General features: G+C 41.7%; 58 protein-coding genes, 2 tRNA genes and 2 other annotated features (2 of these 62 running past the window's edge). Of the genes, 10 read left to right on the plus strand and 50 right to left on the minus strand.

Going from position 1 to position 57,671, the window contains the following annotated elements; all coding sequences use genetic code 11:
• From recJ to BMZ22_RS03465, 4 genes are all read right to left on the minus strand, one after another.
• On the minus strand, window positions 1-909 hold the start of the coding sequence (recJ, locus tag BMZ22_RS03450) for a single-stranded-DNA-specific exonuclease RecJ (RefSeq protein ID WP_090081411.1). It extends 1,419 nt beyond the left edge of the window; 909 of the gene's 2,328 nt are visible here — the first part of the coding sequence; it begins with the start codon at window positions 907-909; its stop codon lies off the left edge, out of view.
• 56 nt (window positions 910-965) lie between these two features.
• A complete protein-coding gene (locus BMZ22_RS03455; protein WP_090081417.1) occupies window positions 966-1,298 on the minus strand; it encodes a LapA family protein in 333 nt (110 codons plus the stop codon).
• 106 nt (window positions 1,299-1,404) lie between these two features.
• Window positions 1,405-3,681, minus strand: coding sequence for a protein translocase subunit SecDF (secDF, locus tag BMZ22_RS03460; protein WP_090081421.1), 2,277 nt, complete (start codon window positions 3,679-3,681; stop codon window positions 1,405-1,407).
• A gap of 46 nt (window positions 3,682-3,727) precedes the next feature.
• A complete protein-coding gene (locus BMZ22_RS03465) occupies window positions 3,728-4,030 on the minus strand; it encodes a post-transcriptional regulator (RefSeq protein ID WP_090081425.1) in 303 nt (100 codons plus the stop codon).
• Window positions 4,031-4,059: 29 nt separating this feature from the next.
• On the opposite strand from BMZ22_RS03465, the gene BMZ22_RS17075 reads away from it, so the two are divergent.
• Window positions 4,060-4,242 (plus strand): hypothetical protein, encoded by a 183-nt coding sequence (locus tag BMZ22_RS17075; RefSeq protein ID WP_218144017.1) that lies wholly within the window; start codon window positions 4,060-4,062, stop codon window positions 4,240-4,242.
• A 252-nt stretch (window positions 4,243-4,494) separates the two neighbouring features.
• Window positions 4,495-6,006 carry a stage V sporulation protein B gene (gene spoVB, locus BMZ22_RS03470; protein WP_245745184.1) on the plus strand — a complete coding sequence of 504 codons (1,512 nt, stop codon included), beginning with the start codon at window positions 4,495-4,497 and terminating at the stop codon, window positions 6,004-6,006.
• A gap of 224 nt (window positions 6,007-6,230) precedes the next feature.
• Here spoVB and BMZ22_RS03475 read toward each other — a convergent pair whose 3' ends face one another.
• Complete coding sequence (locus tag BMZ22_RS03475) at window positions 6,231-7,526, minus strand: ArsB/NhaD family transporter (RefSeq protein ID WP_090081431.1); 1,296 nt, start codon at window positions 7,524-7,526, stop codon at window positions 6,231-6,233.
• 136 nt (window positions 7,527-7,662) lie between these two features.
• Between BMZ22_RS03475 and BMZ22_RS03480 the strand changes: the two genes are divergently transcribed.
• On the plus strand, window positions 7,663-8,043 hold the full coding sequence (locus BMZ22_RS03480) for a TIGR04086 family membrane protein (protein ID WP_090082086.1): 381 nt from the start codon (window positions 7,663-7,665) through the stop codon (window positions 8,041-8,043).
• 67 nt (window positions 8,044-8,110) lie between these two features.
• Here the strand turns inward: BMZ22_RS03480 and yajC are convergent, their stop codons facing one another.
• The 26 genes from yajC to BMZ22_RS03615 all read right to left on the minus strand — a co-directional run bounded on the left by yajC (window position 8,111) and on the right by BMZ22_RS03615 (window position 30,313).
• Window positions 8,111-8,374, minus strand: a complete 264-nt coding sequence (yajC, locus tag BMZ22_RS03485) for a preprotein translocase subunit YajC (protein WP_090081434.1) — start codon at window positions 8,372-8,374, stop codon at window positions 8,111-8,113.
• Between the two features lie 22 nt (window positions 8,375-8,396).
• Window positions 8,397-9,536, minus strand: a complete 1,140-nt coding sequence (gene tgt, locus BMZ22_RS03490) for a tRNA guanosine(34) transglycosylase Tgt (protein WP_090081440.1) — start codon at window positions 9,534-9,536, stop codon at window positions 8,397-8,399.
• A 441-nt stretch (window positions 9,537-9,977) separates the two neighbouring features.
• The gene (queA, locus tag BMZ22_RS03500) at window positions 9,978-11,003 is read right to left on the minus strand and encodes a tRNA preQ1(34) S-adenosylmethionine ribosyltransferase-isomerase QueA (RefSeq protein ID WP_090081449.1); all 1,026 of its coding nucleotides are present in this window, start codon (window positions 11,001-11,003) and stop codon (window positions 9,978-9,980) included.
• Between the two features lie 19 nt (window positions 11,004-11,022).
• A complete protein-coding gene (locus BMZ22_RS03505; protein ID WP_090081452.1) occupies window positions 11,023-11,214 on the minus strand; it encodes a DUF2905 domain-containing protein in 192 nt (63 codons plus the stop codon).
• Window positions 11,215-11,216: 2 nt separating this feature from the next.
• Window positions 11,217-12,218, minus strand: coding sequence for a Holliday junction branch migration DNA helicase RuvB (ruvB, locus tag BMZ22_RS03510; RefSeq protein WP_090081456.1), 1,002 nt, complete (start codon window positions 12,216-12,218; stop codon window positions 11,217-11,219).
• Between the two features lie 12 nt (window positions 12,219-12,230).
• Window positions 12,231-12,836 carry a Holliday junction branch migration protein RuvA gene (ruvA, locus tag BMZ22_RS03515; RefSeq protein ID WP_090081459.1) on the minus strand — a complete coding sequence of 202 codons (606 nt, stop codon included), beginning with the start codon at window positions 12,834-12,836 and terminating at the stop codon, window positions 12,231-12,233.
• 196 nt (window positions 12,837-13,032) lie between these two features.
• On the minus strand, window positions 13,033-13,764 hold the full coding sequence (locus BMZ22_RS03520; protein WP_090081462.1) for a YebC/PmpR family DNA-binding transcriptional regulator: 732 nt from the start codon (window positions 13,762-13,764) through the stop codon (window positions 13,033-13,035).
• A 121-nt stretch (window positions 13,765-13,885) separates the two neighbouring features.
• On the minus strand, window positions 13,886-14,443 hold the full coding sequence (locus tag BMZ22_RS03525; protein WP_090081467.1) for a YhcN/YlaJ family sporulation lipoprotein: 558 nt from the start codon (window positions 14,441-14,443) through the stop codon (window positions 13,886-13,888).
• A 77-nt stretch (window positions 14,444-14,520) separates the two neighbouring features.
• The gene (gene nadE, locus BMZ22_RS03530; RefSeq protein WP_090081471.1) at window positions 14,521-15,261 is read right to left on the minus strand and encodes an NAD(+) synthase; all 741 of its coding nucleotides are present in this window, start codon (window positions 15,259-15,261) and stop codon (window positions 14,521-14,523) included.
• Window positions 15,262-15,504: 243 nt separating this feature from the next.
• Window positions 15,505-16,362: a SafA/ExsA family spore coat assembly protein gene (gene safA / locus BMZ22_RS03535; protein WP_090081475.1), complete on the minus strand. Its 858-nt coding sequence runs from the start codon at window positions 16,360-16,362 to the stop codon at window positions 15,505-15,507.
• A gap of 127 nt (window positions 16,363-16,489) precedes the next feature.
• Window positions 16,490-17,341 (minus strand): prephenate dehydratase, encoded by an 852-nt coding sequence (pheA, locus tag BMZ22_RS03540; protein ID WP_090081478.1) that lies wholly within the window; start codon window positions 17,339-17,341, stop codon window positions 16,490-16,492.
• A gap of 26 nt (window positions 17,342-17,367) precedes the next feature.
• Window positions 17,368-18,648 carry a GTPase ObgE gene (obgE, locus tag BMZ22_RS03545; protein WP_090081481.1) on the minus strand — a complete coding sequence of 427 codons (1,281 nt, stop codon included), beginning with the start codon at window positions 18,646-18,648 and terminating at the stop codon, window positions 17,368-17,370.
• A gap of 12 nt (window positions 18,649-18,660) precedes the next feature.
• On the minus strand, window positions 18,661-19,173 hold the full coding sequence (locus tag BMZ22_RS03550) for a Spo0B domain-containing protein (RefSeq protein WP_090081485.1): 513 nt from the start codon (window positions 19,171-19,173) through the stop codon (window positions 18,661-18,663).
• A gap of 152 nt (window positions 19,174-19,325) precedes the next feature.
• Window positions 19,326-19,616 carry a 50S ribosomal protein L27 gene (gene rpmA, locus BMZ22_RS03555; protein WP_090081488.1) on the minus strand — a complete coding sequence of 97 codons (291 nt, stop codon included), beginning with the start codon at window positions 19,614-19,616 and terminating at the stop codon, window positions 19,326-19,328.
• A 14-nt stretch (window positions 19,617-19,630) separates the two neighbouring features.
• Window positions 19,631-19,960: a ribosomal-processing cysteine protease Prp gene (locus BMZ22_RS03560; protein WP_090081491.1), complete on the minus strand. Its 330-nt coding sequence runs from the start codon at window positions 19,958-19,960 to the stop codon at window positions 19,631-19,633.
• Between the two features lie 12 nt (window positions 19,961-19,972).
• Window positions 19,973-20,281 (minus strand): 50S ribosomal protein L21, encoded by a 309-nt coding sequence (gene rplU / locus BMZ22_RS03565; RefSeq protein WP_090081494.1) that lies wholly within the window; start codon window positions 20,279-20,281, stop codon window positions 19,973-19,975.
• A 12-nt stretch (window positions 20,282-20,293) separates the two neighbouring features.
• Window positions 20,294-20,383 (minus strand) — a sequence feature (ribosomal protein L21 leader region).
• A gap of 68 nt (window positions 20,384-20,451) precedes the next feature.
• Window positions 20,452-21,315, minus strand: a complete 864-nt coding sequence (locus BMZ22_RS03570; RefSeq protein ID WP_090081497.1) for a site-2 protease family protein — start codon at window positions 21,313-21,315, stop codon at window positions 20,452-20,454.
• Entirely contained in the window at window positions 21,302-22,063 is a 762-nt protein-coding gene (locus BMZ22_RS03575) for a M23 family metallopeptidase (protein WP_090081501.1), read from the minus strand. The genes BMZ22_RS03570 and BMZ22_RS03575 overlap by 14 nt, the downstream gene beginning before the upstream one ends.
• 129 nt (window positions 22,064-22,192) lie before the next feature.
• Complete coding sequence (gene minD, locus BMZ22_RS03580) at window positions 22,193-22,990, minus strand: septum site-determining protein MinD (RefSeq protein WP_090081505.1); 798 nt, start codon at window positions 22,988-22,990, stop codon at window positions 22,193-22,195.
• Window positions 22,983-23,669: a septum site-determining protein MinC gene (gene minC, locus BMZ22_RS03585; protein WP_090081508.1), complete on the minus strand. Its 687-nt coding sequence runs from the start codon at window positions 23,667-23,669 to the stop codon at window positions 22,983-22,985. Before minC ends, minD begins: the two co-directional genes overlap by 8 nt.
• A gap of 41 nt (window positions 23,670-23,710) precedes the next feature.
• Window positions 23,711-24,250: a rod shape-determining protein MreD gene (gene mreD / locus BMZ22_RS03590; protein ID WP_177183339.1), complete on the minus strand. Its 540-nt coding sequence runs from the start codon at window positions 24,248-24,250 to the stop codon at window positions 23,711-23,713.
• Window positions 24,250-25,131, minus strand: coding sequence for a rod shape-determining protein MreC (gene mreC, locus BMZ22_RS03595; RefSeq protein WP_090081513.1), 882 nt, complete (start codon window positions 25,129-25,131; stop codon window positions 24,250-24,252). The genes mreD and mreC overlap by 1 nt, the downstream gene beginning before the upstream one ends.
• Window positions 25,132-25,143: 12 nt before the next feature.
• Complete coding sequence (locus tag BMZ22_RS03600; protein ID WP_090081515.1) at window positions 25,144-26,184, minus strand: rod shape-determining protein; 1,041 nt, start codon at window positions 26,182-26,184, stop codon at window positions 25,144-25,146.
• 238 nt (window positions 26,185-26,422) lie between these two features.
• Window positions 26,423-27,112, minus strand: coding sequence for a RadC family protein (gene radC, locus BMZ22_RS03605; RefSeq protein ID WP_090081517.1), 690 nt, complete (start codon window positions 27,110-27,112; stop codon window positions 26,423-26,425).
• 192 nt (window positions 27,113-27,304) lie between these two features.
• Window positions 27,305-28,210 (minus strand): SPOR domain-containing protein, encoded by a 906-nt coding sequence (locus BMZ22_RS03610; RefSeq protein WP_090081520.1) that lies wholly within the window; start codon window positions 28,208-28,210, stop codon window positions 27,305-27,307.
• Between the two features lie 798 nt (window positions 28,211-29,008).
• On the minus strand, window positions 29,009-30,313 hold the full coding sequence (locus BMZ22_RS03615) for a bifunctional folylpolyglutamate synthase/dihydrofolate synthase (RefSeq protein ID WP_090081523.1): 1,305 nt from the start codon (window positions 30,311-30,313) through the stop codon (window positions 29,009-29,011).
• Window positions 30,314-30,410: 97 nt separating this feature from the next.
• Between BMZ22_RS03615 and BMZ22_RS03620 the strand changes: the two genes are divergently transcribed.
• Both BMZ22_RS03620 and BMZ22_RS03625 read left to right on the plus strand, forming a co-directional pair.
• Entirely contained in the window at window positions 30,411-31,304 is an 894-nt protein-coding gene (locus BMZ22_RS03620; RefSeq protein ID WP_090081527.1) for an ATP-grasp domain-containing protein, read from the plus strand.
• Window positions 31,305-31,314: 10 nt separating this feature from the next.
• On the plus strand, window positions 31,315-32,178 hold the full coding sequence (locus BMZ22_RS03625; RefSeq protein WP_090081531.1) for an ATP-grasp domain-containing protein: 864 nt from the start codon (window positions 31,315-31,317) through the stop codon (window positions 32,176-32,178).
• A gap of 127 nt (window positions 32,179-32,305) precedes the next feature.
• Here the strand turns inward: BMZ22_RS03625 and BMZ22_RS03630 are convergent, their stop codons facing one another.
• Window positions 32,306-34,948, minus strand: a complete 2,643-nt coding sequence (locus tag BMZ22_RS03630) for a valine--tRNA ligase (RefSeq protein WP_090081536.1) — start codon at window positions 34,946-34,948, stop codon at window positions 32,306-32,308.
• 57 nt (window positions 34,949-35,005) lie between these two features.
• Window positions 35,006-35,231 (minus strand) — a binding site (T-box leader).
• A 216-nt stretch (window positions 35,232-35,447) separates the two neighbouring features.
• Here BMZ22_RS03630 and BMZ22_RS03635 point away from each other — a divergent pair.
• Window positions 35,448-35,636 carry a hypothetical protein gene (locus tag BMZ22_RS03635; protein WP_090081541.1) on the plus strand — a complete coding sequence of 63 codons (189 nt, stop codon included), beginning with the start codon at window positions 35,448-35,450 and terminating at the stop codon, window positions 35,634-35,636.
• On the opposite strand, the gene BMZ22_RS03640 is transcribed toward BMZ22_RS03635, so the two are convergent.
• The 8 genes from BMZ22_RS03640 to hemA all read right to left on the minus strand — a co-directional run bounded on the left by BMZ22_RS03640 (window position 35,633) and on the right by hemA (window position 44,604).
• Window positions 35,633-36,643 carry a phosphotransferase gene (locus tag BMZ22_RS03640; RefSeq protein ID WP_090081544.1) on the minus strand — a complete coding sequence of 337 codons (1,011 nt, stop codon included), beginning with the start codon at window positions 36,641-36,643 and terminating at the stop codon, window positions 35,633-35,635. The genes BMZ22_RS03635 and BMZ22_RS03640 overlap by 4 nt on opposite strands.
• Before the next feature lie 438 nt (window positions 36,644-37,081).
• On the minus strand, window positions 37,082-38,131 hold the full coding sequence (gene spoVID / locus BMZ22_RS03645) for a stage VI sporulation protein D (RefSeq protein ID WP_177183340.1): 1,050 nt from the start codon (window positions 38,129-38,131) through the stop codon (window positions 37,082-37,084).
• A gap of 221 nt (window positions 38,132-38,352) precedes the next feature.
• Entirely contained in the window at window positions 38,353-39,642 is a 1,290-nt protein-coding gene (hemL, locus tag BMZ22_RS03650; protein ID WP_090081553.1) for a glutamate-1-semialdehyde 2,1-aminomutase, read from the minus strand.
• A gap of 40 nt (window positions 39,643-39,682) precedes the next feature.
• Window positions 39,683-40,663, minus strand: a complete 981-nt coding sequence (gene hemB, locus BMZ22_RS03655) for a porphobilinogen synthase (RefSeq protein WP_090081557.1) — start codon at window positions 40,661-40,663, stop codon at window positions 39,683-39,685.
• A 7-nt stretch (window positions 40,664-40,670) separates the two neighbouring features.
• Entirely contained in the window at window positions 40,671-41,441 is a 771-nt protein-coding gene (locus BMZ22_RS03660; protein WP_090081560.1) for a uroporphyrinogen-III synthase, read from the minus strand.
• On the minus strand, window positions 41,441-42,370 hold the full coding sequence (hemC, locus tag BMZ22_RS03665) for a hydroxymethylbilane synthase (protein ID WP_090081563.1): 930 nt from the start codon (window positions 42,368-42,370) through the stop codon (window positions 41,441-41,443). The genes BMZ22_RS03660 and hemC overlap by 1 nt, the downstream gene beginning before the upstream one ends.
• Window positions 42,371-42,393: 23 nt before the next feature.
• Complete coding sequence (locus tag BMZ22_RS03670; RefSeq protein WP_090081567.1) at window positions 42,394-43,215, minus strand: cytochrome C assembly family protein; 822 nt, start codon at window positions 43,213-43,215, stop codon at window positions 42,394-42,396.
• An 18-nt stretch (window positions 43,216-43,233) separates the two neighbouring features.
• The gene (hemA, locus tag BMZ22_RS03675; protein WP_090081570.1) at window positions 43,234-44,604 is read right to left on the minus strand and encodes a glutamyl-tRNA reductase; all 1,371 of its coding nucleotides are present in this window, start codon (window positions 44,602-44,604) and stop codon (window positions 43,234-43,236) included.
• Between the two features lie 212 nt (window positions 44,605-44,816).
• On the opposite strand from hemA, the gene BMZ22_RS03680 reads away from it, so the two are divergent.
• Entirely contained in the window at window positions 44,817-45,296 is a 480-nt protein-coding gene (locus tag BMZ22_RS03680; RefSeq protein ID WP_090081574.1) for a LiaI-LiaF-like domain-containing protein, read from the plus strand.
• A 71-nt stretch (window positions 45,297-45,367) separates the two neighbouring features.
• Here the strand turns inward: BMZ22_RS03680 and yihA are convergent, their stop codons facing one another.
• The 5 genes from yihA to BMZ22_RS03705 all read right to left on the minus strand — a co-directional run bounded on the left by yihA (window position 45,368) and on the right by BMZ22_RS03705 (window position 52,505).
• A complete protein-coding gene (yihA, locus tag BMZ22_RS03685) occupies window positions 45,368-45,949 on the minus strand; it encodes a ribosome biogenesis GTP-binding protein YihA/YsxC (protein ID WP_090081578.1) in 582 nt (193 codons plus the stop codon).
• Window positions 45,936-48,269, minus strand: coding sequence for an endopeptidase La (lon, locus tag BMZ22_RS03690; RefSeq protein ID WP_090081582.1), 2,334 nt, complete (start codon window positions 48,267-48,269; stop codon window positions 45,936-45,938). The genes yihA and lon overlap by 14 nt, the downstream gene beginning before the upstream one ends.
• A 257-nt stretch (window positions 48,270-48,526) precedes the next feature.
• Window positions 48,527-49,807 (minus strand): ATP-dependent protease ATP-binding subunit ClpX, encoded by a 1,281-nt coding sequence (clpX, locus tag BMZ22_RS03695; RefSeq protein WP_090081585.1) that lies wholly within the window; start codon window positions 49,805-49,807, stop codon window positions 48,527-48,529.
• Window positions 49,808-50,103: 296 nt separating this feature from the next.
• Window positions 50,104-51,390 carry a trigger factor gene (gene tig, locus BMZ22_RS03700; RefSeq protein WP_090081588.1) on the minus strand — a complete coding sequence of 429 codons (1,287 nt, stop codon included), beginning with the start codon at window positions 51,388-51,390 and terminating at the stop codon, window positions 50,104-50,106.
• Window positions 51,391-51,527: 137 nt separating this feature from the next.
• Entirely contained in the window at window positions 51,528-52,505 is a 978-nt protein-coding gene (locus tag BMZ22_RS03705) for a tetratricopeptide repeat protein (RefSeq protein WP_090081590.1), read from the minus strand.
• 420 nt (window positions 52,506-52,925) lie between these two features.
• Between BMZ22_RS03705 and BMZ22_RS03710 the strand changes: the two genes are divergently transcribed.
• Window positions 52,926-52,999, plus strand: a tRNA-Gly gene (locus BMZ22_RS03710).
• A gap of 10 nt (window positions 53,000-53,009) precedes the next feature.
• A tRNA-Arg gene (locus tag BMZ22_RS03715) sits at window positions 53,010-53,083 on the plus strand.
• A gap of 192 nt (window positions 53,084-53,275) precedes the next feature.
• Here the strand turns inward: BMZ22_RS03715 and BMZ22_RS03720 are convergent.
• Together BMZ22_RS03720 and BMZ22_RS03725 are read right to left on the minus strand one after the other, a co-directional pair.
• Window positions 53,276-53,995, minus strand: a complete 720-nt coding sequence (locus BMZ22_RS03720) for a DUF6320 domain-containing protein (RefSeq protein ID WP_090081594.1) — start codon at window positions 53,993-53,995, stop codon at window positions 53,276-53,278.
• Between the two features lie 2 nt (window positions 53,996-53,997).
• Complete coding sequence (locus BMZ22_RS03725; protein ID WP_090081598.1) at window positions 53,998-55,263, minus strand: alcohol acetyltransferase; 1,266 nt, start codon at window positions 55,261-55,263, stop codon at window positions 53,998-54,000.
• 229 nt (window positions 55,264-55,492) lie between these two features.
• Between BMZ22_RS03725 and BMZ22_RS03730 the strand changes: the two genes are divergently transcribed.
• Window positions 55,493-56,419, plus strand: a complete 927-nt coding sequence (locus BMZ22_RS03730; protein WP_177183341.1) for an alpha/beta hydrolase — start codon at window positions 55,493-55,495, stop codon at window positions 56,417-56,419.
• A gap of 80 nt (window positions 56,420-56,499) precedes the next feature.
• Here BMZ22_RS03730 and BMZ22_RS03735 read toward each other — a convergent pair whose 3' ends face one another.
• The 3 genes in view from BMZ22_RS03735 to rph are tightly spaced (at most 17 nt apart) and all read right to left on the minus strand, a layout consistent with a single transcriptional unit that may run on beyond the window.
• The gene (locus BMZ22_RS03735) at window positions 56,500-57,012 is read right to left on the minus strand and encodes a YfcE family phosphodiesterase (protein ID WP_090081605.1); all 513 of its coding nucleotides are present in this window, start codon (window positions 57,010-57,012) and stop codon (window positions 56,500-56,502) included.
• A 17-nt stretch (window positions 57,013-57,029) separates the two neighbouring features.
• On the minus strand, window positions 57,030-57,620 hold the full coding sequence (locus BMZ22_RS03740; protein ID WP_090081609.1) for an XTP/dITP diphosphatase: 591 nt from the start codon (window positions 57,618-57,620) through the stop codon (window positions 57,030-57,032).
• A protein-coding gene (gene rph, locus BMZ22_RS03745) for a ribonuclease PH (RefSeq protein WP_090081612.1) crosses the window boundary here: on the minus strand, window positions 57,617-57,671 show its final stretch. Its footprint extends 713 nt past the window's final position; 55 of the gene's 768 nt are visible here — the last part of the coding sequence; its start codon lies beyond the right edge, outside the window; its stop codon occupies window positions 57,617-57,619. Before rph ends, BMZ22_RS03740 begins: the two co-directional genes overlap by 4 nt.

Raw genomic sequence — 57,671 nt, forward strand, 5'->3', positions numbered from 1 at the left:
AGCTTCATCCTGATCATCTGTCAGCAGTAATTGGACTGCGAGATCAGCATCCTGTAATCTGCCGACCGCATTCAATCTCGGTGCCATAGAGAATCCTATATCTTCCTCGCTTACATCCTCTGTAATCCCGCATACTTTCTTTAAGGCAATTAATCCGGGTTTTTCGCTCGTTGTCAGTGCTTTTAATCCGTAATAAGCCAGAATACGATTTTCATCAATTAATGGGACAAGATCGGCTATTGTGCCAATCACCAGGTAATCAAGATATTGCTTAGGAAAATCGTTCAAAAGACTTTGTGCAAACTTAAATGCTACGCCTGCGCCCGCCAGTTCTTTAAATGTGTAATCGTGAGAACATTTTGGATGGATAATTGCGAAGGCATCCGGCAGCTCTTCCTGTGGCTCGTGGTGGTCGGTAATAATCAAATCCATACCTAACTCTTTAGCAATCGCAGCTTCATGCACTGACGCAATTCCCGTGTCGACCGTTATAATTAAACGGCACCCATGTTTATAAGCTTCTCTGAACGCTTTTTCATTTGGGCCATACCCTTCCGTAAAGCGATTGGGGATATAATAATCACAGTTTGCTCCAAGTTCCTGCAACGTTTTTATCATGATGGCGGTGGAGCTGACCCCATCAGCATCATAATCGCCATAGACCAGGATTTTTTCGTCTAGTGCGATGGCTTTATGTACACGCTCCGTTGCTGTTTCAATATCTGCTAACAGTTCGGCACTTTGCAAATTATTTAAATCAGGAGATACAAACTTTTCAGCTTCTTCATCTGATGAGACGCCCCGCTGTAACAATAATTCTTTAATCAGCGGGGAGAATTTATTGGAATTCAAATTTGTTATATCATTTATTTTTTTGGGAAACTTCCATTTCATTTTACTCTTTAACATACACTCACCCCTAACTTAACCAGTATACAAAATAAAGTCACGGGGAGCAATCACGTTTACTTATCGTTATTCCTTTTATCAGACTCACCGGCTTGATGCTTAGTACTGGCCTCGGTCAGGAGATTATGTTCTTTTAATGTTTTTTGATAATGATAATTCTCGGTACGAAGCACATTTCGTTCGCGCTGTAATTTAAGGATTTTCACAACGCCTGCAGCTGCCGTTATAATACCTCCCATTAATACAGAAAATAAAATGACAAGTATTAATGGTGCTTCGCCGCTTCCAAACAGATAATTCACTTCTACGGGGTTGACATTAGTGACCGCGAATACGGCTACAATAATTACAAAAATAATGGCTAAAATAACATACGTTTGACCTCGCACTATTGAGCCCTCCTTTTTCCATATATTAGTTAAATTACCCTTCTGCTTTCAAATCTAACCATATGTAAACCCCTGAAGCTGATCAGCATTCAGGGGTTTGTTACGATTATACTTGTGGTCCTTCTGTCCGTTTCTTTTTGGCAAAGACGACCGGCTTATCTTTAATATTTTTTCCGCGCATGACAAGCCATAGCTGTGAAGCCAGGAACAGAGATGAATACGTACCAGCCAGAAGTCCAACAGCAAGCGCGATTGCAAAACCAGTAATGGATTGTGCACCGAGGAAAAGGAACGCCAGTACAGCAATCAACGTGGTGACAGTCGTGTTTACACTGCGCGTCATGGTTTGGACAAGACTTCGGTTAACAATTTTTGCGAGTTCCTTAAACGTTGTAATGCGCTGTTTCTTCCTTAAATTCTCCCTTATTCGGTCGAACGTTACAATCGTATCGTTGATTGAATAACCAATGATCGTCAGAATTGCTGCCACGATTGTGACATCAAACTCAATCCGCGTCAGACTGAATATAGCAAGAATAAAGAACGCATCATGCACAAGGGCAATGATTGATGTTAAGGCAAAGAAAAACTCAAAACGAAGTGTCACATAAAGAACAATTCCAACTGAGGCAATCGCTACGGCATAGATTGCATTTTTGACAAGTTCTTCTCCGACAATTGGTGAAACCACACTGACACTCGTATCCGCATTAAAATTCTCTTTAAAGTAGGACTGAATATCAGCAATACGGTCTTCATTAATCACTGTGTCATAACGGAGCGTTGCGCCTTCGTTATTATCACCGGTCAGTACCACTGATTGGGCTTGCAAGCCAAGCTCTTCCAGACCATCTTCAATTTCATCCGTATTTAAACTATTTTCTGCCGCCAACTCGATCCTTGACCCGCTGGTAAAATCAATTCCCGGGTTCAACTGAAAAATGCCGATTGTGATTCCACCAACAATGACCATTATGGCAGAAGCTAAGAAAAACTTTTTCCGATGCTCAACAACTTTCAGTTTCCGGTTGAAAACCTTGGGTTCATATTCGGTAGAATCAGCAATATCTTTAATATCCTGCCGCTTTACACCGAACCATCCCGGGCGGTTTTTTAAGTACTTGCTTTTCACCCACAGACTCATCAGGAATCGCGTTCCGAAAACCGCAGTAAGGAAGCTGACCACGATACTTAAAATCAGCATTGTCGCAAACCCTTTAACTGAGCTTGTACCAAATGTAAATAGCACGGCTGCAGCGAGCAATGTTGTAATATTAGCATCGACAATCGCTCTCAGCGAGTTTCTCGATCCGGCTCTGAATGCTGCCTGAATTGATTTGCCTTCCCTTATTTCTTCCTTGATTCGTTCAAAGGTGATGACATTGGCATCAACTGCCATACCGACACCCAGAATTAATGCTGCAATTCCCTGCAGTGTCAACACACCGTTCATTAAATTAAACACTAAAAGAACCAAGAAAATATAGAAACTTAAATTAATTGCTGCAATAATCCCCGGAAAACGATAGATAGCCATAATGGCCAGAAACACAAGACTAATGCCAATTATCCCTGCAAAGACCGTTTTATTAAGTGCCTGTTCACCAAACTGTGCCCCTACCGTGTTGGAATACAGTTCGGTCATATTCACCGGAAGTGACCCGGCATTGATAATATCAGCAAGCCGCTGGGCTGAATCAACAGTAAAATTACCTGTAATCTGGACGTTTGACGTATTAAGCGTTTCTTGTACACCGGCGGCAGACACATACTTAGGATCTTGCTTTTGAACCTCTTCTTCAAATGAGTCCCCTTCCTGATAATCCATCCAAATTACTAATAAATCTTCCCGTTGTGGAAAAGGTACATTCGGATTAAATTTGGAAGATAACTCACTCGTGATATCACGGAACTTAGCTGCGTCCTTCAGCTGCAATGTAACGATTGGCTCATTTGTCTGCTGGGAAAAATCCTGACTGGCAGCCCCTTCGACCAAATCGCTCCCGTCCATTAATTTTTCATCTTCCACATTTCTAAAAGAAAGCCGTGCCGAAGTCGCCAGCAATTCGCGTGCTTCTGCCTGATTTTCAACACCTGCAAGCTGAACACGGATCCTGTTTTCACCTTCTATATCGATGTTTGCTTCACTGATTCCTAACCGGTCCACCCGGTCATTCAGAATTCGAACAGTGGACTCCAGTAGTTCTCTGTCTGTTTCTTGGTCCTCCTCTACAGGTTCAACTTCGTATAAAACTTCAAATCCGCCCTGTAAATCAAGACCTAAATTAATATCTTTCGTAATCCCTGTTACCGTTGACCCAATCGTCCCTGCCAAAACCAGCACGATTAGAAAAAAGGCAACAATCCTGCCTCTGGTTTTCATCTGTTGTCTTGCCTCCTCATTAGCTCACGGGTTCTATGTATGGCATTCATTTGTTTTTAGTTTGATTGTTTTCAGTCAGTGCCGCGATTGATGCCGCCAAGCCTTCATCCTGGTGTGCATTGATTGTTAAATAACTCATATAAATATTCGATGACAGATGGAAAACATCCTGCACAACTTCATATAAGCGTTTAGAAGGTGCACCTTTCCACACTTTTTGTTTCAAACATTTCCATACGTCTTCACGCGTTGCATTATGATACCCGATTAATCTTAATTCTGCTGCTTTACTTTCTAATGCCGGTTCAATTTCTGTTTTCCAGTCATCCACTATTTTAACCACTTCCATGGCAATTTCACCTCTTTCGGGCCAACAAGATGTTGGTCACAAAGGCGTTGCAACAGGACAAGGAAAGCTGCAACAAAGATGCATCGCACGAAGAAAAAGTGGTTTTCTTTTTCGAGGATGTTGCGTTCTTAGCCTTTGTTCCCCTTAATTCAGTGGGTAAAGTGCACCCCCTGATTGAAGTTTCACTTTATCCCGCATCTAACTGGCAGTAAGAACCCCTAAAAATGTTGGAGCATGTAGTTTAACTGGGCTTCAACTGCCAGTAAATGCCCGATTCTGTTCAACTAACAATCAGTGGGTAAAGTGCACCCCCTGATTGAAGTTTCACTTTATCCCAATATGCTTGTCATGCTTGGCCTTCTTCTTTGCATATATATTATTGTATCTGAAATTTTATTTTTTGAGAAGGTAGGTCGGCAATATTGACCAAACAAACATTTCTGCAAGGGACCTTAATCCTTATTATGGCTGGCATGATAACAAGGCTTCTCGGGTTTATTAACCGTCTGGTTGTAGCCAGAATTATGGGAGAAGAAGGCGTTGGACTATATATGATGGCAATCCCCACGTTACTTTTGGTCATTACGCTCACTCAACTTGGGCTCCCGGTTGCCATATCCAAACGCGTGTCTGAAGCGGAGGCGAAAAATGATCAAGCTAAAATCAAGCAGATACTGGTTATGTCCTTACTAATAACCGGTATTTTAAGTGTTGGTTTTACGATTGGGATGATCATGGCTGCACCGTTTATAGCAACAACTTTGCTGACTGATGAGCGTACGCTTTATCCGCTTGTTGCGATCAGTCCAATTATACCTATTATAGCAGTGTCTTCAGTTCTAAAAGGGTACTTCCAGGGAAAGCAGAATATGAAGCCGCAAAGTTTCGCCCTCGTTATTGAACAAGTTGTTAGAATTGCGTGTGTGGCCATATTTATAAAGCTACTTATTCCCTATGGGGTGGAATTCGCTGCTGCCGGAGCAATGATCAGTGTTATATTGGGAGAACTGGCATCATTAGCTTTTCTTATCTATTTGTTTAAACGAAAAAAGACCGTTAAGATCAGACACCGTTTTTTATACTACGTGAAATCCGGCAAAGATACAATTAAAGGGCTTTTTTCAATTGCATTGCCAAGTACAGGGAGCAGACTTATCGGCAACATCTCACATTTTCTCGAGCCTATTCTCGTAGCCCAGAGTTTGGCTATTGCAGGCATATCCAGTTCAATGGCAACAAAACAATACGGCGAGTTAACCGGCTATGTATTACCATTACTTTTCTTGCCTACTTTTATCACGAATTCCCTGTCGATTGCGCTTGTGCCCTCTATTTCCGAGGCAGATGCCAATCACGATAAACGGCTCATCCACCACCGAATTCATCAATCAATCAGAATATCGTTTGCCTCAGGAGCGCTTGCAACGATTGTATTGACATTATTTGCAGCACCTATATTACATTATATGTATGGAACAGACAATGCCAGTCACTTCCTGGTACTGATGGCGCCTTTCTTTATCCTGCTTTATATTCAAGCTCCATTGCAAGCTGCCCTCCAGGCACTTGATTTAGCAAGACCGGCCATGTTAAACAGTTTGATCGGTGCAGCAGTAAAACTCACCGTATTGTTTTTTCTTGCTTCTAATCCTAACTTTGGGATAAATGGTGTCGCCATCGCTATGGCAGTTGGCGTTGTACTGGTTACGCTGCTTCATCTTGCGAGCCTTCATAACAAAATTGGTTTCATGATCTCCTGGGTTGATTTATGTAAGATGGGACTGTTGCTCTTTTCCTTGTTAGTTTCCGGAAGGTTTTTAAAAACTATCTTTACCGGTTTTGAGACTAACCTATTGATTTTTATTCTAATACTTTCCGTTTTGACTGTCGTTTATATTATTCTCCTCTTTGCATTAAAATTTATTACAAAAGAAGAATTAACACAAATACCACTGCTCAAGAAGTGGTTCGCCTGAAACGTAACTGAAAAGACGAACAATAAGGTCGGTTAGCGCAGGAAATATGCGAAGACTCCTGCGGGAAAAAAGGCCTAGGCTAGACCCCGAAGTGCCTTGGCACGAGGGGGCTTGCCAGCCGCCCGCGGAAAGCGCAGCATATTTCCGGAGCGGTGTGTCCCGCTCCCTTCCTCTTATCGTTCGTCATTTATATTTTATACGAAAGTTATTTTCCGGCCTCTTTTTCACAGGTTCGTATATGGAATTAAATAACGGATATAAATGTAAACTGTCGCCACTAACAGGGATAAAATTACAAATGGAACACCATATAGCATAAAACGGATAAACGACAGTTTCTGGTTATCTCCCTCTGCCAAACCTGCTACCACCACATTGGCTGAAGCGCCGATTAATGTGGCATTCCCTCCCAGACAGGCTCCCAGCGCCAACGACCACCAAATAGGATCAAGATAAACCATACCATACCCTTCGAGCTCTTCAACAACAGGAATCATCGCCGCTACAAACGGGATATTATCAACAATCCCTGAAAACAGGCCGGAAATCCACAAAATTAATATTGCAGTAACCGCAAAATCGCCATCCGTCCATAAAATAATCGCTCTTGCCAGTTCATCAATTATCCCCGCTGATTCCAGACCGCCGACTAATGTAAAAAGACCGATAAAGAAAAACAAGGTAACCCACTCCACCCGCGAAAAAACGTTTTCCGTTGCCATTTCTTTTTCGGTAAGGAGCAGAAGCAGAATAGCACCACTTAAAGCAATAACAGTCAGTTCAATATGAAGGAAGGCATGCAGCAAAAATCCGGTTAATGTCATGGTTAATACAGCGATCGATTGATAGAGCATCGGTGTTTTAATTAAATAAGAAGATGCGTCTATCCTCATCAGTTCATCCATATTACTGTTTTGGGCACGGAGCGTCCTGCGGAATAATGGGAGCATGATCATTAACATAAGTATGAACATTATTACCGCAACCGGAGCAAGGTGATTAATAAACGATAAAAAGGTGAAATGATCCACAGCTTGTCCGATCATAATATTCGGTGGATCCCCAATAAGCGTAGCTGTCCCACCTATATTCGAACTAAAAATAATAATCAGCAAATATGGAAATGACGGTAAGCTTAGCTGTTTTGTTATTTTCAGGATAATCGGGACAAGAATCAGGACTGTCGTTACATTATCCAATAGCGCAGAACCTACAGCGGTTAGTATACTGACACCAATAAAAAGCGGAATTGGGGACCCTCGTACTTGCTGAGCAAACCTGACAGCAATAAATGAAAATAAGCCTGTTTTTTCAGTTATCGAAATAAGGACCATCATGGAAAATAAAAGTGAGATTGTCTGCCAATCAATATAATTTTTAAAGACCTCATCGACACTGTAAACACCCGTTAATAAAAGAAGAACACCCCCAGCCATTGCTATGACTGCACGATTTATTTTTTCTGTCATTATAAATATGTAGCTGATAAGAAAAATAATCCCCGCCAATATTATATCCATATATCATCCTCTTTCAATGAAATTGGTTGCTTTCTACAGATATATGCGAAGAAACACAAAATATTTTGAGTCTATTTTTAGTTTGAATGAATAGGATGATAATACATGGACAATCTTGGGAAGGGAGGCGGAGAAAATCCGCAAGCATCAGTTTATTGCCCTATTGTATGGTTGGATTATCGTTCTTGGCCTAATACTCCTGATGAGCGTTATACTCGCTTTTTTACTGCAATTCACTGAAATGAACGAAACAACACTATCTTGGCTGACACTCGCAGTCGGTTTAATCAGTCTATTTATCGGTGGTCTTATTGCAGGCATTAAAGGAAAAGAAAAAGGATGGGTGATTGGTGCCATCACCGGAGCAGGTTTTACACTGTTTACCTTTCTTGTGCAGTATCTTGGTTATCAACAAGGTTTTTCATTAGAGCAGTCCCTGCATCACACAGGATTCATAGTGGCAGCACTTCTTGGCGGAATGATTGGTGTCAACTTAATCAAATCAAGTGAGAAATAAAAAAAGGAAGCCATCTTTTGATTGGCTTCCCTTTTTCTTGCCTTTATGTATGACTCATAAAGTTTTATTATGCATTATTTTTGACTTCCCGGATCGCTGAGCGGTCGTAAGTCAGTCTAGGTCCGTCACCTGATTGAAGAACAACTGTATCTTCATCTATCGCATGGATTTCAGCATGAAACCCGCCGATTGTAACAACTTTATCGCCCTTCTGCAGATCTGCCTGCATTTGCTTGACTTGCTTCTGTCGCTTTTGCTGCGGACGGATAAGCAAAAAGTAAAAAATGACAAACATTAAAATTATTGGCATCAATGTTGCTAACATTTCCATTTATTAGTTCCCCTCCTTCATTCTAAAAATTCTTGGCATTCTCTTTATTAAAACCATATTGTTCAAAGAATGCTTCCTTAAAGTCACCAAGTCGATCATCCATTATAGCTGTTCGAACTTGCTCCATTAATTTTAACAGAAAATATAAATTATGATAAGTAGTAAGCCTAAAGCCAAATGTTTCGTTACACTTGACAAGATGTCGTATATACGCACGCGTGTAATTCCTGCAGACATGACAATCACAATTTTCATCAATCGGTCTGAAGTCGCGGCTGTACTTAGCATTCCTTACAACCAGGCGGCCATTGGACGTCATACAAGTGCCGTTTCGTGCAATGCGCGTCGGCAATACACAATCGAACATATCGATTCCGCGAATAGCGCCTTCAATCAAGGAGTCAGGTGATCCTACCCCCATCAGATACCGAGGCTTACCTGAAGGCAGCAATGGCGTGGTGTATTCCAGCATGCGGTTCATGATATCTTTAGGCTCTCCGACTGACAGACCGCCGATAGCATAGCCCGGGAAATCCATTGATACTAAATCCTCCGCACTCTGCTTTCTCAAATCTTCATGTTCACCGCCTTGAATAATACCGAACAAGCCTTGTTCAGATGGCCGGTCATGTGCTTTCAGGCAACGTTCGGCCCAGCGGGATGTCCGCTCCACAGATGCTTTCATGTAATCATGCGAAGCAGGGTATGGCGGACATTCATCAAATGCCATCATTATGTCTGATCCGAGCGAATTTTGAATATGCATGGCTTTTTCCGGTGAAAGAAAGAGTTTCTCTCCGCTCAGATGATTCCGGAAATGAACGCCTTCTTCCTTAATGTCACGCATATCACTTAAACTGAATACCTGAAAACCGCCGGAGTCAGTTAAAATCGCTCCATCCCAATTCATAAACTGATGAAGTCCACCTGCTTCTTCGATAATATCTTCACCGGGACGCAGCCATAAGTGATACGTATTGGACAAAATAATATTTGCATTCATTTCTTTTAATTCTTCCGGGCTCATTGTCTTCACTGTAGCCAAAGTTCCTACAGGCATGAATGCTGGTGTGTCAAATGAGCCGTGCGGGGTATGGACTTTGCCAAGACGCGCCCCGGTCTGTTTACATGTTTTTATGTGTTCGTATGTTATTGCTGTCATTTTGATCGTTCCCTCGTTAAGTAATCAATGTTATAAAAGGCTGTTTCTTATAAGGTTGTGGTTCTTACATAAAATCCATATAATGCGCCATAGCGACAGGCTTGATTTCCGCTGCGGGCAGTCGCTTTCCGCGGGCAACGCTTCAGCTTCCTCGGAAGCAAAAACCGCTTCCTGCGGGATCTTCAGCTGTTGCTTTTCCCGCAGGAGTCGACTGCCCTCCGCTCCAATCAAACGCCACGCCAGCGTAGGAAATACACGGAGACTCCAGCGGGAGCAGAGGCATAGGTGAGACACCGAAGCGCGCCAGCGCAAGGGGGCTCACCAGCCGCCCGCGGAAAGCGGAGTGTATTTCCGAAGCGGTGTCATAGCACTCAAGTATTTTTATGGTATGTCGCATTTTCTATCATCTGCTTAAAAACCACAAAATTCACGAAAAGAACCTTACAAAATTAACATGGCATCACCAAAGCTGAAAAATCGGTAACGCTCTTTCACAGCCGACTGATATGCATTCATGATATTTTCTCGAGTGGCAAATGCACTCACCATCATTACTAATGTTGATTTAGGCAAGTGAAAATTTGTTACCAGGCCGTCAATTGCCTGAAACGCATAGGGCGGATAAATAAAAATGTCCGTCCAGCCGCTTGATTCCGTGAATCCACCATTATCCCGCACAATCGTCTCCAATGTTCGTGTCGATGTTGTGCCGACCGAAATAACTCTGCCGCCATTTTCTTTAACGGCTTTAAGATTATCTGCTGTTTCCCTGGACATATGATAAAACTCGGCATGCATCTTATGATCTTCCACTTTATCCGCGCTTACTGGTCTGAATGTGCCCAGCCCAACATGCAGCGTGATAAATTCAATGGATACACCCATGGCTTTAATCTCATCGAGCAGTTCATTCGTGAAATGCAATCCTGCAGTTGGAGCAGCTGCTGATCCTTCTTCTCTGGCATATACTGTCTGATAACGTTCTTTTTCTTCCAGCTGTTCCTTAATATAAGGCGGCAGTGGCATCTGGCCCAGTTCATTTAAAATTTCATAAAATATACCCTCATACTCAAGTTTTAACATACGGCCGCCATGGTCCTTAAAACCTGTACAGGTAGCACGGATTTTTCCATTACCAAAACTAAGAACAGTTCCTTCTCTTACCTTCTTAGCCGGTTTTGCGAGCACTTCCCATAAATCTTCTCCCTGCTGGTGCAGCAGAAGCACTTCCACTTTCGCCCCGGTATCTTCTTTTATCCCATACAACCTTGCCGGGAGCACCCGTGTATTATTTAGTACAAGACAATCACCTTTCTTAAGATATCTTTTGATATCGGTGAACTGTTTATGCTCTATTTCCTCTGTGGTCCTGTGCAAAACCAAAAGCCGCGATGCATCCCGGTCTTTTAAAGGCGTCTGGGCAATCAGCTCTTCCGGTAAGTCAAAATCAAAATCTTCTATGTTCATGATGTTCTCCCTACTTTATTCAACGAAATTTTCCTAAGATAAAAAAGATCAATGTCAATATAACACTGACAACGATTGAGGTCATAATCGGGAAATGAAAGGTGAAATTTTCTTTTTTAATTGTAATATCGCCCGGTAATTTTCCGATAAACGTCCAAATCACGCCAATTACCACAAAAATAATACCAAGGATAATAAACATTTTTCCCATAATCAGTCATCTTCTTTCCTGATTCCTAAATGCTGGTATGCCTTTGGGGTCACAACGCGGCCGCGGGGGGTCCGCTGAATAAACCCGATTTGCAGTAAATAGGGTTCATACACTTCTTCAATCGTCTGGGACTCTTCCCCGACTGTTGCAGCAACCGTGTCCAACCCAACCGGTCCGCCTTGAAAGCCATCAATAATACTCGTAAGCAGTTTATGATCAATATGATCCAGCCCGGCGTCATCGACCTGCAGCATCTCAAGTGCTCGGTCTGTCGTTTGCAAGCTAATTTCTTTTTCCCCTTTTACTTGCGAAATATCACGGATTCGTTTCAACAGTCTGTTGGCAATCCGGGGAGTCCCCCTCGACCTTCGTGCTATTTCTGTAGCTGCTTCATGCGTTATGGATGTTTCAAATATTTCTGTCGTCCTTTCGACAATATCGCACAATTCGTGCGTATCATAAAATTCCAGACGGCTCAGAACGCCGAAGCGATCCCTTAATGGCGCCGACAACAAACCCGCTCGAGTAGTGGCTCCAACCAGAGTGAACGGGGGCAAATCAATTCGAACAGACCGGGCACTTGGCCCATCACCAATAACAATATCGATAAAAAAATCTTCCATTGCCGGGTATAATATTTCTTCCACAGATTTTGGCAAACGATGCACCTCATCAATGAATAATACGTCCCCGGGTTCAAGTGAGGACAATATTGCTGCCAAATCACCGGACCGTTCGATTGCAGGGCCGGACGTTGAACGGAATTGCACGCCCATTTCGTTGGCAATAATCGCTGCCAGCGTTGTTTTACCAAGACCAGGCGGACCGTATAATAACACATGATCGAGTGCCTCATCACGCATTTTGGCAGCCTGAATAAAAATACTTAAATTTTCCTTCACCTTTGGCTGGCCAATATATTGATTCAAATTTGTGGGCCGGAGACTGAGCTCAACAGTGGAATCTTCACTCTGTAATTCACCTGTAACCATACGCTCTTCCATCATCATCCCACCTTATTTATTCTTCATCAGTAATGCTAATGCGCTTCTGATGATCTCATCAGTACCGCTATTGTCTTGCTTCTTCAATTGAGGAAGAACTGCTTTAATTTCGCGTTCAGTGTAACCGAGCGACTTTAACGCTTCCTGAGCTTCTTGCAATTCTTCTGTTGGTTCATTTGCTTGCATCTCTTTTTCAGACCCAGCCGGAATGGTGACTGCAGTGGATAATTTGCCTTTTAAATCAAGAATTATTTGTCTGGCTGTCTTTTTTCCGATGCCGGGGAGACTTGTCAGAAATTGGTCGTCGTCCTGTTCAATCGCTGTGATCAATGCAATGGTGTCGACACTCCCCAGTATTGACAAAGCTCCTTTAGGGCCAATGCCGGATACCGAAATCAAATTGATAAACAACATTTTCTCATCATCATCCCGAAAACCATAAAGAAGCTGTGCATCTTCCCGCACATAATGATATGTACTGATTAGAACTTCATCGTTCAAGGATGACTGAAAAACAAATGGGTTGGGACAAATAATCTCATAGCCCACTCCATTCACATCTACTACAACAGCATTCTCGTCAATTTTAACCAATGTTCCTTTAATATAAGCAATCATCTGACCTTCTCCTTTATATCCCTTAAAGCCTATCTTAACATATCTCGTACTTTACAAGTGAGTGTGGCGTGATGACGAATAATCGCCCCTCAATGATTGTTAATAACGGCAGCTCCAAGAAGCTCATCCGCTATCGTATGAAGCCTAAAAAAGAAAACTTCCATTCTCATGTCTGAGAACAGAAGTAAGAATGAAGTTAACCACTTGCCTTCATGTTGTGATGGATATCCTGGGTATCTTCACTGTCCTCCAGCATATCAATCAGATTAAACATTTTTTGTTCATCTTCTTCAGACGGGGTGCTGTATGTTTGCGGGAAATATGATACATCAGCTTCTGCTAGGTCATACGCATTTTCACGCAGATCATCACGTACATTCTGGAAATTTTCCGGACTCGTATAAATTTCAAATACGCCATCTTCATATACGATGTCATCAGCACCGGCTTCTATCGCTTCCATACTGATCTCTTCCTCGTCAATCGATCCCTCTTTATTATCGATGACAATATAACCTTTACGATCAAACATAAATGTTACGCTTCCGTTTTCGCCCAAATTACCATCATTTTTTTTAAAAGCATGCCTGACCTCTGAAGCAGTCCTGTTTCTATTGTCAGTCAGAACGTTGACAATCACCGCAATACCGCCCGGCCCATAGCCCTCATAAGTGATTTCTTCATAGTTCACACCGTCCAGACCGCCGGTTGCTTTTTTAATAGCACGATCAATATTGTCATTGGGCATATTATCGGCTTTTGCTTTATCAACCGCTACCCGCAGCGAGGCGTTCGTATCAAGGTCCCCGCCACCTTCCTTAGCAGCCGTATATATATTCTTAGCATGACGCATAAATATTTTACCTTTTTTGGCATCCTGAGCATTTTTTCGACGTTGTATATTATGCCATTTAGAATGACCTGCCATAAGACAGACTCCCCCTCCGCGCATCAATTTTCTTTTTAACTATACCAAAAAAGACGCGGGGATTAAAGTGAAACTTTATCAAAGGGATTTATTGTACATTTAAATGATTGGTTTGTCCGCCCTAAAAATGCTCTCTGTTCCGATTAAAAAACTCCCGAAGGAACTCACGGACATCCCCGTTAAATTGGTCCAGCTCTGCATCCTTATTACGCATTCGATCCCAGTAGATATCATCCGTATAGACATATACTTCTTTATCCGATACAACTTCACTCACTTCCTGCTCAACCACTTCTCGCATGTCCGGAGGCGCCTGAGCAGTGAGCATCACGCCAACGACAACGCGCTCGTCAGTCACAACTACCTGTGCTTGTCTAATATCCTTTCGCTGTTTTAATTGTTTGGAAATCGATTGGGACATTTCATTTGTGAATATATCCGTTTTAGCATCTTCGTCACCTTCATTTATCTCTGCCAGATCATCATCATATAATTCGCTGTTCTCTTTGGAGTTATCTGTGTCTTTTCCAAGCCTTTCATTCCGTTCCTTCTTTGTTTCATAATTAATCGGCTGTGAGTTTAGATTTTCGTTGGATCCCTCTTCTTCACCTGAATCATATTGTGCACATCCTACAAGCACAATTAACATAAGTGATATTATCCACATCGTTTTTTGCATAAAAATAACCTCCCTTATCACTAGGATGGATAGGAGAGGCTATTTTAATCCAAAAATACACGCTGTTGAATAAATTTTTACGAACGATGAAACTGCGGCAGCGGATCACGTTTATGAGCAGTACTTTTGTGCATATTTTCAATAATCGTTTTATCCTTTTCCGGAACCTCTTCACCCTTCAGGTAAGCATCGATAATATCATAAGTCGTGCCCATTTCATCCTCGTCTGTCTGTCCTTCCCAGAGGCCTGCACTTGGTTTCTTGCCTAAAATATCCGGATGAACACCTAAAAAGTGACCCATGTCTCTTACTTCCTGTTTTGTAAACTCAACTAATGGGAGAAGGTCGACTCCACCGTCGCCATGTTTCGTGAAATAGCCCGTGTACCATTCTGAAGCATTATCAGTGCCCACGACCATATAATTATAGTGAGCTGCGATGGTATATAACGTACTCATTCTCAATCTTGCACGAAGGTTAGCACCTGCAAGCTGATCATTTTCATCTTTAAAATCATTCTTTTGTTTTAACTCATTACTGATACTGGTGTACATCTTTTCATGTGTATCAGTCAAATCGATCGTGATCCCGTCAACTCCTGATCGATCAATTACTTTGTTTGCGTGGTCCATATCTTTGGCACTTGTATCAATCGGTAAAATAACGCCGAGAGCATTCTCAGGAAATGCACGCTGAATAAGATGGGCGACAACCGCAGAATCAAGGCCACCGCTGACGCCAACCAATAAACCATTAACGCCTGCTTCCTCAACCTTTCCCTGTAACCATTCAACAATTTCATCGACTGATTTTTGCATTTTTATCACCTTGCTTTTGAGAGTTATAATTCAGTTTAGCACTGTTGTGCCAGTTTTAAAAATATCACGTGTTTTTTCGTGAGCGAAATGCCCGAGGCCAACCAAGAGCGGGAAAGATCAACCAGCTATAATCATCTACCCTTATAATTAATTTAATAATCATGATTTAAGTATGAAAATTTGCGAAAGAATTAATAAAAAAGAAGCGAGATGATTAAACTCATCTCGTCTCATTAACCAAAGTCATTCACCTGTAGACTCGTCATCTTCTTCTGTTCGAAAGTTTTTATGATAGCCAGGTGGCTTTGGCATTTTTTGATCAGTAAATTGCGGGTAGGGTGATTGCGGCATATCGCTGTAATGAAATCCATGCTGCATGTTTGCGGAATTAAATGGTTCTGGTGAATAGCACTGACTCAACATTGGTTTTGCGGGCATTTCAAGGGGTGACTTCATCATACCGCCCGGAGATGAATGCATTGGCATTGTATGATGATGTTTATACGGCATGGGCGGCTGGTGATAAGGCATTTGACTCATCATCGGCTGGTACATTGGCATCGGCATAGGGTGCGATCCGCCACAGCCGCAATCTCCTTTCGCAGGTCCCATATATGGCATATGCTGCTTTGGAGGGGCCGCATGGTGGTAGTTTTGGGCTTCAGGTGAGGGATGCTTTTTATAATATTTCATCTTCGGTTCTTTGTGAAGCTTATCTTGCAATTTAGTATAGTCCGGCATCTGTGGAGGAGTTGGCATACCATCCATTGATGGCATTTTTGGCTGCATCGGCACCTGTGGTTTTACATCTTTAGGTTTTTTCACATCATCTTCTTTCACGACAGGCATTGGGGGCGGCGAAGTATCTTTATAAGGCTTCTCAGCGGCCGGCATTTGCTTTTCTTTCTGTGTTGTTGACTTAGCTTTCTCCTCTTTTTTGACTGGTTTTGATGTTGCAGGAATTTTAATTTTCATTCCCGGCATAATCATATCCGGACTGGATAATTGCGGGTTAAGCTGTTTCACTTTCTCGAAATCAGCCTCGTACTGATTAGCAATTTCCCATAATGTATCACCTTTTTGCACAATATGAATCTTCAATTGAGACATGCTCCTTTCAGGTTTCAAACTGGGCTGAACACTCCATTATCACAATATGCAAACGAAGGGCAAATGTTGAACTAAAAAAAGAAAAAACCGTCCGCTCATTGATGAGCAGACGGTTGATTTATAAATCCATCTGGTACACAGGGTATGTACCTAAAATTGTAACGTTGCAGCCGAGCGCTTCTAACTCTGCTTTAACACCGGGGAATAGCACCTCATCATATGGCTGATTGACATCAACAATAAAGAAATAGTTTCCCAGCCCGGTTTTCATTGGTCGGGATTCGATTTTCGAAAGGTTCATCTTGCGCCATGCAAAAGCTGCCAGTACTTGGTGCAAAGCCCCCGCGTAGTCACTGGGCAGTGTTATCAGCATGCTTGTCTTTTCAGTCTCAGCTTCATGCTTGATGGCAGCAATATTTTTATCTTTGGCAAGCACAAGGAATCGTGTATGATTATTTGGATAATCGTGAATATTTTCCTTATAAATTTTCAATCCATATTCTTTTGCTGCAAGCGTATTGCCGATCGCAGCAATTTCTTGCTCACTATTACTGACAATTTCTGCCGCTTTGCCGGTAGAGGAAGTAAAATTGAATGCCGCCTCTGGCATATGCAAATGTAAAAATTGATGACATTGTGCAATAGCATGACTATGCGAATAAACATTGCTCACTTCCGTCAGATCTTTTGAAAAATCCGGCGATACCAGTAAATGCTGCTGTATCGGTACAACAATTTCAGCAACAATCGGCAGTCGTGCCTGGTGAACTAAATAATCGACTGTCAGTTGTACTGTGCCTTCAATGGCATTTTCCAGCGGTACCACACCTACATCAATTTGGTCATGAAAAACCGCATCAATACATTCCGGAATTGTTGTAAAACTTTGTGTATCGACACCGTTGAACGCTGTATCAACCGCAAGTTTTGTAAATGTTCCGCGCGGTCCTAAATATCCTATTTTCACCATCCATACTCCCCCTGTCTTCACGACACTTATTCAATAAATTCAAATTCAAAGTCCATTAACCTTATCGTATCGCCATCTTTTGCTCCCCGCTTGCGCAAAGCCTCGTCAACACCCATACCGCGCATTTGCCGGGAAAAACGCTGTACAGCTTCATCTTGCGTAAAATCAGTCATTTTAAATAACTTCTCTAATTTTGCACCTGATAAAACGTAAGCGCCATCCGGGTCACGTGTAATGGCAAACGGGCTTTCTTCTTTCTGATGGCGATACACAACCTGCTCATCTGATTTTTCAATTTCTTTTGTTTGTCTCGGATGCTTATCCAGAATATCTGCCAGCGCAAACACAATCTCTTGTATGCCTTTCTTGGTTAACGCTGAAATCGGATAAACCGGATAATCAACGTCTAATTTCGCTTTAAAGTTTTCAAGATTTTCTTCAGCCCCCGGCATATCCATTTTGTTAGCTGCAATAATTTGTGGGCGTTTTAAAATTTCAGGATCATACGCTTGCAATTCACGATTTATCTTATTGAAATCCTCAATTGGATCCCTTTGTTCAATACTCGCCATATCTACTACATGAAGAATGACTCGCGTCCGCTCGACGTGGCGCAAAAACTGATGCCCAAGTCCCACCCCTTCATGTGCACCTTCAATAAGCCCCGGCAAATCCGCCATCACAAAACTGCGCTGGTCGGCTGTATCAATGACACCCAAATTCGGGGAAAGTGTCGTAAAATGATATTCGGCTGTTTTTGGCTTTGCAGCACTCACAACCGAGAGCAACGTGGACTTTCCGGCACTTGGGAAACCCACCAAACCAACATCAGCGATTAATTTTAATTCAATTGTTATCTGACGCTCCTGTCCAGGCTCTCCATTTTCAGAAAGTTCAGGAGCAGGATTTCTGCCTGAGGCAAAGCGTGAATTACCACGACCGCCTCGCCCCCCCTTGGCGATAATAGCTTCTTGTCCATTTTCCGTTAAATCAGCGATGACTTCTCCAGTATTTTCATCGCGCACTGTCGTGCCGGGGGGCACATCGACTACCATTGCCTCTGCATTCCCGCCATGTTTATTTTTACTCATACCGTTCTCACCGCGTTTTGCTTTATAATGGCGGTTATAACGGAAATCCATTAATGTATTCAAGCCCTCATCGACTTTAAAAATGATATCACCGCCGTTACCGCCATCACCGCCGGCAGGTCCGCCTTTAGGCACATAGATTTCACGGCGGTAAGCAGCAATGCCATCTCCGCCGTCTCCCGCCTTAACATAAACACTAACCTGATCTACAAACATTCAATACCCACCTCATTCGTATATTACGCTTACTGCACACACCATATCATTGCCATCATTGTATATGGCTGTTTCCTGGCTATTATCTGCATTTATATTATGCTGCAGACAGTCTTTTACAATGAATTCCAACCGTATTTCCTTTGAAGCCAAGTCATAAAGTCTTACAGTCAGTTCATATATTTCCAACTTATCAGTAAGCCGTACGACATTTTCCATCAATTGTTTACACCGTTTGACTAGAAGCTTGTCTATCGGTTGTAAATCCTTATGTTCAGTCTCAATATGGTATGTTAATCGAAAATTGCTATGTAAGGAATCAAATTGCAAAAAATATAATGCAAATGCCGGCGCATTTAGATTAACGAGTTTTCTTTCCTCTTCTAAGTACGCGATATAGTTGTTTATTTTTTGCTGGACTTTATCCGTTTTCCCCATACTCGCATAGCCATGAATGATTTGTAAATGGTTCATTAAATTATGCCGGTAATGACGTATCAGCTCAATAACCTTTTCTTCTTCCATCTTTCGACCCCTTATCAATAAACATGCACGTTTTACGCAGCCTAATAGTAATAAAATTATAGCAAACTTAACACATAAAATCACTTAATAGTAAAATGTATGTAAAAAGACCCCAGTTCAACGAATGACTGGAGTCTTCTTTATTTTATAAGTTATGCTTCCTGTGCAACCGGGAGAACACTTACCTTCTTGCGGTCACGGCCAATGCGTTCATATTTAACGACGCCATCAATTTTAGAGAACAATGTATCGTCTCCACCGATTCCAACGTTTACCCCTGGATAAACTTTTGTACCACGCTGACGGTAAAGAATACTTCCGCCGGTTACAAATTGACCATCCGCACGTTTAGCACCCAAACGTTTTGATTCAGAGTCCCGACCGTTTTTAGTACTGCCGGCACCTTTTTTCTGAGCGAAAAACTGTAAATCCAATTTTAGCATGTTGTTGCACCTCCTTACTTCTGCTTGATATTAATAAATTCGTTGTATTCCCGTTCAATTGTCTTTAGAGAGATGAGCATTCCTTCCAGCAATAGCTGGGCTTTTTGCATTGTTTCATCCGGGATATCCTCAGGGACCGTTACCCGGAGAAAGCCGCCTTCATCTTCCTGTTCAATTTTCAATTCGGTCTCACTTAACGTCAGTACTGCATTAACCGCACCAAATGATACAGCTGAAACACCCGCGCATACCAAATCATAGCCATAAGGACCACTTTCAGCATGCCCTGACAGTTCAAACTGTTTTATTTGATTGTTTTCGCGGTTAATACTGACATTAATCATAAAAAAATCCTTTTATGCATTGATTTTATCAATGACTAATTTAGTATATGGCTGACGATGGCCTTGTTTACGATGATAGTTTTTCTTTGGCTTATATTTAAAAACAGTTACTTTCTTTTGACGTCCCTGCTTTTCAACTTTTGCCGTTACACTTGCACCATCAACATATGGAGCACCAACTTTAACATCGTCACCGCCGACAAACAACACCTTATCAAACGTTACAGCCTCATCTGTATCAGCTGCTACTTTTTCAACGTAGATTTCCTGGCCTTCAGTGACTTTAATCTGCTTGCCGCCTGCTTCAATTATTGCGTACATACTTGCACCTCCCTAATTACCAAGACTCGCCATGCAGGTATTCCTGCTCCGGATTTCTCGGGCGGGAATTTAAAAACCTGTTCTGAGCGGTTGTAGCACTGGTGCTACGATGAATAACGTATAAATGTTACCATGTCGTAATTGCGCTTGTCAAGAAGCAATCATAACGATTACGACACATAGCTGACAAGCTCACCGGCCGTTTTACGGTAATGCCTATCATGGAAGTAACTATGAAGACATTCCGCTTCCTCCAATGCGTGTCGCCTGCCGTTGGGAAGGTTGACATATATCGTATGGGATTTGTCACGATGGAATAGATTGAACGCATCCATAAGCCTGGCATCGTAGTGAATATCAATTGATCGAAAATGATTTAAACGGGCTCTTCCTTCGTAGCGTTGCAGCAAAAATCGTATAAATACATAATAACGCTGCTTCCAGTCCTTTCTATTTTCCATTAATAAAAATGAAAATAATAAAAATGCGCTGAGTGTAAATGGGACGAGTGTAAACAATATGAAAACTGCTATCAAATTAATACACACCGAAAGAATAATCACCGTATTGTATGATTTACGATACGGCATTATCTTGGAAAAAATAAGAAACATTATCTTGCCGCCGTCCAGTGGCCATATTGGCATCAAATTAAACAAAAAGATAACCGTATTATAGAAATATGCCATATCAATAATAGATGGCGAAAGCGTCTGAGTTCCGGAAAGAATGTAAATTAAACCATAAAGAAAGACATGTTGAATCGGCCCCGCCAGCGTCACCAGTATTTCTTCATGAAATGGTCTTGTTCCATTTTCATCTGTTTCCATAACACCGCCAAATATCCATAGCATGATGCCGCGAACACGCCAGGCAAATAGCTTAGCTGCCGTAAAATGACCGATTTCATGAACCAGGACAATTGCAAGTATCGTCATCAGGTCGACGAACGTTCCCGTTAAAAACGAAATGATAATAAAAACAAACAAAACCGGATGCAAATGGATTGGGGGCAGCCATTTAAGGATTGTCATCAACTTGAATCACCTGTACAGGATCCACATAGGCATCATTTTGTTCAATAGCAAAATAGACATTCTTACTTTCTTTATCAGGAGTGAACATACCAAGTTTTTGACCGTTATCAATGAACTGATAAAGGTGCACATCGATGGAACTTAAATTTCCATAAACCGTTTCGCTATTATCAGCATGCTGGACAATAACGGTGTTGCCCGTTTCCTTCATCTTCCCTGCAAATGTAACCACGCCTTCCTGCAAAGCAGCAACTTGTGATTCCTTTTCAGGGGCAAGCATTATCCCTTTGCCATTGGCTTGAAAAGTCTCGGACACCGCACCGTTCACCGGGAAAGCCAAGGTCTTCCCTGCTTCCCCGGAGCCAGAAGAAACCGCCATTGGTGCCCCGAATGTTTCCTGATACCATTGGTTGACACGTGCAAACGGGAATTCCTCAGTCAATGTGCTGGCAGCCCATGTTTTGGGACCCGCAAGTAAGTCTGAGTCACTTTGAAATAATAGCGCTGCAGCAAAAAACAGCATAACGGATAACATTCCTTTAACAGCAAAACCTGTCACTCGCTGGTTGAGCCCCTTTGCCGAAAAATTGTCGTCAGTGAAAACGGGAAAATAGCCATGTTTCTCTTCCTCTTGGGGGAAGGGTGGCGGGACGATTTGTTTTCCCGATTGGCGGCTGGAGGGAATACTGCGTTCTTTTTTCCGCTGGTTAATGGATTTTCTTACCTTTTTCACGCCTTTATTCACTTTACTCACAACCCTTGCAATACATTTGTACAAGTCTATGAATTAAAAGCTGAAGTTATGCCAGCAGCAAAAGCAAAAAGAAACACATGACATTAACTGAAATTGTTAACATCCATGTGTTTCTTTTCACTAGGAACGTATTCCAATGAAGTTTTTCAATTTTTGAAACACACCTTTTTCTTCATCCAATGATTGCAGCGGCACGGTTTCACCAAGTATCCGGCGAGCTATATTCCGGTACGCCACTGATGCTTTGGAATTTCCTTGAAGGGCAACAGGCTCTCCTGAATTTGAAGCTTTTATAACACTATCATCGTCAATAACGATACCGATCAAATCAATTGAAAGAATCTGAATAATGTCATCGATATCCAACATATCACCATTTTTCATCATGTGATTCCGAATACGGTTGATAACCAACCGAGGCGGTTCGATGTTCTCGTTTTCCAACAGACCAATGATACGATCGGCATCCCTCACACTTGATTTTTCAGGTGTTGTTATAACAATAGCTTTGTCGGCGGCAGCAGTAGCGTTCTGAAAGCCTTGTTCAATTCCGGCAGGACAATCAATAATGATATAATCATAGGTTTGCTTTAATTCCTGTACGATCTTTTTCATGCCCTCTGTCGTAACGGCTGTTTTATCACTTGTTTGTGCTGCGGGCAAAAGCGCAAGATCGTCAAAACGTTTATCTTTAATCATGGCTTGAGACAGTTTACACCGTTCTTCAATGACGTCTACAATATCATATATTATACGGTTTTCCAGCCCCATAATGACATCAAGATTGCGCAGTCCAATATCCGTATCGATGAGGCACACTTTTTTCTCCATCAGTGCCAAGGCAGTGCCAATATTTGCAGATGTCGTTGTTTTGCCTACGCCGCCTTTACCTGAAGTTACCACTATCGCTTCACCCATTCAGCATTCTCCTTTCAAAGCCGCTTATATCTTTTCGCATGCTGGAAAGAACCTGGAGCCGGTCAATTACAATTTTATTCTGAGTGTTGTCGATGAGCCCGCACTCCAAATAAACACCATCCGTTTCGTAGTCAGGAGCACGACTAATATAATCTGCTATCCTCAGCTGGCTGGGATTCATATAAGATGCAGCAATCACTGCTTCACGGTCGCCATTTTGCCCGGCATGCGCAATCCCAAGAAGACTCCCCATTACAAAAATATTTCCGGTTGCTGATACTTTACCACCTGGGTTAACATCCCCAATCAGCAGCAGATCACCTGTATTCTCCAGCACCTGACCAGAGCGCACTACTTTATTGACCACTTGTATATCACTTTCCTGCTTCCACTTCAACGCTTCTTCCCGATGGATAACATTCGAATCGAATGCCTCAATTGAAAAACGATGATTGTTCCCTATCATTTTTTCCAGCTGCTGTTTCTGTTCATCATTTATATACCTGTTACCAAGCTTAACCGTTACCGGGACAATCGGTTCGTCTTTTTTTGGGGTATACTCAGAAAGCTTTTCGGCAAGCTCGTTTATTGCATTATCAAAGGATGCCCGATCATTAATAAATAATGTCAGCCCATCTTTTGTCCCTTTTATTGTAATTGTTCCGTTTCCATCAAACAAAATACGCTCACCTCAACAATTCACCTTTACATTATGCCATTCTAAAATTGTCTGCTACCTGATAATTGCTGTTCTCTTAAGTTGACCAGCCATTTTGCCGAGAATGGATATAGAACAAGCAGAAATAATACATTAGCCAAAACGGTCGGAATCAGCCTGTTAATTAAATAATCCTGCCAGACCAGTTCTGCTATACCCGTCATCGAGAAAATAAAGTAAATGAATGCTTCAGCAAATATAAGCCCTATAACACCCAAAGTCATTGTCGCAACGAAATTAGCATGAAGTAACTTTGCTAAACCGTGTATAATATAAACGCTAAGTGCATAACTGAACATATAGACACCCAGGATGCCAGTGTAGGCTATATCGACCAAGAGTCCAATCAACAATGCATAAAACACGGAGAAATAAGTGTCTTCTCTGTCATAGAAAATAGCCAGGAAAACAAGAAAGACAAACACCCAATGCGAAACAAAAAATATATTGCCATCCAAGAGTGACGCCGGCAGCATATCAAGGGCAACGCCTTCTGATATCAGCAGCAAAAATAATATCCCCAGAATCAGCAACCGTTTCATTATGATGCCTCCTCTTCTGATTCGCTTGAGGTGTCACTGTTGGGCTGCTGCCGCTCCACAACGATTACATTATTAATATCATACATGTCAGCAACCGGCTCTACGAACGCAGTGCGCGTTAAGCCATACTCGTCCGGTTTGACTTCTTTCACTTCCCCGATCGGTAAACCAGCCGGGAAAACGCCGCCCATTCCAGAGGACAAAACTAATTCGCCTTCTTCCAAATCAAAATCGGATTCTTCAACAACCCGTAATAATAGGTGGTTTGATTCCTGGTCATACCCTTCGATCATTCCATGAATATCATCTTCATCTTCACGCGAGACTGTTGCTGATATACGATTAAATTGGTCAAACCCGGTCAACAGTTTGACGGTCGAGGTGAATTTTGATTCAGCATCCACCTTTCCAATCATCCCTTCTGCGGTAATGACGGCCATGTTTTCTTCAACGCCATCCTGTGACCCTTTATTGATTGTTACTTGTTCAATCCAACGTTCCGGGGATCTGGATATGACTGTTGCCTGAACGGGATTATAGTCACGAATCGATTCCGTTTTATCAAGCGTATTTCGAAGCTCATCATTCTCTTCTTTTAATTCTTGAACCTCATACTGAAGACTTTTATATTCTGCGATTTTTTGTCGCAATAGTTTATTTTCTTCATAAGTATTTTTGATATCATCAATGTTTTCAAATATACCGGTCACATACTCTACAGGTGTATGTACCAGGTTCTGTGCCCATCCAACTGTATCTTTAACGAATTGTTCTGCAATCGTTTCATTTTTTCTATCCTGCATTGAATAGCCGATTAATGCCACCAGAATAATAATCCCTATAAGCAGAATAAATAACCTTTTTCTCTGAAAAACTTTCATGTGGGCACCTGCTTACTCAGTTGTAGGACGTGAAGATACATTCGGATGGGAACGGAAATGCTGAATGTATTCCAAAGATTTGCCTGTTCCAATCGCTACACTTTCAAGCGGATCGTCGGTTATGAAAACAGGCATTTTTGTCTCATCACTGATGATATTATCTATGTTTTTCAAGAGAGAGCCGCCGCCGGACAGAACAATGCCACGGTCCATAATATCGGCTGCCAGTTCAGGTGGTGTTTTTTCAAGTGTATCTTTGACCGCTTCAACAATATCCTCCACTGTTTCCTTCAACGAAACAGCAATCTCTCTTGAGGTTACAGTTATCGTTTTAGGTAGCCCACTCAGCATATCACGGCCACGGATATCCATCTCAATATCATCTGTTACTTCTCCCGCAACCCCGATGTCCATTTTAATTGATTCAGCGGATCGTTCACCAATCATAAGATTATAATGCTTGCGAATATAATTTGTAATGGCTTCGTCCATGTTGTCTCCACCGATACGTATCGATCGGCTCGTTACCACACCGCCAAGTGAAATCACAGCAACCTCAGTTGTACCGCCGCCAATGTCCACAATCATACTCCCGGTGGGCTCCCACACCGGTAACCCGGCTCCAATCGCAGCTGAAAAAGGTTCCGCAATGGGAAAAGCGTCTTTTGCGCCAGCCTGTTTCGTAGCATCGAGCACAGCGCGCTCTTCTACCATTGTGATACCTGAAGGGACACATATCATGACATTTGGCTTTTTAGCAAAAAGTGATCTGCTGCTCATAGCTTTCTTAATAAAATACTTCATCATTACTGCGGTTGTATCATAATCAGCAATCACACCGTCTTTCATCGGCCTGACTACCGAAATGTTTCCCGGTGTTCGTCCGATCATGTTCCGTGCTGATTGACCAACAGCTTCAATCTCACCTGTTTCAATATTTTTGGCCACGACTGTCGGTTCACGTACAACGACACCCTTTCCCTTTACAAAGACAAGTGTATTTGCAGTTCCCAAGTCAATCCCTAAGTCCTGTGACAAACTGAATCTTCCCAAAAAAATCTTCCTTTCATATATGGCAAACTCATTTATTACATTTAAATTTCACAATCTTTATGACTTCAATGAACAATTTTAAACATCTTTTGTCGGAAAGTAAATAATAAGCACAATAGCGCCAATCTCAATTAAAAATAGAAACTGGCGCTGAAATTATGTCTATTCAATTATACGAAAAAATGAGAGAAATAGATAGTGTTTTATAAAGGTTGTTCAAAAAGTCCATTCACTCTTTTTATAAGTATCCTTTTTCTTTTAATGAAATAAACTTCCTGTCCCCGATCACCAAATGATCCAGCAGTTCGATACCTATCATTTTGCCTGATTCAACCAGTCGTCTTGTTACATGGATATCTTCCTGGGATGGTGAGGGGTCTCCGGAAGGGTGATTGTGAGCGCAGATGATGGAAGCCGCTGAACGCTTAACAGCTTCACGATATACTTCACGCGGGTGAACAATCGATGCATTTAAGCTGCCGATAAAAATCGTTTGCCGATGGATAATCTGATTTTTCGTGTTTAGAAAAAGCACAACAAAATGCTCCTGGTTTAAGCTTCTCATTTCTTCCATAATATAATCAGCACCATCTTCGGGGGAGCGGATGATATAACGATCCTCAGGCTTAAATTGACTCATCCTTTTTCCGAGCTCCAATGCAGATAACAGCAACACACCTTTAGCTTTCCCAATTCCTTTAATTGCGGTTAATTCCTCTATCGTTGCATCTTTCAATAAATTCAAACCTTCAAAATGCATGAGAACCCTGTTTGATAAAGCCATTACGGATTCATTTTTTGTCCCGCTGCCAATTAAGATGGCAAGCAGTTCCTGATTGGATAAATGACTTGCTCCAATCTTCAGCAGCCTTTCTCTTGGGCGGTCTTCTTTCGGCACGTCTTTTATCATAATAGTCGATGACGTCATTTCGTGTCCTCCTCAGCTAGGATACGTTTATCTTAACGATTTCCTGCTGAGCGGACAAATTTACGAAAAGGAATTGTGTCGCGTCAGCGCAGTTGGATTATTTGAATTCTTTCTGTAAGAAACAGTTTTTTTGGTCACCGGTCAAGCGAGTAAATCAAAAATACTCTTATTTTCCGCTTAATGAATTTATTATTATTGTACACCCAATTCACTGGTACGTTCCCACAGTTTCAGTAAAACTATTTGACTTTCCCATTCGCCTGCTTCTTTCATCTGCTGATACTGATCTGTCAGGAAATTAGTAAAACCTGATAATTGTTCACTTTCTTCAGGCATATTTTCAACAATGTCAGTCCATTCCTCCTGGGAAATCGTATTATTGTCATTTATCGAAGCCATGGAGATACCCCACTGCTCTTCGTACGATTGAAGCCAATCTTTTTCTGTCTCCGTCAGTTCTATTTCCTGCGAAGCTGTCTCCCATTCTGTCACATAGACTTCCAAACCTTGCTCGGTAAACCCCTTTGACAATTGGTTTCCTTTTTCAGCCGAACCAGCTATTCCTGCCAGGACATAAAAATAGTTTCCCTTTTCCCAAATCATTGAAGGAAAGCTCTGCTGCGCAAACGCCTTCTGCATTTGCTCGGCATTTTCTTTCTCGCTGAATTTACCTGCTTGCAGTACAAATGCATTGTTGCTTGCAATCGTCGCCAAACTACTATTAGCCTCTCCTGAAACTTCTTCTTCTTCTGCTGCAGCAAGAGAAGAGGCGTTTCCTTGCGTACTAATATTTTCATTAATATCAACAAACATGTTCAACATAAAGAAACCGAGCACGGAACCAATCACAACAGCAGACAATGTAGCAACTAAAAAAGGTTTAAAAGCTTTAAACCTTGATTTTCGCTTAAAGTTAGGTTGTTTTCCACTTTCAGATTCATCCCCGGTATTCATTGTGAGTTCAGGTATACTAGAATCCTCCAATGTTCCTGGTTCTTCAGTTTTGTTTTGGTTAATGGATTTTTCGTCGTTGGCTTCAGTTTCATGCGATTTACGCCCGCCATTTTTCCATAATTTCTTCTTGTTATATTTACTCAAACTTTTCCCCTCCATATGTAAGTTTGTTCAACTCTAGCATAGGGATGATGAAAAGTAAGATGAATATTGTCTATCTTCCAAAAAAACTTTCAACATAATACAACAAAAGCTTTAAAACCCTGATTGCTGCAAAAACAAAGGGCTGGATTATAAAAAAAACGAACTATTGTGGGAGGGGCAGCAGTGTACAGCACTGCAGGAATGTGCTTTAATAATCTCCCTATAGTCCGTTGTTAAATTGAGCCTTCTTTTCATAAACTTTTTAGCTTTTTCACCTTCACAATTTTCATAAACTGCGAACTAGTTAGTGCCTCGTCCACCGCTTCGGAAATACACGTGAATGCTTAAAGCCGCTCCGGCAATATACTTCGCTTTCCATGGGCACGGCCTCGGGCCAACAGGATGTTGGTCACAAAGGCGTTGCCACAGGACGTGGCGTACTTAGCCTTTGAACCTTACCGCTTTCTTGCGGGGTCTTCGGACACGTGCTGTTCCCATAGGAGTCTTCGTATATTGCCTGCGCTGGGAAGTGTTAACTGTTTCCATAGTAGTATAGGAGCAAACAAGCATAGCGTAGGAAATACACGCCGACTCCTGCGGGAGCAAAGGCATAGGTGAGACTCCGCTGGGCGGTAGCCCGAGGAGGCTCACCAGCCGCCCGCGGAAAGCAGTGTGTATTCCCGGAGCGGTGTCATAGAACTAACTGGAATCAGAAGGAAGAATTTTCACTGTGTCGCAGTTTACATCTAGTACGGATTAGGCAACAACAATCGATGCGAGAAAACCGCCATATTGAAATTATAAGTTATGTCCCAACTTCATCATTTCTATGAAATATTTCCGCACGATGGCGATGAAGTGCAAGGAACCTGTTATGCAATAACACGCATTATGGTGATTCAATTCGATTTGTTCAACCGCTTCGTGCCAATTACTGACGATGCGCGTATTTGAATGACTGCAACATTTTTTAAGATCTTGAGGTTCGGCAGCCCTCGGATGATCGAATGTTGTCAATATAATTGACGTAAAATGCGGCTGCAGGTGATCCAGCATTTGTCTATAGTCCTTATCCTTAAAGACTGCAAAAATTAAGTGTCTGTTCATATTCGGAATATTATCTGTTATCGTGTCGGTAAATGCTTGCACTCCTGCCGGGTTATGGGCCGCATCCAATATAATTGGGGGATTTGAATGGATTTGTTCAAACCTGCCAGGTATTTTAACATCAGCCAACCCCTCCATACATTGCACCCAATCCAGATTAAAACCTTCATCAATCAGTATTGAAAGTGCCATTACTGCAAGCGACGCATTTTTAATTTGATGATCACCGGCTGCCTTTAATGTCAGGTGCATACGCGGACCCTCAGGAAAGCGAAAATTAAAGGTTTGCCGCTGTACAGTGCTGGTAAGAATTTTGTAATCAAAATCCTTTCCCGAAACATATAATGGGGCATTTTTAACATGAGCCTCGCCGATTATAATATTCATTGCTTTGTCAGACATTTCACCAATCACTGCTGGTCGCTCTTTTTTTATAACACCTGATTTATGTGAAGCGATAGATTCGATTGTACGTCCAAGAAAATTCGTATGATCCCATTCAACATTTGTTACAATGGATAAAATGGGGTCAAAACAATTGGTAGTATCCTCCTTGCCCCCCATTCCGGCTTCAATTAAGGCAATGTCAGCCTTATCAGCAAAAAATAAAAAGGCTATGGCCGTCATAATCTCAAATTCAGTCGGATGGTTTGATTCGCTGTCAAGTTTCTTAATAGATGGAAGAGTATTATTTATATACTGCATAAAATCATTTTCGGGAATTTGTTTATCATTAAGCATGAAATGGCCGGTTAGTCCTTCGATGCTTGGTGAATTAAACACACCGACTTGATAGCCGCTCTTCATCAATGAACGTTTTAAGTAGCTAATTGTGGAGCCTTTGCCATTTGTACCAGCTACATGTATCGCGTTCACCTTTTGCTGCGGATTACCCAACAGATTCAATAACTTATGGATACGATCCAGACCCGGTTTCACACCGAATTGTTTCCGTTCATGGAAAAATAGCTCGATTTGACTGAAATGCTCGAACATCTACGACACCGCTTTTCGTTTAAGTTCAATATAATTGCATCCTAAAAAATTTATTATACCAATAATAGAACGTTGAATAAAGAAAGGAAGAAATGACGTGAACTTGTATGGCTGGATAATTTATAACGGCTACTTGCCGGGGGATAAGTTTCTTGATTTCGCTCAATGGATTCAACATGCCGCAGCGAAACAAGGTATTGAAACAACGATTTACAGAAATAGTGACATACTGAACCTTCTATCTTCTGAGTCACTGACATTGCTTTCAGCACAAAAATTTACGTGGCCTGATTTTGTCGTGTTTGCCGACAAGGACATTTATTTGGCAACACAACTTGAATTGATGGGTTTGCAGGTATTTAATAGTGCGAAAGCCATTGCGGCAAGTGATGATAAAATTGCTTCGTATCAGCTGCTCGCCGCGAATAAATTGCCCGTGCCTAAAACCGTTATCGCACCGAAAGCATTTCACCAGCTGAATTATAACCCGATCGATGACTATTCCGAAGCCATTAGAATTTTAGGCTATCCTATGATCGTAAAAGAAGCGTTCGGCTCGTTTGGTGAACAAGTCTACCTCATACATACAAAAGATGAGTTAGCTGAGATTATTCAGCAGCTGCAAGGGCGGCCGTTTATGCTTCAGGAATTCATCGCAGAAAGCGCGGGAAAAGATGTACGGCTGCAAGTGGTCGGTAACAAAGTTGTTGCGGCTATGGCCCGTTATTCAGAAAACGATTTCCGTGCAAACGTAACCACCGGCGGAAAAATGCAATTCTATCAACCGACATCTGCCGAAGAACAAATCGCGGTAGCAGCATCAAAAACACTCGGCACCGACTTTGCCGGCGTCGACATATTGCATGGAGCGAATGATAAGCCAATTATATGCGAAATCAATTCGAATGCCCATATTCGTAACATATTTGACTGCACCGGAGTAGACGTTGGCGACTATATCATCACCTATATTCAAACAGCATTGAAATGAGGCGTATCTTATGAGGGGATGGCTTATTTATAACCAATCTGATTCGAAACAAAATGAAGCGTATATAAACTGGTTTATTGAAGAAGCTGAGCAGCAACACATTTTGTTGCAGCTCGTTCTGCGCGAAGATTTAACCATAGGTGTTTTTCATAACGCAAAAACCATTATGCTTCACGGGGAACCGGCAAGTTTACCTGACTTTGCCGTAGTCCGGACGATCGAACCATTGTTAAGTCAGAAATTGGAAATATTGGGTGTTGCTGTTTATAACCCATTCGAAACTGCTCTTATCTGCAATAATAAAGCACGAACACATATGCATCTGAGCAATTCAGGCATCCCAATGGCCAATACAGTATTTGTTTCATCACGGACAACACTGCCTGAGCAGGTTCCTTTTCAATTTCCATTTATCATCAAAGCAACTGGCGGGCGCGGCGGAAGCCAGGTAAAACGCATCACAACCACCGAAGAATGGCAAGCATTGCACCGGCAGCAATTAAACGGGGAGATAATTATCCAATCGGCGGCGAATATTCAGCCCGGAAAAGATGTGCGTGTTTTTGTAATCGGCAGTGAAATCATTGCCGCCGTTATGCGGAATAATAAGCATGATTTTCGTGCCAACTATAAACTGGGTGGCAAGGCTTCATGGTATGAACTTAATGCCAATGAAACGGCACTGGTCCAAAGTGTTATTGACCGTTTCGAAATCGGAATGGCCGGTATCGATTTTCTGATTGATAATGACGGTCAGTTTATCTTTAATGAAATTGAAGACGTTGTTGGCTCTCGCACATTGAGTGCTGTCAGTAATATCAACCTGCTGCAGAAATATGTCGCATATATCAAAGGACAAATGAATATAAAATAAAACAAAAGACGAACTATTTTAAGAAAGGGGGAGCTGAATCACCCGCTCAAGTGATGTGCTTCACTGCCCTTCTCATAGTTCGTCTTTTAGCTTGAAATTATATGTGGCAAGTTAAAAACAATCTGCGTTACTTTAATTCGTCAAGTCTTGCTTTCACTTTTGCCTGCTTTTCAAGATAATCTTTTTCCTTTGCTCTTTCTTCCTCAACCACTTTTTCCGGTGCCTTATTGATAAACCCTTCGTTGGCCAGCTTTTTCTGGACACGTTCGACTTCTTTAGTCCACTTATCCAGTTCTTTTTCGAGACGCTCAATTTCTTTATCAAAGTCAATAAGCCCTTCTAGCGGCAGGAATAATTCCGCACCTGTGACAACAGCGGACATCGCTTTTCCGGGTGCGGCGACGTCTGTTGCGATGATTAATTCACTTGGATTGCAAAAACGTTCCAAATACTCCCGATTATTTTCCAGTTCAGCGGTAATAGCGTCGTTTTCGGTCTTGATATATAATTTTATTTGTTTGGACATCGGTGTATCCACTTCAGCCCGGATATTGCGGACTGACTTAATAATCGAAACAAGGAGTTTCATTTCATTTGAAGCTTTTTCGTCATGAAATTCAGCGACCGCTTCCGGCCACTTGGAAATCGTAATTGATTCGCCTCTAGTCGGGAGTTGCTGCCAAATCTCTTCAGTAATAAACGGCATATATGGATGAAGCATCCGCATCGTCTGATCGAGTACATAGGCAAGGACTGAACGTGTGGTCTGCTTTTTCGCTTCGTCTTCACCATAAAGCGGCAGCTTGGCCATCTCGATATACCAGTCACACAACTCATCCCAAATAAAATTGTATAAGTGACGTCCGGCTTCACCAAATTCATATTTATTCGTGTTGTTTGTAACGTGATCGATTGTTTCATTTAAACGGGTTAAAATCCATTTGTCAGCGAGTGACTTTTCCCGATTTAAGTCAATGTCATCATATGAAAAGTTTTCCATATTCATCAATGAGAAACGCGACGCGTTCCAAACTTTATTAGCAAAATTCCATGTCGATTCCACTTTTTCCCAATGGAAGCGTAAATCCTGCCCTGGTGTCGACCCCGTCAATAAAAAGTACCGCAATGAATCCGCGCCATACTTATCAATGACATCCATCGGGTCAACACCGTTCCCGAGTGATTTGCTCATTTTTCGGCCTTCTGCATCACGAATAAGGCCATGTATCAAGACGTCTTTAAACGGCCGTTTACCGGTAAATTGTTTTGACTGAAAAATCATTCGGGCCACCCAAAAGAAAATGATGTCATAACCGGTAACAAGAACATCAGTAGGAAAGTACCGTTTAAAATCTTCTGCGTCTGTATCAGGCCATCCCATTGTTGAAAATGGCCATAAAGCCGAAGAAAACCATGTATCGAGCACATCTTCGTCCTGCTCCCAGTTCTCGCTGTCAGCAGGGGCTTCCTTACCGACATACAACTCGCCGGTTTCTTTATGATACCACGCCGGTATGCGATGTCCCCACCAGAGCTGGCGTGAAATACACCAATCCCGGATATTTTCCATCCAATGTAAATATGTGCGCTCAAACCTTTCCGGTACAAAATTGACTTTTCCCTCACCATTCTGAAGATCAATCGCAGCATCAGCGAGCGGCTGCATATTAACAAACCACTGTGTCGATAAGTACGGCTCAACGACAGCCCCGCTTCGCTCAGAATGGCCTACCTGGTGAGTATGTTCTTCAATTTCAAAAAGGACATCCTGCTTCTGCAGATCGTTAACGATTTGTTTGCGGCATTCGAAACGGTCCATTCCTTTGTAGCGCCCTGCATTTTCATTCATTGACCCATCCTCATGCATAACAAGAATGCGTTCAAGATTGTGACGATTGCCAATTTCAAAGTCATTCGGATCATGTGCAGGTGTTATCTTAACAGCGCCTGATCCCATTTCCATATCAACATACGAATCGGCAACAATTTCGAGTTCACGGCCAACAATTGGCAGGATGGCCGATTTGCCAATTAAATGCTTGTAACGCTCATCGTCAGGATGGACGGCGACTGCAGTGTCACCCAGCATCGTTTCAGGTCGGGTTGTTGCAATTTCGATCGTTTCATCGCTGTCTTTAATCGGATAACGCATGTGATAAAATTTTCCCTCGACTTCTTCATAGACAACTTCGATATCCGACAAAGCTGTCTTTGTCGCCGGATCCCAGTTTATAATATATTGGCCGCGGTATATCAATCCTTTGTTATATAAACTGACAAACACTTCACGGACAGCATTTGACAATCCATTGTCCAGTGTAAAACGTTCACGTGAATAGTCCAAACCAAGGCCTAATTTTTCCCACTGAGAGCGGATGAAATCAGCATATTCTTCTTTCCAGTCCCACGAGACGTCCAAGAATTTTTCACGCCCAAGCTCGTGGCGGTTCTGACCTTGCTCCTTTAGTTTGCCCTCAACTTTTGCCTGAGTAGCGATACCGGCATGGTCCATTCCCGGCAGCCAGAGAACATCATACCCTTGCATTCGTTTCATACGGGAGATTGTATCTTGCATCGTTGTATCCCATGCGTGTCCCAAATGCAATCTCCCCGTAACATTAGGCGGTGGGATAACGATGGTAAACGGTTCTCTCTCCTCGTCACCTGTCGCTTCAAAAAATTTGCCATCCACCCAAAATTTGTACCTGTCTTTTTCGATTTCATTTGGATTATACTTTGGCGCCATAGCCGATTTATTTTCCTCATCCATAATGACTTCCTCCTTAGATTACAATTTATTGTCCATTAAAAAAATCCTTTCTGTCCAATAAAGGACGAAAAGGATTCATTTCCGTGGTACCACCTTTGTTCATAGACAAACAATGCCTATGCACTCACAGCAAGATAACGGTCAGCAACCGGCTTTCTTCTACTGAATTCAAAGAAGCAGCTTTATGGGCGACCTTCCAGAATCATTTTCCCGGGAAATTCCCACCGTCATTCCCTCTCTTTTAGGGCAACAATTCCGTACTCCTCCCACTCATCGCTTATATTTATTGATCTTATTTTACCGTTTTATAAAAACAAAATCAATACCTGCAATCAGAATGGCACAAAACAGGCTAGTTTATTCATATTATAGTGTAAGTGAATTTTTCATCGAAAGAGAAAGAGAAGAAAAAAGGCTAAGTTTCGCAACCTGTCGTTCAAATAAAACTGAGCATTGACTGACCGTTATGTTAGGAGAAAATGAGTGAGGTGAATATGACATGTCCCGTTTTTATCGTTATCGTCTGCCGCCATGGGCGAGAAAGTGCATAACTGTCATTGAAAAAGTGACACTTCCAATTTTAATTTTCCAATTGATCCGAACGTTGTTATTTCCAACCTCTCTGGATGTTTTCTTGCTCGGAGTGCTGACCGGTTTATTTATTGCATTTTACCTGGAATGGATTTAGGAATTTGCGTCTTCAGCGGATTCCTCGTAATCATAAGTATCTTTCCCGTCATTCCATTTGAGGCCTAAGGTCAGTTGACGAAACGCCGATTCCAGCATCTGGGTGCGCTTCACCATTGATAAACGTTCAGGTTGTTCCAAATAATCTTCAATAACCGATATGTAATAGAATGGATCAAGCAAATAAATTGAAAGAAGGTGATGTTGACTGGCTGTTAACGTATTCAATTCGGTATAGGCTGCAAACAATTCTGCCAATTGCTCTAGTGACTGATCATAATAACGCGTCTGGCTCCGAAGCAAGTGTGACAGGTCGGTAACAGGTGTATCAAACGTTGCATTTTCCCAATTTATCAAATAAGTATGGCCATGATTTAAAAAATGTGATAGTTCCAGATGGCCGTGACAAAGGCAATTATGCCAGTTTGAACTCGCTTCAAGTTCTTTTATAAATTTATCGAGGTAATAATCAATTTCATTTAGAACAGTTAAGAGCACATGGTAATGGGTACAAACTTGAAGCTCAAATGGTGACATAAAATGGTTTCGTTCAAACAATTGAACATAATTTAATAATTTGGGCTTCAACTGTGCACAATTATTTCGATAATCGCCGAAAGTCGCTGCAATCGTTTCTGTGTCTACAGTTGTCTGCTGACTTGTTTTTGCATGAATGGCCGCGATTGTTTCATAAGCATTGATAATCTTCTGTTCGTGTGTAAGCCTATCTTCCGAAACCCAGGGTGTCAAATAATAATAGGCAGATCCCGTCTCAGTATAAAAACCAGATTGGCTCGTTAAGTAAACCGGCAAAATTGAGGTTAAGTGAAACGCGTATGCATGATGATAAACTTGCTCCCACGCTGAAATAGCCGGCGTAGTAAGCCTGCTCTCTTTAAGTGCATAGGTATTGCTGCCGTCACTCACTTTATAAACGCGGTCAGTTATTTGCTCAATTTTTAAAGGCTCGAGACCATACGCTTTCATTACATCCTTTATCTCTGACACGCTATACAGCCCCCATCATTTCAATATTGAATTTAATTGTATGTATACGATTGTTCATTCAGCGTTCACTGCTTGTTAAAGCGAGTGCCAAGATGCTTATACGGTAATACTTGTTGACGACGACAAAAATCATTACCCCTCACTGACCAAGCAAGGGGATTTCTTATTGACTATTTTTTAAAAGGTTGTTGTTTTTTAGACCCTTTTCATAAACCGTAGCATTTTCCATAAACTGCTAACTACGTTTAAATTTGAGTTAGTGCGTGTTCCGCCGCTCCGGAAATACATGCCGCTTTCCGCGGGCGGCTGGTGAGCCCACGGAAAGCGAGTATATTCCAGCTGCGTCGCTAGAGAGGCTATTGAAATTTTTATAATGTCGCACTTTACATCAAGTACAGTGCAGAAAACAACAATCTATGCAAAAACGGCCTTCTTATTTTAAGGTTTATTTTTTACCGGTATATACAGTAATTGACCTTCTTGTAAACCCTCTTCCGTCAGGTGATTACGTTTTAAAAGCTGGTGTGCCGGTGTGTCATATCGTTCGGCAATGGATTCCAGGGTATCATTGTCCTGGACAATACATAACCGCATTTTTGCATATGTCTCTTCATCATCCCTGCTGAACATATCTGCCAAATAGCGGACATCTTCAGGTGATGAGCTACTTTCATAACTGTCAGCCTTGTATGCTGTCTCCGTGTACTCCACAACTGTTGTCTCGTCATCTGAGGTTTCCGAAGATTCTGCTTCAGAAGTGAATCCTTCTTCCTCAGAATCTTTCTTTTGCTCACTTCCGAAAAATTCCGCGAGTGTTTGTGATTTCTTATTTTTTTCACGTTCTTTTTCGGGCGAAGAGGTGTCCTCCGTCTTAAGACTGTTCTGATCATATGACTCAGATAAGTCAGAAGACTGCGGCGGCAAGTTTATTTCTTTTTCTTCTTCGGGCTTTGTTTTATCCATTTTTATATCAAATGCGAAAGATTCTTCTCCCCTGAGTGATAATGCAGGGTCTTCCTGTTTTTCTGTTTCATACGAGTTTTCGACAACTTCACTAATGCCATGTATTTCAACAATTGATGTCAGTTTAAGCTGGTTTTGATCAGGAATCTCGTAATCAAAAGACTCTACCGCGACCGTTATGTCTTCCATATCATCTATACGGTGAGCCGGCACAGAGATTTCAACTGGAAAACGATGACTGAACTCTGACAGTTGATCGTCTAAGCTGATCACTTCTTCAACAAATCGTTTTGAATGATAATCTTCAAAACCGAGTTCTTCTTCATCTTCATTCCGCAAAGAAGTGTCCTGACGATACGTACCGCTGAGTTCAATAACGCCCCTTATTTCTATATAATCACCAAAAGGCTGTATAGAGATATCCGGATCCAGCGAAATTCCTGTCATTTCATCAACTTCCTGTCCTTTTTCAAAATAGAGTGATTCGTCGAGTTCAAAGCGAAAGGTTTCCTGATTATTATCCAAATGATTTCCTCCTTTCAGCGTATATTCCAAATACTTATACGTCTCAATTTCAACTATATGATGCTGACTTAGACGATATGCCCCTATCCAAGCTATTCTTTTATCACTGATAAAGCGAATCTTCAATCAGTGGTGGGCTTACGGCCAGTTACATGCAGGATAAAAACAAAATAAAAAGCTATTCCTCAAACACCGGGAATAGCTTTTTTATGCCACATTGTTTAGTTTTTTATTTTCGAAAATGCCTTGCGAACTGCTTCGATTGTCTGGTCAATATCTTCATCGGTATGTGCTGTTGATAAGAACACACCTTCAAATTGAGATGGCGGCAGAAAGATCCCTTCCTCAATCATAGCGCCGTAATATTGGGAAAAGTAATCAACATTTGCATTCTGAGCTGTTTCGAAATTGATCACTGGTTCATGCGTAAAGAAGAAGCCGACCATTGATCCGGCCCGGTTAATTTGAAGCGGGATGTCAAAATCAATCGATGCCTGCTTATAGCCTTCAACTAACTTGTCCACTTTTTCATTAATAGCTTCATAAGAAGCTTCACTCAGAGCGTTCAGGGTTTCAAAACCTGCTGTCATAGCAAGCGGGTTGCCTGACAACGTTCCAGCCTGATAGATTGAACCGGTTGGGGCAACACTTTCGATAATTTCACGCTTTCCACCGTAAGCGCCTACCGGCAAACCACCGCCGATAACCTTTCCGAGGCACGTAATATCAGGTGTTACGCCAAAATGCCCTTGTGCACAGTTATAGCCCACGCGGAAACCTGTCATCACTTCATCAAATATTAAAAGCGCGCCATTATCTTCTGTTATTGTGCGCAGATCGTGAAGGAAATTTTGTGTCGGTGGCACAACCCCCATGTTACCGGACACTGGCTCAGCAATCACAGCGGCAATATCATCTCCATACTCCGAAAATACATAACGGACACTTTCAATGTCATTGTACGGGACGGTAATTGTATTTTCGGCAATCGATTCCGGAACCCCGGGGCTGTCAGGAAGCCCGAGTGTGGCAACGCCAGATCCTGCTTTAATCAACAACGAGTCGCCATGGCCATGATAGTTCCCTTCAAATTTAAGAATTTTATTGCGTCCTGTATACCCACGGGCCACACGTAAAGCACTCATTGTCGCTTCGGTGCCTGAGTTCACCATTCGGACCATCTCGATTGATGGTACACGATCAATAATAAGTTCTGCAAGTTTATTTTCCTGAATTGTCGACGCACCAAAACTCGTGCCTTTTTCCGCTGTTTCTTTAAGGGCTAAGACAACGCGTTCATCGGCATGTCCCAAAATGAGCGGACCCCAGCTCAATACGTAATCAATATAATCATTTCCATCAATATCAGTGATTTTAGAGCCTTTTCCACTCTCCATAAAGATAGGCGGTACATCGACAGAATTAAAAGCTCTTACCGGTGAATTGACACCTCCAGGTATTAAATCAACCGCTTTTTCATATGCTTCTTTGGACTTTTCAAAATTTCGCATTCGTAATCACCTCAAATTTGGTATTGGTCGAAGGTCCAGTTTACCCTTGAAGCCATTTTGCCACATCTTTAGCAAAATAAGAAATAATCAAATCCGCACCTGAACGTTTCATAGCTGTTAATTTTTCAAGTACGAGTTCCTTTTCATCAACCCAGCCATTCATGGCAGCCGCTTTCACCATCGAATATTCTCCACTGACATTATAAGCAACAACCGGTGCATTGAAATGATTACGGACATCCCGCACGATATCCAAAAATGATAATGCCGGCTTCACAATCAGGAAGTCCGCTCCTTCTTCAATGTCCGATTCTGCTTCCCGCAAGGCTTCTCTGCGATTTGAAGGATCCATTTGATATGTTTTGCGGTCTCCAAATTGCGGTGTGCTGTCGGCTGCATCGCGGAATGGACCGTAAAATGCCGAGGCATATTTTACAGCATAAGACATAATAGGGATGTTTTGATGTCCAGCTTCATCTAATGCCTGACGAATTACCGTGACAAAGCCATCCATCATATTGGATGGCGCTATGATATCTGCTCCTGCATCAGCTTGTGACACAGCTGTTTCAGCCAGGAGTTTAAGCGATTCATCATTATCGACATCGTGGTTATGAATGACACCGCAATGACCGTGTGACGTGTATTCACAAAGACACGTATCGGCCACAACGAGCATCCCGGGTACTTCTTTTTTGATAATCCTTGTTGCCTGCTGTACGATACCATTTTCCACGAACGCGCCACTTCCCTGTTCGTCTTTTTCATTTGGCACACCAAATAACATAACAGCTTTAATACCCAGTGATTGCAGTTCTTCCATCTCTGCTTTTACATGATCAAGCGATAGTTGATAAATTCCCGGCATTGAAGGAACTTCATTTTTTATATTTTCCCCTTCAATAATAAAAATCGGATAAATAAAATCATCGACTTTCAAATGATTTTCACGTACAAGTGAACGCATGGCTGCAGAGGAGCGCAGCCGGCGATGCCGCTTAAATTCCCATTCATTCGTCATTAATAATCTATCCTTTCTGTGCAAAAACTTCTTCCAGCTTTGCAAGCATACCATCAATCGTAAACTCTTCCGGAACCAGCAAATTAGCCAGACCCAATTCAGAGGCTTGATCTGCGGTAGTTGTACCAATACAGACAATTGGAATGTCCGGTGCTATACTTGTTTCGGCCATCTCCACAAAGGCATTAACACTGGAAGGGCTTGTAAATGTTAGGGCATCAAGTTCATTTTGTGCAAGTTTAGCATTCAACGTATCTTTCATAGTATAATTGTATCCCGTTTGATAAACTTCCACGATGCTATACCGAACGCCCAAACCTTCCAGCCAGCGGGGAAGCGTATCCCGGGACCAATTTCCTCGCACAAGAAGTACAGGTTCTTCAAGAACATCATAATGCTGAAAAAACTCACGGGTCATTGTTTCGGCATCATACGTTTCCGGTACGAAAGATGCGTAATAACCATAACCTTCCAGCGCCCGCCCTGTCTTCCGTCCAACGACAGCAAAGTTCGCTTCAGAGAGTATATCTTTACTAAAGTCGTATTTACGCAACATACTAAAAAAACAATGAACACCATTAGCACTTGTGAAGAATACCCATTTATAGGCTTCTTCCTGCATTTGCGCTGCTGAAGCCTGATTATGATGACACGTAATCGTCAAAAGAGGGATTTGTTCTGGCACCCCTTTATGCTGTTCAACTTTATGCGCTAATTCGTTAGCCTGTGCCTTTTCACGGGTTATGAGAACCTTCTTGCCCTTAAGTGGGGAAGCCATTAACTGTCAAGCTCCTCTTTCACGGCTTCCACAATATCTTTGGCTCCGCGTCCGATCAGTTTATGGGCGGCTTCGGTTCCCACTTCTGCCGGTTCCTTCCCGCGCACAACTTCTTTCAATAACGTCTTTCCATCTGTTGTCCCGACAAAGGCCGTCATAATGATCTCATCGCCTTCAAGATGAGCATAACCGCCGATTGGTACCGAACAGCTGCCTTCAAGCAAATTCAAAAAAGTCCGTTCCGCAGTTACTGTCTTCGTCGTATCAGGATCACTTATACGGTCTAATAATTCACGGAGCTCGTAATCGTCTTCACGGCATTCGATTGCTAAAGCACCCTGGCCGACTGAAGGCACACAAACTTCTGGCTCAAGATATTCGGTTATCAATTCTTCACTTAGCCCCACGCGTTTCAAACCGGAAACTGCCAAAATGATGGCATCATAGTCCTCTTCGTGCAATTTGCGGATGCGCGACTCGATGTTGCCGCGGATCCATTTGACCTCAACATCAGGCCGTGCCGCAAGAATTTGGGCTTTTCGTCTCAAACTGCTTGTTCCTACAATTGCCCCTGCAGGCAGGTCTTTCAGCAACACATTATTTTCAGCGATGTAAGCATCACGGTGATCTTCTCTGACCGGGATGGTGGTGATAATCAGCCCCTCGGGCATTTCCGAAGGCATATCTTTCATACTGTGGACAGCCAAATCTATTTCCTTTTCGTACATGGCTTTTTCAATTTCTTTTACGAAAAGTGCTTTTCCGCCAACCTTTGATAAGGTAACGTTAAGAATTTCATCTCCACGTGTCACAATTTTTTTCACTTCGAAGTCATTATCAACACCGGCTTGCTTTAATTGATCAATAACCCAGTCAGTCTGGGTTAATGCCAAATTGCTTTTCCGTGTTCCTACAACAATTTTGCGCATCCGGACCCCTCCTTGATTACGGTTTAGTGTAAATGAAAATTGGATAAATTACTGAACAAAAAGAAATTAATTAATAAGATGAGAAAGGCTGCCGAATTATATGTTGATATGACCTTGCCCTGAAAACCTTTACCAAGTCTCAGCAGCAAATATATCACATAAACACCAAGTACAAGTATTGACCCGATCGTTTTCAAATCGAACCAATAAAACTCAGCATTTGCAGCATATGCCCAGGCAACCCCCAGAGCTATGGCAATTGTTAACAGCGGCACACCTGCCGTTACTGCTTTAAATGAAAACGAATCAAGCTGTTCCAGGTCACCAATCCGCCGCATCCAACGAAAGCCTTTTTTTTGCTTTAACAATCGATACTGGACAAGATACATAAGTGAAAAAATAAGTGAAACAGTAAAAAAACCATACGATACAATCGCCAATGTTATATGGGCAATCAACATTTCGTGAACTAGCTCAATTCCTCCAAGCTGCATATGTTCTGCTGCCCGGGTGGAAATAGATAATAAAAGTATAAAAAAAGCCAGTAAATTAGTGAAAAATAGTACAAATTGGAAGCGGAAAAATTTATTGAGAATAAGCGACAGTGACACGAGTACCCAAGCATAAAACGAAAGACCGTCATATAACGTTAAAACCGGAAAGTTTTTCTCAATAAAAATTTGCTGCAATAAAAAAACGGTTTGCAAAAGCCAAACCATACTAAGTAACCAGAAGGCTGCCCGGTTTGCCTTCCGGTTATGCTGTATAAAATCTATAAAGTACCCTACAAGGCTTAACCCATAAATAATCAATATAATTTCAAAAAGCCATTTCGCTTCATTCATAGCAAAGACCCTTTCTTCCTATTGCACGGGGATACTTTTGGCAACGGGGCTGGATACTTTGTCTTCTGTTTCATTTTTTACTGGATTATGCGTTTCGGCTTGCCGTTTCAGTTCTTCCTCCACATTCTCTTCTATCCCAAATATATCAATAAATTGCTGCAATGCTTCTTCTTTATTATCACTGCCTGCCAATTCTTTCGCTTGTGTTACAGGCTGTTTTAATAATTGATTAACAATGCTCTTAGTATGTTTGTTCAGTACCTTTTTCTCGCGGGCTGTTAAATCGGGCATTTTACGTTCGATGCTTTTCATTGTCTCAGCTTGGATGGATAATGCCTTTTTACGAAGCGCTGAGATTACAGGCACTACCCCAAGTGTTTGCACCCATTCATTAAACGCGGACAATTCTGCTTCAATCATAATTTCGATTGCTTCCGCTGCTTCTTCTCGAGCTGCAAGGTTATCATCAACCACATTTTGAAGATCATCAATGTCATAAAGAAAGACATTTTCCAATTCTGCGATCGATGGATCCAAATCTCTCGGCAAAGCGATGTCCACCAAAAACAGCGGTCTGCCTTTTCGTTTTTTCTGTATGGCCTGGATCGATGGCTTCGTTAAAATAAGTGAATCAGAACCTGTTGAACTCAGCAGAATATCTGCGTCATAAAGCTGCTCATTCAATTCCTCTGCGGGCTTCGCTTTACCTTTAAGCGTTTCTGCAAGCGACTGGGCTTTTTCAAACGTACGATTGACCACTGTAATATTGGATACGCCAGAACCATGGATATTTTTGGCAGCCAGCTCGCCCATCTTACCCGCACCGTTTATAACGACATGTTTTTTCTCTAAATCACCGAAAACCTTCTTTGCCAGCTCCACAGCAGCATAACTGACAGATACAGCATGTTCGCCGATGGCAGTTTCTTTGTGAGCTTTTTTGGCTAATGTTATCGCCTGCTTAAATAATTCATTAAAAATCGTTCCGGTTGTATGATTTTCCTGTGCGGTTAAAAAGGCATGTTTAACCTGCCCCAATATCTGAGTCTCACCAAGCACCATCGAATCAAGGCCGGAAGCGACTCTAAATAAATGCTCAACTGTGGCATCACTTTCAGTTATGCGCAAATATGGTGTGATTTCTTCTTTTTCCACGTCTAACCATTCACTAAGAAAGCGTTTGATATAATACCGCCCTGTATGGGCCTGATCTGCTACTGCATATATCTCAGTTCGATTACATGTGGAGACAATAACATTCTCCAGAATACTTTTTTGCTGACTTAGCTCCACCATTGCCTTATCAATCATATCTTCGGCGATCATAAATCGTTCCCTGACTTCCAGCGGGGCGGATTTGTAGTTGAACCCGACTTTGAGTAAATGCACTCTATACGACCCCCAAAAAAACATCAATTAATAATTATTATAACATGGACAATCTTTAACAATTAGCTTAAAATGTGAACAGATTTTGAAACAAAAGCTAAAAACTATCCGTATTTCAATGTATGTTAATCCGTCTGTACTTTATCATACGCTTATAGAAGACGCAAGAATTCTGCTACCAGCGCACTAGTTATTTGAAAGAAGGTGAAAAAATGAAACGTCAGCATTCGTTTGCAGCTTATATATTAATCGGGATAGGAATTTACTTTTTATTACGAGAGCTTAAAATTCCAATTATTACTGATTTTTATTCATGGCCGACACTACTTATTATTATTGGTATCGCGTTACTTATACATAGTTATACATCCAAGGACTACCAGCACTTGTTTAGCGGGACAATCGTTATGGGAATTGGAATTCACTTTCATGGGTTAACCCATTACGATTTTTGGATCGATCATTGGGCAATTTACCCGCTTATCATCGGCATTGCATTTATTGTTAGAGCTTTACGAACAAAGAAAGGCATGCTGACCGGTATTTTGATAAGTGCTGTCTCTATATTGCTTATTTTTTCCATTCAACTGCCGGCGGCCTTTAATTGGATTTACGATTTAACCTCACTTTTGGAACGATTCTGGCCGCTTATTTTAATTGGCGTCGGTATTTATTGGCTGAAGAAAAAATGAATAAAACAGTCCTTTCAGAACGAAATAACCCATCCTCGACGTGCGGGATGGATTATTTCTATTAGAAAGTATTAAATAAACTGTTTTATCGCTTGCCAGGCATCTTCTTTTCCTTCTCCCGTTTCTGCAGAGAAAGGTATCAGTGCATCACCTGCTTCGATGCTTAACCCCTGGTAAGTTTGTTTGATGTGCTTTGCACGCTTTCCTTTGGTAACTTTATCCAATTTCGTTGCAATTATAATAACCGGCAGTTCATAATGCTTCAAAAAATTGTACATCGTAACATCATCAGAAGTCGGCTCATGCCGGATATCCGTTATCATGACACATGCCCTCAACGTATCACGCATGGCAAAATACTCTTCCATCATGATACCCCATTTTTCCCGTTCTGTTTTAGACACTTTAGCATAACCATACCCGGGCACATCGACGAAATAAAACATGTCATTTATTTTATAAAAATTCAGCGTTTGTGTTTTGCCCGGCTTTGATGATGTCCGGGCCAAATTTTTTCGTTGGATGAGTTTATTGATAAACGATGATTTTCCCACATTGGACCGCCCGGCCAGCGCAATTTCAGGAAGCCGGTCATTCGGATATTGCTTTGGACTGACCGCGCTTATAACAATTTCTGCATTAGTTACTTTCATGTTTCTCCTCCATTAATGCATATGATAATACCTGATCTAAATGGTTAACCTTAATGAAAGTCAGGTTTTCACGTACACTCTCAGGAATATCATCAATATCTTTTTCATTTTCTTCGGGAATGATAATCGTCGTTAAGCCAGCACGGTGTGCGCTCAGGGACTTTTCTTTCAAGCCGCCGATTGGCAATACACGTCCACGTAATGTTATCTCCCCCGTCATACCCACTTCTTTTCGAACTTCGCGTCCGGTTAAGGCTGAAACAAGCGCTGTCGCCATTGTAATACCAGCTGAAGGGCCATCTTTAGGCGTAGCACCTTCAGGGACATGGATATGAATATCATTTTTATCGTGAAAATCCGGATCGATGTCCAGCTCTTTTGCGCGGGAGCGAATATAACTGAAAGCTGCCTGAGCAGATTCCTGCATCACATCACCAAGTTTACCGGTGAGTGTCAGCTTTCCCTTACCGGGATAATGCGATACTTCAATTGATAATGTATCACCGCCAGCTGCTGTATAGGCGAGCCCGGTTGCTGCACCAATTTGGTTTTCCTGTTCCATCTGACCATATCGGAAGAGCGCTTTACCAAGCAATTCTTCCAGGTTATTATTCGTCACAATGACACGTTTCTTTTCACCGGAAATAATAATTTTTGCTGCTTTTCTGCATATTTTTGCAAGCTGACGCTCAAGGTTACGCACACCTGCCTCGCGTGTGTAGGTGCGAATCAACGTCATCAGAGCCTCATCCCGGATTTGAAGATTCCCCTTTTTTAACCCATTTTCTTTCAGTTGTTTCGGCAGCAGATGTTCTTTGGCTATATGCAATTTCTCTACTTCTGTATAGCCTGCAATATTAATCAATTCCATCCGGTCGAGCAGCGGTCCGGGGATATTATTGACATAGTTAGCAGTTGCAATAAAAAGCACATTTGATAAATCATACGTTTCTTCAATAAAATGATCGCTAAAATTGCTGTTTTGCTCAGGATCCAATACTTCAAGCATGGCGGAGGATGGATCGCCACGGAAATCACTGACCATCTTGTCTACCTCATCAAGCAGAAAAACCGGGTTGACGGTTTTTGCTTTTTTCATTCCCTGGATAATCCTGCCGGGCATTGCACCTATATACGTGCGGCGATGTCCCCGAATTTCAGCTTCATCGCGGATGCCCCCAAGTGAAATGCGGACAAAGTTCCGATTAATTGAGCGAGCAATTGAGTTGGCCAGAGATGTTTTACCAACTCCAGGTGGCCCTACAAGACAGAGAATTGGCCCTTTAATCGACTGTGTCAACTTTTGTACGGCGAGGTACTCCAATATGCGTTCCTTCACCTTATCAAGCCCATAGTGATCTTCGTCAAGTATTGCATGTGCTTTATCGATATTAATCATGTCTTCCGTTTTCTCAGTCCAGGGGATAGCCAGGAGCCACTCGATATAGTTTCGAATAACCGAACTTTCAGCCGAACTTTGCGGCACTTTTTCAAACCTGTTCAGTTCCTTCATGGCGACCTCGACAATCCGTTCAGGCATATCGGATGCTTCAACTTTTTCTCTTAGCTGGTCCGCCTCACCTGCTTTACCTTCTTTTTCACCCAACTCTTTTTGAATTGCTTTAAGCTGCTCGCGCAAGTAATACTCTTTTTGCGTTTTTTCCATCGACGTCTTAACACGCTGACCAATTTTCTTTTCGAGATCGAGCACTTTCTTTTCATTTGTAATGAGCTCAATCAAATGCTGCAGTCGTTGTTTGACATTTGTCATTTCCAGCAGTTCTTGTTTATCTTTTATTTTCAATGATAAGTGGGAAGTTACGATATCGGCTAACCTGCTTGGTTCGTCAATATCTGAAACAGTAGCTAATGTTTCCTTTGTAATTTTTTGTGAAACATTTATGTACTGTTCAAATTGCTTTAGAAGCGATCGCATTAACGCTTCCTCTTCATTTTGCTCACCATGTTCATCATTAATTTTATAAATTTCTGCAGTGAATTCGTCTTGATCGTCATCTATAAAACGAACAATTTCGCCACGGTCCAAACCCTCTACCAATACGCGCATTGTACCATTCGGCAGTTTAAGCATCTGTTTAACATATGCAAGCGTTCCAGTCCGGTATATATCTTTTTCTTCTGGATCATCCAAGCTGACTTGCTTTTGGGCAGCAAGAAAAATCGTTTGATCTCCCATCATTGCTTTTTCAAGCGCAGCAATCGATTTATCACGTCCGACGTCAAGGTGTAAAACCATAGAGGGAAAGACGAGTATGCCTCGCAATGGCAGGAGGGGTAATTGTGTTGTTTCAGTCGTCATTGAGTCTGCCTCCATTTATGTATTAAATATGTAAGGTGCTGTTTGTTTTAACAACAATGCTTTATTGATAAAAGTCTAATTAAAAGATTCTTATTTGTAAATTATGAGAGTCAGGAATTAGTATGACCTGTCATAGCAGAATTACTCAAAACCAGGTTAAACATAGAAAGAGACTGACACCAACAGTCAGCCTCTTTAAACAGCCTGTAAAAGGGGCCAACACATGTCAGTCCCGATAATAAACGATGTTGACTTGCTTATGCGCTCTCTTTAGGAATTTTTTCGTTCTCATCCTGTACCGTGCCGTCATGGAAAACTAATTTTGGTCTGCCATTTTCGTTTATCACAGTTTCTTTTGTAATAATACATTTTTCAATATCTTCACGTGATGGCAGTTCAAACATAACATCCAGCATGATACTTTCAATAATTGAACGCAATCCGCGTGCCCCTGTTTTTCGCTCAATAGCTTTATGGGCAATACCTCTCAGCGCTTCCTCTTCGAATTCAAGTTCTACATTATCAATTTCAAAGAGTTTTTCATATTGTTTAACAAGCGCATTTTTAGGTTTTGTCAAAATTTCAACAAGCGCATCTTCATCCAATGGAGCCAGGCTTCCTATAACCGGAATACGGCCAATAAATTCAGGTATCAGACCATATCGCAGGAGGTCTTCAGGCAATACTTTCTGCAGCAATTCGCTCTGATCCAAATCCTGCTCGGTATTATCCGAACCAAAGCCAATCACTTTCTTACCTAATCGGCGTTTAACGATTTGATCAATACCGTCGAATGCTCCGCCAACGATAAACAACACGTTGGTTGTATCAATTTGGATAAATTCCTGGTGCGGATGTTTACGTCCACCTTGTGGCGGCACACTCGCAACCGTGCCTTCCAATATTTTCAAGAGTGCCTGTTGCACACCTTCACCAGAAACATCGCGGGTAATGGATGGGTTCTCTGATTTACGTGCGACCTTATCAATCTCATCGATATAGATAATACCCTTTTCGGCTTTTTCCACATCATAATCTGCCGCTTGAATCAGCTTCAGCAAAATGTTTTCAACATCTTCACCAACATAACCCGCTTCAGTTAAAGATGTCGCATCTGCCATAGCAAATGGAACATTCAGGATTCGCGCAAGCGTTTGAGCCAGCAATGTTTTACCTGACCCGGTCGGTCCCAGCATGGCAATGTTACTTTTTGCCAGTTCTACATCATCAGAATTCTGCTGCGGTGTATTAACACGCTTATAGTGGTTATAAACCGCCACTGACAAATTCTTCTTTGCCTCTTCCTGGCCAATAACGTAATCATCAAGTGTCTCATTAATTTCTTTAGGTTTCGGAAGTTCTTCAAACTCAGTTGCTTCTTCAGTTCCAAGCTCTTCCTCCACAATTTCGGTGCAAAGTTCGATACATTCATCACATATATAAACGCCCGGCCCGGCTACTAATTTACGAACTTGATCCTGGCTTTTCCCGCAGAATGAACATTTAAGCTGTCCCTTCTCTTCGTTAAATTTAAACATACTTTTCACTCCTAAAGTTTTGCATACATTTTAACTTAAAGTCATCATATCAAATCACTATGCGAAAACAAAATAATAACTCTTCTCAGGCTTATCTGTGAGTAAATTAAATAATTCAAACAGCCTCAGTGATTCACAGATAAGGTTTGTCATAAAAATTAACTTATTCCGTCCTTATACTTATCTATCCTATGAGGACTTGTCGGATAAGATAACAAAAATTACGAAAGCATAAAGCAAGGTACGACCTTCGCACCTTGCTTTATCATGATGAGAAACGCTATTCATATCTGTCATTAAACGGCTTTGCTGTGCTCCTCCAAGAACTCTATGGATTTGCGGGATTTAAGCTCTTCTTTAAGCGCGTCAGTATTGCCGCCCAGCATTTGTTTCAGCTGATCAACGTCTGTACCGTACATTGATGCCATGTTGCTCAATTCTTCATCAACGTCCTCGTCAGTTACCTCAAGGTTTTCTGCATAGAATATGGCTTCAAGCGTTAAATTCGTTTTAACACGCTTTTCTGCGTCTTCACGCATTTGTTCCTTCAAGGCATCTTTGTCCTGGCCTGAGAACTGATAGTACATATCCAGCGTCATTCCCTGCATTTGCAGACGCTGTTCAAATTCCTGCAGCATGCGGTCAAGTTCACTCTCAACCATAGCATCCGGAACTTCGACCTCAGCGTTATCGGACGCTTTTTCAATCAACGTTTCCCGTTTTTGATTTTCAGCTTCTTGTTCTCGCTGGCTTTGGAGTTCTTCTTTTTTCTTTTCTTTCAGTTCATCAAGTGTCTCGACTTCTTCATCAACATCTTTTGCAAATTCATCGTCTAATTCAGGCAGTTCTTTCGTTTTAATGTCATGGATTGTAACACTAAAGACAGCGTCTTTACCTGCCAGATGTTCAGCGTGATAATCTTCAGGGAATGTAACCTTGACTTCCGTGTCTTCACCTGAATTTTTACCGATTAATTCTTCTTCAAAACCTGGAATAAATTGGCCGGATCCGATTTCAAGTGAGTAATCTTCACCTTTTCCGCCTTCAAACGCTTCACCGTCAATAAAGCCTTCAAAATCCATGACCACCGTGTCGCCTTCTTCAACGGTGCCTTCCTCTTTAACAATCAGCTCGGCATGATGTTCACGCTGATGCTCTAATTCATGGTCCACATCTTCATCAGTAACTTCAACTGTTTCTTCTTCAACTTCCAAACCTTTATATTCACCAAGTGTCACTTCAGGTTTAACATTGACAGTCGCTTTGAAAATTAAATCTTTTCCTTTTTCAATTTGTTCAATGTCAACCTCAGGTTGTTCAATCGGCTCAATTTCTGTTTCTTCGACCGCTTTCGTGTAAGCTTCCGGCAACACAATATCCACTGCGTCCTGATACAATGACTCAACACCAAAGCGTGATTCAAAAATTTTGCGTGGAACTTTTCCTTTACGGAAGCCAGGGATTTGCACATCTTTCACAACTTTTTTAAAAGCCTGGTCCAAAGCTTTATCGAATTCGTCGGAACTGACTTCAATTGTCAGAACACCTTGATTACCTTCCTGTTTTTCCCATTTTGCTGACATATCATACCCTCCAAAATCTATTATTCCTTTAATTATAACGGGTCATTACCATATCTATATATATATGAGCAAATTTGCACCAACTCATTATAACATATATGTGGGACCTTTCAACCATAACACGCTGCCGCACTGCTTTACACTTCGATTATGGTGGCATACAGCGCTTCACACATTTTGATTTCATCCATATACTGCATTACTTTGCTATTAGCAGATTGATCATTTATATGTATGTCCAAATAAGTCTTCCCTATCGCCGTTAAAGCCTCAGCTATTAAAGAGGTGTCTTCGGCATCAGGCATCATTGGATACCTCACATAGAGATAATGCTCTAATAATTCATCCATCATCTTATATAATGTAGGATTTTCATGTTCCAACTCACTTATAACCCATCGCAGCTGCTGCATTGTTGGATGGTCCTTTAAAGCAGGTATATGATCCGGATTTATAGTCTGACTAATCCCTAATTTATGTATAGCCACTTCTTCTGAAATATAGTTATCTTTCAGCCATAGGAAAATAGCTGTTTTCGTAACGGGATGCACCCGATTATCTTTCAGAAGTGATTTAATTTCTTCAGTCGGCATCATGCCATTTTTTCGAATCTGGTCAATTAACGTATACTGTCCTGTGTGGTTCTCTTCCTTCACCGCTTTAAATAAATCATCCATGTACTTTGGGGTTTTTTCAATGCGTATATCATGCCGCATTTTTTTGCTCATTTCAAATAATTGCTTGAACTGCTCTCTCATTTCCTCAGGGACTGTCTCTGTTTCAAGTTCCCGTTCAGCCTGGTCCATAAGTAACTCGTACTGACTTGTCTGGAATAAGACCGTTAAATAAATATGCACATAATGATAATAATGCTCATCTTTATGCAGTAACAATGCTTCGCAAAAATCCTGCGCCTCTCTAAATCGATTCAATTCCATCAGACACATTAACTTTCCTATATTTACTTCATGATTCTGTTCCCCGAAAAGAAGCAACTGATCAAGCTTTTCCAATGCTTCCTCATATCTCTTCTCTTTGAGCGCATTTAAACTGTCTTCTTCTAAAACTTTACGCCATTTTGGAAAAAGAACCACTTTTTCAGAATGATCGCTCATGTACTCCCTCCTTTCGATTTTATATATAGTGCCCGTCCTTAAACAAAAGGTCCCTGCCCTATCCCAGGCAGACTGCACGCTCTCCAAATAAGATCTGCGTCATAATAAATAGCATTACCCCTGAACAGGCAATATCAAACCTATTATGCGCTATTATTTCATATCTTATCGTATCATATGCAAAGCTCTTGCCGCTATACTATTGACAAATCTGTGTAGAGTGAATATAATAATGTTTGTCCGTCAAAAAAATCATCTACTCTGTTTGCGGGTGTAGTTTAGTGGTAAAACCTCAGCCACGAGCTGAACTTCCGCCGAGTTCACTTCGAGTTGCGAGGAGTGCCGCTGCTTTGAGTGTACTTGCAACACGACGAGCATGGGTTCTTTGAGCATAAACTAAATTGAGGTCAAATTTTACCTGCGGGTGTAGTTTAGTGGTAAAACCTCAGCCTTCCAAGCTGATGTCGTGGGTTCGATTCCCATCACCCGCTCCATACATACTATGTCCCAGTAGCTCAGCAGGATAGAGCAACAGCCTTCTAAGCTGTAGGTCGCAGGTTCGAATCCTGCCTGGGACGCTTGAAATTTTCAAGGCCAAATCCCATTATTGTCAATGGATTTGGCCTTTTTATTATCTCTTTTCACCCGCTTACCATAAAAAGGGATGGTCGCTGGTTCGGGGAACTGCTCCCCTCTCACAAATATTCCATTTCATGTTCAACTGGCAGCCTTATTTTCAAGATAACACCTTCCATTAAAACAACGACTCTTCACAAATGAAACTTTCTTGCAATTTTTTGTTTGATTCGTTCAGGCACAACATATTTCACAACGAGCATGATTAATAATACCGGGATTAATTGCAGTACTGTAACAATGATCCAGGTCCATAGATTTGTTTCACTTTGATAACTTTGAATGAAAAAGTTAATCCACATGGCAAGAATCACAAGTGTCATAAAAAGTGACCCAATCACATTAAAGCTCCTAACCGATAACACTCGGATGACACTCCAGTAACAGACACAAATCACCGTAACCCCCGTAACAATCGGAAAAGCTAACGGCATAAACCAGTCCAGCTTGCCATCAAAAACGTCCAATCCAAATAATAAAATAAGCGCATTCAGACCAATACCAATAATAACCTTATAATAACTTTGCACATAACCGAATGAAAAGAACAGCAGAACCCAGCCGGCAAAAACACTCAAGTTGCTGTACCTTGACCATGTGAACCTGTCATTCATAATATAATCAGTGTAAAACATCAGACAGACAGCCACGAACACTAATAACGTGATCAATATAAAAATCCGGTTCAGTACCCTTCTCATATAAGCCGGATACGGATTCGCTGTTTTAGGGAATTTTCTCACCCGCAGCCCTTCCGTATCTTCCTCATTTACTTTAGGAATAGGAAAGCTGCAAAGAGGACATGGCTGATTATCGCCTTCCACTTGTATGCCACACTTCGGACAATAAGCCATCTTCACATCTCCTCGTCGTTTGTTTCAATCGTCACTTCCATTCCCAGCCTTCGCATTCTCCGGAAAAATTCCCGCTCCAGCATACGGTCCTTTGATAAATTTCCAAATGAAATATACATCTGATCATGGTAACTGGTAATCATTGCTTTCACCTTGTTACCAATGCTGGGAGGTGGATAACACTCAACTCTTTCAATATAATCTTCCGTTTCTTCCGGCATACGAACAATGCCGAGGTTCGATAAACCGCTTGTATATTGTCCTTCCCCAAAAAAAGAATAAATGGAAGGCGCAATCATATCTTTAACCGGCGATGGCATTAAGCGCAGAGTGAGAGATTTTTCAGCAATCACACTTCGATGGATATACTGACTCAACTTCTTTGGTGTGAGTAAGCGGCTAAACTCGATTTTCAGCTCCTGGATAATTTCTTCAAAAGTGTATTCCCCAAGCCTTGCGTCAATCGAAGGTGTAATACTTACAAAAAAATTACGCATCGTCTCACTTTCAAAAAATGAGCGCATATTCACTGGAACGTTAATGACAACGGGACGCTTTTTGATAGCTATCTTGTCCTGAAGTTTTAACAGACTTTCCATATAAACAGCTGTCAGGAAGATATTGATGGAGACATGATACGCCTTCGCCTTTTCCTTCAACTCCTTGATATCGATAATACCAGTGACAATATGATAATGGCCCTTTTTATCCAATGAAAGCGGTAATTTAAATGATTTTCCCAAACGCGTTCCTGGGGCGGGGATGTCTTTATTATAGTACTTTCTGAACGCATTCTCTGTTTCTGATAGCAGTTGCTCATCACTAATCGTTTCCTGTTTAATTGGAATCGATTCCTTTAAATGTAAGTATTGGCGGATAACCTCACTTAAAAACCGAAGACCTCCCGTACCATCCGTTAAACTGTGGGACAGCTCCAGCGCAATCCGGTTGTTATAATAATACACCCGATACGGAAATGATCCGCGTTTTTTAATCGATAAACTGATACACGGATGATATTTTTCCTTTTCCACTTCCGGTGTTCGGTCTGTTTGTTCAAAATAATACCAAAAAAACCCTTGCTTTAATTGCACCTTAAAAAGAGGGAAGCGCTCCAATGTTAATTCCAGGGCGCGCTGTAAATAGTCTGGATGAACAGGAGAAGTAAGTGTCGCAGAAAGTCGGAATAAGGTTGTCGCACGTGAAGAAATGATAGATGAATATAGTTTCCCGGCATTGTCCAATGGATACCAAGTATTGTCTCCCATCCCGTTCCAGCCCCTTTCTTCTGAATTCCAGCTTATTTTAACACATTGAAGAAGCCAAAGATAGAAACAGCAGACGACTATAAACTTTAGAAAAATTGCCGAAAAGAGGAGGCCCTTGTCAGATAAGTATAAACCTATCGTAGAAGTATTGTTTAAAGCAGAAGAACTCGTTAGCAAGTGCTATTAATGTTAAAATGAAGTTAAATAAAAATCGGCAGGAGAAAAAATGATGGAGACAGGGGATAGCTATTCAAAGGAAAGTTTAAAAAGCAAGGGGTTCAAACTGTTACTGAAACTCAGCAACAGCAAAAAGTTCTGGAAAAAGTCGGGAGACGACCTGATGAAAGCAATTGAAATGAGAAGAAAGCTGAGTGACGAGCCGCCTAAAAAGTTACATCAAAAACTAATAATCAAAAAGGGTGAAATGAACGGCAATTATTATTACGAGCTGCGGCCGAATCAAAAAAATAACAACAAACCGATTTTTTATGTGCACGGCGGGGCTTATGTCTATCGAATATCAAGACTGCACTGGAATTTCTTAGGCAAGTTAGTTGATAAATTAAATTGTCCCATCGTCGTTCCACTGTATCCCTTAGCCCCGGAGCATACGTATAAACATACGCTTCCGTTCATCTATGAATTGTATATGCAACAATTAAACACGACGAAAAATCAGGAAAACATGATTATCATGGGGGACTCAGCCGGTGGTGGACTTGCACTCGTACTAGCGCAATTACTAAAGGAAAAACAACTCGAGCAGCCCGAGCAAATTATTCTGATCTCTCCCTGGTTAGATTTATCTTTAACAAACCCTGAGATTGCTCCAATAGAAAAGCATGATCCCTTCCTTGTCAGGGACGGGCTTATTGAAGCCGGGAAAATGTATGCTGGTATGACGGATACGAAAGATCCTAAAGTAAGCCCTCTATATGGTGAATTAAATGGACTGGCAGATATCACACTGTTTATGGGGACACATGATATATTAGCAGCTGATGCCAGGAAATTTGTGGCAATTGCAAAACAACAAGGCACATCTGTTCATTATATTGAAGCTGCTAAAATGGTGCATATCTATCCCATTTACAACTTCCCTGAATCAAAAATTGCTTTAAAGCAGATTGTTGATAAGTTAGAAGGAAAGGCTTGATACGGGGGCACGCCGGAACGCTTGATGAAAAAATCCTGGTATTTTCGCCATAGATACCAGGATTTTTTCATTTCACTTAATTAAGTTAAAGATGTATTGATCGATATATCATCAAGATGTTCGCCCTCAACCGTATAGAAACGAACATCGATGTTTTCAAGCGTATCCCACTCCATAACGATGTACGTTTTCTCTGTTCTGCCCCGAGGCAGCAAAACACTCCCTGGGTTTAATAAAAGCTGGTTACCGATTTTTTCTGCTCCAGCAGTATGTGTATGACCAAAACAGACGACTTGCGCATGTTCCTCTTCTGCCCTGTACGCAATCGTCAGTGGATTGGTTTTAACTTGGTGTAAATGGCCGTGAGCGGTAAAAAAAGTCAAATTCTCAATCGTGTTTACCTGCTCGTTTGGAAATCGGGCATCGGTATCGCAGTTGCCGGCGACTTTAATAAAACCATCCAGCACCGGATCATCCATTTCGAGTTCAGAATCACCGCAATGAATTTTGTAATCCGCGTTGTGACGGTTGTTTATCACCGTGAGTTCTTCCTTCGAACCATGGCTGTCACTGACAATTAATACACTTGGCATGCTATCACCTCACCTGTTTACTGCTCGTGTTTGACCCAATCTTCTAAAGCTTTTATCGCATTACGCCGGTGACTGATTTTATTCTTTTCTTCAGCTGAAAGCTCAGCCATTGTTTGTGTGTACCCATCAGGTATAAAAACCGGATCATAGCCGAAGCCGTTTTCACCTGCTTGTGCCGTGGCAATTTTGCCCTCACAATAGCCTTTTTTGAATAGTGTGTCCTCTCCCGGCACAGCTACGGCCAGAATACAGACAAATCGTGCTGAGCGCTCGGTGGTGTCCTTTAATTCGTGCAGTACTTTTTCAATATTCGCCTGATCATTTTTTGGTTCGCCGGCATAACGTGCAGAATAAATGCCGGGTCGTCCATCGAGTGCATCAATGACCAATCCGGAATCATCTGCAAGAACCGGTTTCTGCAGTAATCTTGAGATTTGTTCTGCTTTTAAAGCTGCATTTTCTTCAAAAGTCGATCCAGTCTCTTCAATGTCATCAATTTCTTCGTTTAATTCCAACAGCGAAATGGCATTAATCCCATATTCAGCAAAAAATGATTTAAATTCTTTTGCTTTTCCTTTGTTTTTTGTCGCAATGACGAGCTCTTTCATGATGGATCTTCCTTCGTTTGAGCCGTTTCACCAATCCGGTTAACACGTTCT

The organism is Lentibacillus persicus, assembly GCF_900112705.1.
Lineage (GTDB): Bacteria > Bacillota > Bacilli > Bacillales > Amphibacillaceae > Lentibacillus > Lentibacillus persicus.

Excerpts from the sequence above, each read along its gene's own strand:
- spoVB (WP_245745184.1), top strand. The coding sequence starts at position 4,495 with ATGGCTGGCATGATAACAAGGCTTCTCGGGTTTATTAACCGTCTGGTT.
- BMZ22_RS03505 (WP_090081452.1), bottom strand. The coding sequence starts at position 11,214 with ATGGGAAAAATGTTTATTATCCTTGGTATTATTTTTGTGGTAATTGGC.
- BMZ22_RS03635 (WP_090081541.1), top strand. The coding sequence starts at position 35,448 with ATGTCCCGTTTTTATCGTTATCGTCTGCCGCCATGGGCGAGAAAGTGC.
- BMZ22_RS03705 (WP_090081590.1), bottom strand. The coding sequence starts at position 52,505 with ATGAGCGATCATTCTGAAAAAGTGGTTCTTTTTCCAAAATGGCGTAAA.
- BMZ22_RS03465 (WP_090081425.1), bottom strand. The coding sequence starts at position 4,030 with ATGGAAGTGGTTAAAATAGTGGATGACTGGAAAACAGAAATTGAACCG.
- BMZ22_RS03520 (WP_090081462.1), bottom strand. The coding sequence starts at position 13,764 with ATGGCAGGTCATTCTAAATGGCATAATATACAACGTCGAAAAAATGCT.
- ruvB (WP_090081456.1), bottom strand. The coding sequence starts at position 12,218 with ATGGAAGAGCGTATGGTTACAGGTGAATTACAGAGTGAAGATTCCACT.
- hemB (WP_090081557.1), bottom strand. The coding sequence starts at position 40,663 with ATGACGAATGAATGGGAATTTAAGCGGCATCGCCGGCTGCGCTCCTCT.
- BMZ22_RS03630 (WP_090081536.1), bottom strand. The coding sequence starts at position 34,948 with ATGGATGAGGAAAATAAATCGGCTATGGCGCCAAAGTATAATCCAAAT.
- BMZ22_RS03570 (WP_090081497.1), bottom strand. The coding sequence starts at position 21,315 with ATGACAATCCTTAAATGGCTGCCCCCAATCCATTTGCATCCGGTTTTG.
- BMZ22_RS03740 (WP_090081609.1), bottom strand. The coding sequence starts at position 57,620 with ATGAAAGAGCTCGTCATTGCGACAAAAAACAAAGGAAAAGCAAAAGAA.
- queA (WP_090081449.1), bottom strand. The coding sequence starts at position 11,003 with ATGAACATAGAAGATTTTGATTTTGACTTACCGGAAGAGCTGATTGCC.
- BMZ22_RS03730 (WP_177183341.1), top strand. The coding sequence starts at position 55,493 with ATGGAGACAGGGGATAGCTATTCAAAGGAAAGTTTAAAAAGCAAGGGG.
- minD (WP_090081505.1), bottom strand. The coding sequence starts at position 22,990 with ATGGGTGAAGCGATAGTGGTAACTTCAGGTAAAGGCGGCGTAGGCAAA.
- nadE (WP_090081471.1), bottom strand. The coding sequence starts at position 15,261 with ATGCAAAAATCAGTCGATGAAATTGTTGAATGGTTACAGGGAAAGGTT.
- hemC (WP_090081563.1), bottom strand. The coding sequence starts at position 42,370 with ATGCGCAAAATTGTTGTAGGAACACGGAAAAGCAATTTGGCATTAACC.
- ruvA (WP_090081459.1), bottom strand. The coding sequence starts at position 12,836 with ATGATTGCTTATATTAAAGGAACATTGGTTAAAATTGACGAGAATGCT.
- BMZ22_RS03615 (WP_090081523.1), bottom strand. The coding sequence starts at position 30,313 with ATGTTCGAGCATTTCAGTCAAATCGAGCTATTTTTCCATGAACGGAAA.
- BMZ22_RS03720 (WP_090081594.1), bottom strand. The coding sequence starts at position 53,995 with ATGGCTTATTGTCCGAAGTGTGGCATACAAGTGGAAGGCGATAATCAG.
- BMZ22_RS03670 (WP_090081567.1), bottom strand. The coding sequence starts at position 43,215 with ATGAATGAAGCGAAATGGCTTTTTGAAATTATATTGATTATTTATGGG.
- lon (WP_090081582.1), bottom strand. The coding sequence starts at position 48,269 with ATGACGACTGAAACAACACAATTACCCCTCCTGCCATTGCGAGGCATA.
- obgE (WP_090081481.1), bottom strand. The coding sequence starts at position 18,648 with ATGTTTGTAGATCAGGTTAGTGTTTATGTTAAGGCGGGAGACGGCGGA.
- tgt (WP_090081440.1), bottom strand. The coding sequence starts at position 9,536 with ATGACAGCAATAACATACGAACACATAAAAACATGTAAACAGACCGGG.
- secDF (WP_090081421.1), bottom strand. The coding sequence starts at position 3,681 with ATGAAAACCAGAGGCAGGATTGTTGCCTTTTTTCTAATCGTGCTGGTT.
- clpX (WP_090081585.1), bottom strand. The coding sequence starts at position 49,807 with ATGTTTAAATTTAACGAAGAGAAGGGACAGCTTAAATGTTCATTCTGC.
- rplU (WP_090081494.1), bottom strand. The coding sequence starts at position 20,281 with ATGTACGCAATAATTGAAGCAGGCGGCAAGCAGATTAAAGTCACTGAA.
- BMZ22_RS03525 (WP_090081467.1), bottom strand. The coding sequence starts at position 14,443 with ATGCAAAAAACGATGTGGATAATATCACTTATGTTAATTGTGCTTGTA.
- radC (WP_090081517.1), bottom strand. The coding sequence starts at position 27,112 with ATGACGTCATCGACTATTATGATAAAAGACGTGCCGAAAGAAGACCGC.
- BMZ22_RS03725 (WP_090081598.1), bottom strand. The coding sequence starts at position 55,263 with ATGGGAGACAATACTTGGTATCCATTGGACAATGCCGGGAAACTATAT.
- tig (WP_090081588.1), bottom strand. The coding sequence starts at position 51,390 with ATGTCAGCAAAATGGGAAAAACAGGAAGGTAATCAAGGTGTTCTGACA.
- yihA (WP_090081578.1), bottom strand. The coding sequence starts at position 45,949 with ATGAAAGTAACTAATGCAGAAATTGTTATAAGCGCGGTCAGTCCAAAG.
- BMZ22_RS03625 (WP_090081531.1), top strand. The coding sequence starts at position 31,315 with ATGAGGGGATGGCTTATTTATAACCAATCTGATTCGAAACAAAATGAA.
- rpmA (WP_090081488.1), bottom strand. The coding sequence starts at position 19,616 with ATGCTAAAATTGGATTTACAGTTTTTCGCTCAGAAAAAAGGTGCCGGC.
- yajC (WP_090081434.1), bottom strand. The coding sequence starts at position 8,374 with ATGGAAATGTTAGCAACATTGATGCCAATAATTTTAATGTTTGTCATT.
- BMZ22_RS03735 (WP_090081605.1), bottom strand. The coding sequence starts at position 57,012 with ATGCCAAGTGTATTAATTGTCAGTGACAGCCATGGTTCGAAGGAAGAA.
- BMZ22_RS03560 (WP_090081491.1), bottom strand. The coding sequence starts at position 19,960 with ATGATTAATGTCAGTATTAACCGCGAAAACAATCAAATAAAACAGTTT.
- BMZ22_RS03660 (WP_090081560.1), bottom strand. The coding sequence starts at position 41,441 with ATGGCTTCCCCACTTAAGGGCAAGAAGGTTCTCATAACCCGTGAAAAG.
- BMZ22_RS17075 (WP_218144017.1), top strand. The coding sequence starts at position 4,060 with ATGTTGGTCACAAAGGCGTTGCAACAGGACAAGGAAAGCTGCAACAAA.
- BMZ22_RS03680 (WP_090081574.1), top strand. The coding sequence starts at position 44,817 with ATGAAACGTCAGCATTCGTTTGCAGCTTATATATTAATCGGGATAGGA.
- pheA (WP_090081478.1), bottom strand. The coding sequence starts at position 17,341 with ATGGTGAAAATAGGATATTTAGGACCGCGCGGAACATTTACAAAACTT.
- hemL (WP_090081553.1), bottom strand. The coding sequence starts at position 39,642 with ATGCGAAATTTTGAAAAGTCCAAAGAAGCATATGAAAAAGCGGTTGAT.
- mreD (WP_177183339.1), bottom strand. The coding sequence starts at position 24,250 with ATGAAACGGTTGCTGATTCTGGGGATATTATTTTTGCTGCTGATATCA.
- BMZ22_RS03475 (WP_090081431.1), bottom strand. The coding sequence starts at position 7,526 with ATGGATATAATATTGGCGGGGATTATTTTTCTTATCAGCTACATATTT.
- BMZ22_RS03550 (WP_090081485.1), bottom strand. The coding sequence starts at position 19,173 with ATGGAAGAAGAAAAGGTTATTGAGCTGATACGTCATTACCGGCATAAT.
- mreC (WP_090081513.1), bottom strand. The coding sequence starts at position 25,131 with ATGAAAGTTTTTCAGAGAAAAAGGTTATTTATTCTGCTTATAGGGATT.